The following is a 55,993-nucleotide window of genomic DNA, read 5'->3' on the forward strand; positions in this document are numbered from 1 at the left end:
CTGGGTCTTCCAGCCCATGTTCAGACAGCGCATGACCTTGTTCACGAAGGTCCGGTAAGAGGCCGCGCTCCCCGCGCGGATCTCACCGGGCCGGCAGTTGACGCGGGGCAGGGTACCGGTGCGGTAGAGGGGGCTCGCCGTGGCGGCGGTGCGCCCGCGCGGGGGCGCCTGCACGCCGGTGACCGAAACGCCGGACGCGGGCGTGGCGGTGACCGGAACGAGCGAGGGGGAGACGGGTGCCGCGGCGGCCGGGGCGGACGCGTTGGCCGAGTCCAGGCCTGTTACCAGGGCAAACAGCAACGAGGCGGCAACAAGTGACGACAGTTGCCTAAAGGGGAGAGTTTTCATGGTGGGGCAAAGGCTATTGCAAGTGTGGATAAAACGTGCAGACTCTCCGCTCTTGGGGGCGGCGTCTCACATCCGAACTAGACTCGTGCTGACGTTGACTGGACAGAGGAGATGATTCCGTGAGCGAGCGGACCGGGCAGCCTGGAAGTCTTCTGGAGTCGGTCAAGGGACCGCGGGATCTCAAGCTGCTGGCTCCGGACGAGCTGCCGGGACTCGCCGCGGAGATCAGGGATCTGCTGATCGCCTCCACGGCCCGCATCGGCGGGCACCTCGGCCCGAACCTGGGCGTCGTGGAGCTGACGATCGCGCTGCACCGGGTCTTCGACTCGCCGCACGACCGCGTCCTGTGGGACACCGGGCACCAGGCCTACGTCCACAAGATGCTCACCGGCCGGGCCGGGCGGTTCGACACGCTCCGCCAGGAGGGCGGCCTGTCGGGCTACCCGAGCCAGGCCGAGTCCGAGCACGACATCATCGAGAACTCGCACGCCTCCACCGCGCTCTCGTACGCCGACGGCCTGGCCAAGGCCTACCGGCTGCGCGGTGAGAGCGACCGCACGGTCGTCGCGGTGATCGGGGACGGCGCGCTCACCGGCGGCATGGCCTGGGAGGCGCTCAACAACATCGCCGGGCGCAAGGACCTGCCGCTCATCATCGTGGTCAACGACAACGGCCGCTCCTACTCGCCGACCATCGGCGGCCTCGCCTCCCACCTGGCCTCGCTGCGCACCGACCAGCGCTACGAGGACGTGCTCGACTTCGTCAAGGACGGCCTGCACCGGGTCCCGCTGGTCGGCGCCCCGGTCTACGACGCCCTGCACGGCGTCAAGAAGGGCATCAAGGACGTCCTGGCCCCGCAGGTCATGTTCGAGGACCTCGGCCTGAAGTACATCGGGCTGGTCGACGGCCACGACGAGCAGGCCGTGGAGGCCGCGCTGCGCAGGGCCCGCGGCTTCCGCCGCCCGGTCATCGTGCACGTGCTCACCAAGAAGGGCTTCGGCTACTCCCCGGCGGAGAACCACGACGAGGACTGCTTCCACTCGCCCGGCGTCTTCGACCCGCTGACCGGCGAGGAGAAGCCCAAGCCGCACGGCTGGACCAACGTCTTCGGCCAGGAGATGGTCCGGCTCGGCGCCGAGCGCCAGGACATCGTGGCCATCACCGCCGCGATGCTCGGGCCGACCGGGCTGATCCCGTTCTCCCGGGCCTACCCCGACCGCCTCTACGACGTCGGCATCGCCGAGCAGCACGCGCTGACCAGCGCCGCCGGTCTGGCGCTCGGCGGCCTGCACCCGGTGGTGGCCCTGTACTCCACCTTCCTCAACCGGGCCTTCGACCAGCTCCTGATGGACGTCGCCCTGCACCGGCTGCCCGTCACGGTCGTGCTGGACCGCGCGGGCGTCACCGGTGACGACGGCGCCAGCCACAACGGCATGTGGGACCTGTCGATCCTGCAGGTCGTGCCCGGCCTGTCGATCGCCGTCCCCCGGGACGAGCCCCGCCTGCGGGAGCTGCTGGCCGAGGCCGTGGAGGTCGACGACGGCCCGACCGTGCTGCGCTACCCCAAGGGGGCCGTGACGGCCGAGATCGAGGCGGTCGGCCGCCTCGGCGGGATGGACGTGCTGCGCTCGGGCGACCCCGACGTGCTGCTCGTGTCCGTGGGCCCGATGGCCGAGCTCTGCCTGGGCGCCGCCGACCTGCTCGACGCGCAGGGCATCTCCGCCACCGTGGTCGACCCGCGCTGGGTCAAGCCGCTGGACGAGGCCCTGGTGGCCGCGGCCCGCCTGCACAAGCTGGTCGTGGTGGTCGAGGACAGCGGACGGGTGGGCGGGGTGGGCGACGCGGTCGCCCGCCTGCTGCGCGACGCCGACGTGGACGTTCCGGTCCGCACCTACGGCATCCCGCAGCGCTTCCTCGACCACGCCAAGCGGCCGAAGATCCTCAGTGAGATCGGCCTGACCTCCCAGGACATCGCCCGCCAGATCACCGAGGCGGTCGCCAAGCGCTCCCCGGTCCTGGAGAACGACCCGGCCCGCTGACCCCGCCGCGTACGGCCCGCCGGCCCTCACGGCCCGCCGGGCCCTCACCGTGTACGGCCCGCGCCTCCGACCGGGGCGCGGGCCGTCGCCGTGCCGGGACGGTCGCCGGATTTTTCCCAAAGAACCCGGTGTCCGTCGTTCAGCGGGTGATCCGCTGGGCATGACCTGATGCGTCGGGGGATCATCACCGCCGATCGAGGAGGGTCCGTGAGCGTCTTGCGCGTCAAGTCGGTGGAACAGTCGATCTCCGACACCGAGGCACCGGAACATCGGCTGAGCAAGGATCTCAGCGCTCTCGACCTCACCGTCTTCGGTATCGGCGTCATCGTGGGCACCGGCATCTTCGTGCTCACCGGCCGGGTCGCCAGGGAGATGGCCGGGCCGTCGGTGGCCCTGTCCTTCGTGATCGCCGGGATCGTCTGCGCGCTCGCTGCCCTGTGCTACGCCGAGTTCGCCTCCACCGTCCCGGCGGCGGGGTCGGCCTACACGTTCGCCTTCGCCACCCTCGGCGAGTTCCCCGCCTGGATCATCGGCTGGGACCTGATGCTGGAGATGATGCTCGGCGCCGCGGTCGTCGCGGTCGGCTGGTCGGGATACCTCACCTCGCTGCTGGAGTCCGTCGGGATCGCCCTGCCGGGAGCCATCGCCGGGGAGGGGGCGACGTTCAACCTGCCCGCCGCGCTGATCGTGCTGATCCTCACCGCCATCCTGGTCATGGGCATCAAGCTGTCCTCCCGGTTCAACCTGGTCATCGTGGCCGTCAAGGTCACCGTGGTGCTGCTGGTCATCGTGGCGGGACTGTTCTTCGTCAGGGCCGCCAACTACGCGCCGTTCGTCCCGCCGTCCAAGGAGACCCCGGCGGTGGAGGGACTCTCCGCCCCGCTCATCCAGGTGCTCTTCGGCATCACCCCGGTCGCCTTCGGGGTGATGGGCATCTTCGGTGCCGCGGCGATCGTGTTCTTCGCCTACATCGGCTTCGACGTGGTCGCCACCGCGGCGGAGGAGACCCGCAACCCGCAGCGGGACCTGCCCATCGGCATCCTGTCCTCGCTCGGCGTCTGCACCGTGCTCTACGTCGCGGTCTCGCTGGTCGTGGTCGGCATGCAGCCCTACGGGCAGCTGAGCGAGGCGGCGCCGCTGGCGGATGCGTTCAAGTCGGTCGGCCAGACCTGGGCCGCCTCACTGATCAGCATCGGCGCGCTCGCGGGCCTGACGACGGTCGTGATGATCCTGATGCTGGGCATGTCGCGGGTGATGTTCGCCATGTGCCGCGACAACCTGCTCCCGAGCGGGCTGGGCAAGGTCCACCCGAAGTACCGCACGCCGTACATCATCACCATCCTGATGGGCCTCGTGGTGGCGGCGCTGGCGGGCCTGGTGCCGCTGTCCACGATCGCCGAGCTGGTCAACATCGGCACGCTCTTCGCGTTCGTGGTGGTCTCGATCGCGGTGATCATCCTGCGCCGCACCCGCCCGGACCTGCCGCGCTCCTTCCGTACCCCGCTGGTGCCGCTGGTGCCGATCCTGTCGGTGCTCGCCTGCCTGTACCTGATGCTCAACCTGCCGGTGGAGACCTGGCTGAGGTTCCTGGCGTGGATGCTCCTCGGGGTCGTCATCTACTTCGGGTACGGCTACCGGCACAGCAGGCTCTCGGAGCGTCACGCGGGGCGGTAGGCGGCGCGGCATCTCACGGGGGGTCGGGCGGTCGCAGGTCGTTCAGCGCGCTCTGGGCGTCGCGGTTGGTCTCGGCCTTCAGGACCGTCTCGACCCGCCGGGCGTGGTCCTCCTGGTCGATCCGGCCGAGGGCGAACGCCTCGTCGAGGAAGTTGAGCGCGAGCTGCCGCTCGGCGTCGGTGGGGCGGAGGTCGAACCACCGCTCCAGGACCACGCGGTTGCGGTCGGCCGCCGCCAGCGCCCGCCTGCGGCCCGCCGCGCGCACCCGTCCGACGATCACCACGAGGACCGCGACGGCGACGACCGCCAGCAGTCCCGACACGATGAGAACCTTGCCCATGCACACCCCCGAGCGTGTGGATGAGTGCACCGTACTGCGATCGCGCCGGCCGGTCCCGCCATACCGGCCAGGAGACCGGGGACCGCATATGGCCAGGTCGGAGCCTTGTTGGCTTTTCCGGTCTTTCCATCGGGTTCGTACCAGCGACCCGTGACGTGACCCGCGAGCCGCTCGCCACGCCGCGACCGGCCACCCGCGACCGGCCACCCGCGACCGGCGAGGACCGGCCGCGGGGGAGGGGACGGGGAAGAGGAGAAGGGGCGCGCTCCGTCTGCGAGCGCGCCCCCGGCCGAAGCCGTCCGGTCAGATCACCGGCCGGGGACCGACGCCACCCCCGCGGGCAGGAAACGGGGCTCGGCGATGCCCGCGCGGTCCAGGTACGGGGTGATGCCGCCCAGGTGGAACGGCCAGCCCGCACCCAGGATCATGCACAGGTCGATGTCCTGCGGGGCCGAGACCACGCCCTCTTCGAGCATCAGGCGGATCTCCTCGTCCAGCGCCCGCAGCGCGCGCAGCCGGACCTCCTCGGCGGTCGAGGGGGAGGTGCCGCCGGAGAAGAGCGCCACCGCCTCGGGGTCCAGGGAGAAGTCCGGCGCGTACACGCCGGGCTTCCCGGCCGCGACCAGCCGGGCGAGGCTCTCCGAGACGCCGTAGCGGTCCGGGAAGGCCTCGTGCATGGTCTCGGCGACGTGCAGCGCCACGGCCGGGCCGACGAGCTGCAGCAGCGCGAACGGGGTCATCGGCAGGCCGAGCCCGTCCAGCGCGTGGTCGGCGACCTCCAGCGGGGTGCCCTCGTCCACGGCGCCGATGACCTCGCCCATGAAGCGGGTCAGCAGGCGGTTGACCACGAACGCGGGCGCGTCCTTGACCAGCACGGACGACTTCTTCAGCGAGCGGCCGACGGCGAAGGCCGTGGCGAGTGCCGCGTCGTCGGTCCCGGCCCCCCGGACGATCTCCAGCAGCGGCATCACCGCGACCGGGTTGAAGAAGTGGAAGCCCACGACGCGCTCGGGACGCCGGAGCCCGGAGGCCATCTCGGTGAGCGAGAGCGAGGAGGTGTTGGTGGCCAGCACGCACCCGTCGGAGACGACCTGCTCCACCTCGGCGAAGACCTGCTTCTTGACCTTCATGTCCTCGAACACCGCCTCGATGACGAAGTCGGCGTCGGCGAACGCGTCCTTGGTCAGCGAGCCGGTCACCAGGGCCTTGAGCCGGTTGGCCTCGTCGGCGGAGACGCGGCCCCTGCCGAGCAGCTTGTCGACCTCGGCGTGGACGTGGCCGACACCGCGGTCCAGGCGCTCGCGGTCCAGGTCGGTGAGCACGACCGGCACCTGCAGGCGCCGGGCGAACAGCAGCGCCATCTGCGAGGCCATCAGGCCCGCGCCGACCACGCCGACCTTGGTCACCGGGCGGGCCAGGGCCGCGTCCGGGGCTCCGGCGGGCTTCTTGGCCCGCCGCTGCACCAGGTCGAAGGAGTACAGGCCGGCGCGCAGCTCGTCGCCCATGAGCAGGTCGGCCAGCGCGCGGTCCTCGGCGGCGAAGCCCTCGTCGCGGGAGGCGGTGCGGGCCGCCTCGACGAGCTCCAGCGCCCGGTACGGGGCCGGGGAGGCGCCGTGCAGCCGGGCGTCGAGCAGGAAGCGGGCGTCGGCGATCGCCGCCGACCAGTCGGCCCCGGTGTGGTCGGTCCGGGAGACCGTCACCTCGCCCCGGAGCACCCCGGCGGCCCAGCGCAGCGACTCCTCCAGGAAGTCGGCGGGCTCGAACATCGCGTCGGCCAGGCCGAGCGAGAACGCCTCCGCGCCCTTGATCGTGCGGTTCTGCGCGAGCGGGTTCTCCACGATGAGCTTGACGGCGGTGGCCGGGCCGGTCAGGCGGGGCAGCAGCCAGGTGCCGCCCCAGCCCGGGATCAGGCCGAGGAAGCACTCGGGCAGCGCCACGGCGGGCACCCCCGAGGAGATCGTCCGGTACGTGCAGTGCAGCGCGACCTCCAGGCCGCCGCCCATGGCCGCGCCGTTGACGAACGCGAACGACGGCACGTCCAGCTCGCCGAGGCGGCGGAACACCTCGTGCCCCAGCCGGCCGATCGCCAGCGCCTGGTCCCGCTCGGAGATCAGCGCGGCACCCTTGAGGTCGGCGCCGACGGCGAACACGAACGGCTTGCCGACGACGCCCACGGCGGCCAGGTCGCCACGCCCGGCGACCGCGTCGAGGGCCTCGCCCAGCGAGGTCAGCCCGGCGGGGCCGAACGTGGACGGCTTGGTGTGGTCGAAGCCGTTGTCCAGCGTGATCAGGGCCATGGTGCCGGCGCCGTGCGGCAGCTCCACGTCGCGGACGGTCGCGCGGGTGACGACCTCGTCGGCGAACAGGTCCTTGATGTCCGTCACTTCTCGCCCTCCCAGCCGAGGTTCTCCCAGATGACCGTTCCACCCATGCCGAGGCCGACGCACATCGTGGTCACGCCGTAGCGGACGTCGGGGCGCTCGCCGAACTCGCGGGCGAGCTGCGTCATCAGGCGCACCCCCGAGGAGGCCAGCGGGTGGCCGAAGGCGATGGCGCCGCCGTAGGGGTTGACCCGGGGGTCGTCGTCGGCGATGCCGAAGTGCTCCAGGAACGCCAGCACCTGCACGGCGAACGCCTCGTTGATCTCGAACAGCCCGATGTCGGAGACGGACAGGCCGGCCAGCCGCAGGGCCCGCTCGGTGGACGGGATCGGCCCGACGCCCATGACCTCGGGGTCCACCCCGGCGAAGGCGTACGAGACCAGGCGCATCCTCGCGGTCAGGCCGAGCTCGGCCGCGACGTCGGCGGCGGCCACGATGCAGCCGGTGGCGCCGTCGTTGATGCCCGAGGCGTTGCCCGCGGTGACCCGGCCGTGCGAGCGGAACGGGGTCTTCAGGCCGGCCAGGCCCTCCAGCGTGGTGCCGGGGCGGGGGGCCTCGTCGGCCGTGGCCAGGCCCCAGCCCTTCTCGGCCGACCTGATCGCCGTCGGGACCAGGTCCTGCTGGATCCTGCCGTCGGCGTAGGCCTTGGCGACCCTCTCCTGGGAGGCGAGCGCGAAGGCGTCCGCGCGCTCCTTGGTGATGGAGGGGTAGCGGTCGTGCAGGTTCTCGGCGGTCATGCCCATGACGAGCGCGGAGGTGTCCACCAGGCGCTCGGCCAGGAAGCGGGGGTTGGGGTCGACGCCCTCGCCCATGGGGTGGCGCCCCATGTGCTCGACGCCACCGGCGATGGCGACGTCGTAGGCGCCGAAGGCGATGCCCCCGGCGACCGACGTCACCGCGGTCATGGCGCCGGCGCACATGCGGTCGATCGAGTAGCCGGGCACGCTCTTGGGCAGCCCGGCCAGGATCGCGGCCGAACGGCCGAGGGTCAGGCCCTGGTCGCCGATCTGCGTGGTGGCCGCGATGGCGACCTCGTCGACGCGCTCGGGGGGCAGGTTCGGGTTACGCCGGATCAGCTCGCGGATGACGCGGATCACCAGGTCGTCGGCGCGTGTCTCGGCGTACAGGCCCTTGGGGCCCGATCTGCCGAAGGGCGTGCGCACACCGTCGACGAATACGACGTCACGAGACGAAGGCACGGGGTTCGCTCCTCGTTGCTGGAAGGCTTCGGAACCCATGCTACTCGTCAGTAACAACGTCTGGCGCGGCCGGGCCCTGGCCGGATGGGTAGGTTGTCCCCGAGGATGTGCCGCTCCTCGGCTCCGTCTCGCCGATCTGTCCGGGATGCGAGACGGATACAACTCTGGCAGACTTGGAAAACGCTTTCCTGGAGGTCGTCGGTGGTCACGCTTGAGGATGTCGCCCGGCACGCGGGCGTTTCGCTCGCCACGGCGTCGCGGGTGCTCAACGGCAGCACCCGTCAGGTGGGGGCGTCCCTGCGGGCCAAGGTGGAACTGTCCGCCTCCGAGCTCGGCTACCGCACCAACGTGGCCGCGCAGACCCTCGCCCGGGGGGCCAGCAACGTGATCGGCCTGGTCGTGCACGATCTCATCGACCCCTACTTCGCCGCCATCGCCGACGGGGCCATGCGGGTCGCCGAGAGCCAGGGGCTGATGGTCATGATGGGCACCACGCACCGCGACCCGAGCCGGGAGATCGCCTACGTCTCCACGCTGAACGCCCAGCGGGTCCGCGCGGTGCTGCTCGTCGGCTCCCGGGTCGCCGACCCCGAGCCGACCCGCAGGCTCCGCGAGGAGCTCGACCGCTACCGGGAGACCGGTGGCCGGGTGGCCTGCGTGGGACAGGACCTGCTCGGCACCGACACGGTCGTGCCGGACAACCGGGCGGGCGCCGCCGCGCTGGCCCGCGCCCTGGCCGGGCTGGGGCACCGCAAGTTCGCCGTGCTCGCCGGCCCGGACTGGCTGCTCGCGCCCCGGGACCGGGTGGCCGGGTTCGTCGGCGCGCTGGAGGAGCTGGGCCTGCCCGAGCCGTTGGTGCTGTACGGCTCCTTCGACCGGGAGGGCGGCTACGCGGCGGCCACCCAGGCGACCGGGGTCACCTGCGTCTTCGCGGTCACCGACGTGATGGCTGTGGGCGCCCTGGCCTCCTTCAGGGACCGCGGCGTGCGCGTGCCCGAGGACGTCTCGGTGGCCGGGTTCGACGACATCTTCACCCTGCGGGACCTGGTCCCGGCGCTGTCCACCGTACGGCTGCCGCTCCCGCAGATGGGCGCCCGCGCGCTGGAGCTGGCCCTGGACGCGACGGACGAGGCCAGGGCGGAGACCGTGGCCGGAGAGGTCATCCTCCGCGAGAGCACCCGCGCCCTGGACTGAGGGACACTGAGGGACCCGCCCGCCGTCGCTGCCCGCCGTCGGTGTCCGCCGTCGGTGTCCGCCGTCGGTGTCCGCCGTCGGTGTCCGCCGTCGGTGTCCGCCGTCGGTGTCCGCCGTCGGTGTCCGCCGTCCGTGTCCGTCGTCGGTGCCCGCGTCCCGTGCGTTCCCTCACCGTCGCCGGGGCGAGCCGGGCCGGTCCCGGACGGGCCCCCGTGTCACGCGAGCGGCCCGGTCCCCTGGCGGGGTGGTCCGGGCCGGTCGTTCCGTCGGGAGGTGGGGAGGCGGGGAAGGCGGGGAAGGCGGTCAGCGCATGCCGGCGATCGGGTTCCCCTGGTCGTTGACCGGCGGGACGGTGATCTGCCCGCGCAGCCAGCGGATCGTCCGGATGACCCCGTCGCCGTAGCCGGGGGAGTGCTGGCGTCCCCGGCCGAGCTGCCGGGACACGTCCTCGGCCGCGGTCTCCTCCATGCCGAGGTTGAGCCCGGTCGGCCCGTGGATCGGACGGGGCGTGTTGCGGACCGGGGACTTGCGGCGCGTGCCGAGCACCCACTCGCACACGGCGACGGTCCCCGAGCACCACTCCTTCTCCCACTCGCCCGCGGCGTTGGGCATTCCCGTGCGGGCCAGCTCGGCGATGCGGCTGATCTCGGCCTCGGTGCGGAGGATGACCCCGCGCCCGCCGACCAGGTGCCCGTGCCCCTCCGAGGAGCGGCGGCCGGGGATCGGCAGGCCGTCCTTGGCGCCGATCAGCCAGTTCAGGGTGCTGATCACTCCGTCGGCCGGGACGACCCGGCCTTCACGCGGCACCCGCTCGGCGGCGTCGATCTCCGCGCGGGCGTCGGCGAGGCTGGGGGGCCCGGAACTGGGGCGCCCGCTGATGGGCGCCTGCTCACGCTTGCCCAGGGCCCACAGGATCGCCTCTCCCTGCCCGGACGGCGCCGAGTCGGGGTTGGCCGCCTCCCACTCCATAATGGCCTCGAGTACGGCCAGGACATGCTCCGGCGGCCGCTGTACGGCGGGGCTGGCTTCGCTCTCTGCGGTCGTCATACCCCTACCGTACGAGTACCGGCGTCGTCACTCCAACGTGAAGCCCCGATCCGGGGCCGATGAACTCGTTTTCCGCCCCCTGGAACGGTCCCGGCCCGGTCATCCCCTGGCGGGACGCCACCGATCCTCTCCGCGACGGACCGCCACCGCGTCCCCGGAAGGACCCGTCGGCGGCCCGTCGGCGATCCGTCGGCGATCCGTCGGCGGCCCGGTGGTGATCCGGTGGCGGCCCGGCGGTGGCGGGGAGGCGTTCAGACCCCGATGAGCGCGCCGAAGGCGGTCCTGACCCTGGCCAGGACCTCGTCGGGGTCGGCGGCCCAGACGTCGGCGTTGAAGATCTCCACCTCGACGTCCCCGGTGTAGCCCGCCGCGGCCACCGCGTCCGTCAGCGGGGCGAAGTCGATCACCCCGTCGCCCATCACCCCCCGGCCGAGCAGCGCGTCGGCCGGGAGCGGGCACAGGAAGTCGCACACCTGGTAGCTCGCGATCCTTCCCGCGGCCCTGGCGATCTGGTCGAGGACCTGCGGGTCCCACCAGACGTGGAAGGTGTCGACGACCACGCCCACCTGCTCGGCGGGGTGCCGTTCGGCCAGGTCGAGGGCCTGGCCGAGGGTGGACAGCACGGCCCGGTCGGCGCAGTACATCGGGTGCAGCGGCTCCAGGGCCAGCCGCACCCCCCGCTCGCCCGCGTACGGCGCCAGCTCGGCCAGCGCCTCGGCGACCCGTTCCCGGGCGGCGGGCAGGTCGCGGGAGAAGGTCCCCAGCGGCTCGCCGGGCACCACGCCGGGCAGGCCGCCGACCACCATGACCAGGCAGGCCGCGCCCAGGGCCGCGGCCTCGTCGATGGCCCTGCGGTTGTCCTCCAGGGCCTCGGGGGAGCCGGTGGTCAGGAAACCGCCCCGGCAGAGCGACGACACCCGCAGGCCCGCGTCCGCGACGAGCTTGACGCTCTCCTCCAGGCCCTGCGCGGCCACGTCCTGCCGCCACAGGCCGACGGCCTCGACGCCGTGCCGCACGCACCCGTCGACCACCTCGGCCACCGACCACCGCTTCGTGGTCCACTGGTTGAGCGAGAAACGGCTCATCGCCACACTCCCGTCCCCGCGGCCGGGCCGGGGGCCCAGGGTGCGGCGGTCGCCGCGAAGGTCCTCACAGCCCGTTCACCGCCAGCAGGGAGCGCATCCGCGCGACCGCCAGCTCCGGGTCGGTCAGCAGCCCGGCCCGGTCGGCCAGGCGGAACACCTCGGCCAGGTGGGACAGCGAGCGCGCGGCCTGGGCGCCGTTGACCATGCAGAAGGCGTCCTGGTGGCCGTTCAGCCAGGCCAGGAAGACGATGCCGGTCTTGTAGTTGTACGTGGGGGCCTCGAAGATCTTCCGCGAGAGCGGGACCGTGGGCGCCAGGATCTCGTCGTAGCGGTCGAGGTCACCGGCGTCGAGCGCCCGCAGGGCCGCGGCGGCGGCCGGGGCGATCGCGTCGAAGATGCCCAGCAGCGCGTGGCTGCCGGACCTGATCAGCGAGGGGTAGTTGAAGTCGTCGCCGGTGTAGAGCCTGACGCCCTCGGGCAGCGCCGCGCGCAGCCCGATCTCGTGCTCGGCGTCCAGCAGCGAGACCTTGACCCCGTCCACCTTCGCGGCGTGCTCGCCGATCAGCGCGAGGAACGACGCGGTGGCCTCGGCCACGTCCTTCGAGCCCCAGTAGCCCGCCAGGTTCGGGTCGAACATCTCGCCCAGCCAGTGCAGGATCACCGGGCGGTCGGTCAGGGAGAGCAGCTCGCCGTAGACCCGGTGGTAGTCCTCCGGGCCCCGGGCGGCCGCGGCCAGCTGCCGGCTCGCCATCACGATGACCCCGGCGCCCGCCTCCTGGACGGTCTCGATCTGCTCGGTGTAGGCGGCGACGATCTCGTCCAGGGTCCGGGCGTGCGGGGCCTGGTCGGTGCCGGCGCCGCAGGCGACCAGCGTGGCCGGGTCGCCGAGATCACTGAACGCCTTCGCCTCGGTGGCGCTGCGCCGGATCAGCTCGCGGGTGGCGGGCCAGTCCAGGCCCATGTTGCGCTGCGCGGTGTCCATGGCGTCGGCGATCCGCAGCCCGTGCGACCACAGGTGGTGGCGGAACCGCAGGGTGGCGTCCCAGTCGACGGCGGCCGGGGAGCCGGGGGTGTTGTCGCCCAGCGGGTCGGCGACCACGTGGGCGGCGGCGTAGACGACGCGGGAGCCGGCCGGGCTCGCCGTCCGCTCCCAGGTCACCGGCTCGCGCAGGACGTGGGTCCCGCCGGGGAGCGCGATCCTCATCAGGGCTCCACCACGAGGCGGCGGCCCTCGGCCGAGGAGCGCAGGCCGAGCTCGGCGAGGCGGACGCCGCGCGCGCCCGAGGCGAAGTCGTAGGGGAAGGGCTCGTCCTCGACGACGTGGCGGACGAACCGCTCCCACTGGATCTTGAAACCGTTGTCGAACTCCGCGTTGTCGGGCACCTCCTGCCAGTCGTCCCTGAAGCGGGCGGTGACCGGCAGGTCGGGGTTCCAGACCGGCTTGGGGGTGGTGGCCCGGTGCTGGATCCGGCAGTCGCGCAGGCCAGCGACGGCGCTGCCGTGCGTGCCGTCCACCTGGAACTCCACCAGCTCGTCGCGGTTCACCCGGACGCTCCAGGAGGAGTTGATCTGCGCGACGATCCCGCCCTCCAGCTCGAAGATCCCGTAGGCGGCGTCGTCGGCGGTGGCGCGGTAGGTCTCGCCGGCCTCGTCCACCCGCTCGGGGATGTGGGTGACGGCCTGGGCGTAGACCGAGATGACCCGGCCGAACAGGTTCTCCAGCACGTACGCCCAGTGCGGGAACATGTCCAGGACGATCCCGCCGCCGTCGGCGCTGCGGTAGTTCCACGAGGGGCGCTGCGCGGCCTGCCAGTCGCCCTCGAACACCCAGTAGCCGAACTCGCCGCGCACCGACAGGATGCGGCCGAAGAAGCCCCCGTCGATCAGGCGCCTGAGCTTGAGCAGGCCGGGCAGGAAGAGCTTGTCCTGCACGACGCCGTTCTTCACGCCCTTGGCCGCGGCGGCCTCGGCCAGCGCCAGCGCGTCCTCGGAGGTCTCCGCGGTGGGCTTCTCGGCGTAGACGTGCTTGCCCGCGTCGATCGCCTTGAGCACGGCCTTGACCCGGGCCTGGGTGACCTGGGCGTCGAAGTAGATCAGGTTGGAGTCGTCGGCGAGGGCCGCGTCGAGGTCGGTGGTCCACTCGGCGATGTCGTGGTCGGCGGACAGCCGTTCGAGCTTCTCCGCGCTCCGGCCCACCAGCACCGGCCTGAGCAGAACCCGCCCGCCGCCCGACAGTGGCACGCCGCCCTGCTCGTTGATCGCCAGAACCGATCGCACCAGATGCTGACGGTAACCCATGCGACCGGTGACGCCGTTCATCACGACGCCGATGCTTTGCGGGGACATCTTCTCCGGACCTCCAATGGAAAGCGCTTTCCGTACCACCGTACGGTAGTCGCGGGGGTCGCGGCAAGCACCCCGGAGGGACAGGGTCGTGTGATATTCCTAACCAACGATCCACGTCATGACGTGGTGTTCCATGTGTCGGGACAGGCGCACCCGTGCTTTTCCCGTACGCCGGTACGGCCGCGGTGGGGATTTCCCCGGACGTTTCCTGTCGTTCACCGGACTTTCTCCGGCACTGCGGGCGGAAAAGGAAAAGGGCGGCGCGCGCGGGTGAGGAGTCCCCGCAGATCACGAACCCGCGCCGGGAAACGTGCGTCAGGATCCGACCAACGGCCCCCTGACTGATCGTCAAACCATGACATTTGCTCATTTGTCATGACTTGAGACGTTCCGTCTGTCCTCCCCTCGCCGTGCCCAGACCCCCCGACTGGCCGAGGCGGAGCGACAGAAGGGGCAACTCGTGAAGCGAGTCGTCACCGCGGTCTCCGCCGCCCTCACCACCGCCGTCCTCTGCCTCTCCCTGACCCCGGGGACGGCGGGCGCGACCCCTCCCAACATTCCCTCGGCGCCCACCGCCGCCAGCCGTCTTGCCACGCTCACCGTGGCGCCGGAGACCAACCAGTCCTCCTACGACCGGACCCTGTTCCCCCACTGGATCACCGTCAGCGGCGCCTGCAACACCCGCGAGACCGTGCTCAAGCGGGACGGCACCGGGGTGGTCGTGAACTCCAGCTGCGCGGCCACCTCGGGCAGGTGGTACTCCCCGTTCGACGGCGCCACCTGGACCGCCGCGAGCGACATCGACATCGACCACATGGTGCCGCTCTCCGAGGCCTGGCGCTCCGGCGCCCACTCCTGGACCACCGCGCAGCGGCAGGCCTTCGCCAACGACCTCGGCGGGCCGGAGCTGTGGGCGGTCACCGACAACGTCAACCAGGCCAAGGGGGACCAGGACCCCTCGACGTGGCAGCCGCCGCTGGGCACCTTCCGCTGCACCTACGCCAGGGCGTGGATCCAGGTGAAGTTCCACTGGAAGCTGACCCTGCAGAGCTCGGAGAAGACCGCCCTGCAGAACATGCTCGCGACCTGCTGACCCCGCACCGGCCGGCCCGTCCCCGTCGCGGGGGCGGGCCGGCGTCGTGCCGTCTCCTGGCGGCGGCCGGGAACGCCTCGTGCCCGATCCGGTGACGCGGGAGAGACGGGACCGTGATTCACGACGCGTTCCCGGCGGCGGATGACGCCCGCCGAATTCCCCTGAAACACCTGAATCACCAGAAAGCCTCGCATCGTGCCGATCCCGGTCGCGAATTCGCGGGCAATCCTCCACGCCACCCGCACCGAATCCCGTACCGGCGAAAGACCCGCACCGGGTCCGTGCCGAGTCCGTGCCGGATCCCCGCCGGGCCCGTGCCGGCCGACGGCCGCGGCCCTGCGGCGTCACCGTGCGGACGCGCGAAAGCGCCTCCGCTGAGTGTCGGAGCGAACGCGTAGGGTAGTCGTCCCTGTGGGGATTCCCGTCGGGGACGGCCACGAAGACGGCGATTCATGAAATCCAGGTGGGGGGCGTCGAGCATGGAACCGAGAAAGCTCGCAGAGATATTTCTGGACAACAATCATGAATCGGTACGGCAGGCACGCCGGGAGGCGCGCGAGGCCCTCGGCGCGGACCACGCCCTCCTGGCGGACGTCGTCCAGGTGGTCTCCGAGCTGCTGGCCAACGCCGTGGAGCACTCCGACCGCGGGCCGGTGGACGACCTGATCGGGCTGACGCTCACCGACAGCGCCGACTCCGTCCGGGTGGAGGTCTCCGACGCCGGTTCCACCTCCCGGGTGCCGCACATCCCGCGCGACCGGCCCGGAGCCGGTCGCGGTCGCGGCCTGCTCATCGTGGACCGGCTCTCGGGCGGCCGGTGGGGGACGTGCGAGCACGGCCGGGGCCTGGGCCGGACCGTGTGGTGCGCCATTCCCTACGCGCGCCCGGCGCCCTCCGGCACCGGGGGCGCCGGGACGGGGCTGCGCCTGCCGCAGGCACTGTCGGCGAGCTGAGCGGCCGGGCCCCATACCCTCACGCCTGCCCCCGATCTCCGGACGGAGCGGATGACCCGCCCGCTTCGGCGGGACCGCGGCCCCGTCCCCTCACGCCTGCCCCTTGATCTCCAGACGGAGCAGGGCCTTGGCGATCGGATGGGCGGTCAGCGCGATCTGCCACTCGCGGGCGCCCAGCTCGCGCAGCCGGGCGGCGACGGTCTCGTCGTCGACGACCTCGGGCGGCTCCCACGTCAGACGGCGTACCGCGTCGGGCTGGATCAGGTTCTCCGCGGGCATGTGGTGCTCGTCGGCGAGGGCGGCGACCACGGTCCTGGCGGCGGCCAGCCTGCGGGCTGCGACCGGGTCGCGGTCCATCCACCGGTTGGCCGGGGGCGGCCCGTCCCCCTGCACGCTGGGCTGGGGCAGTTCCGCGTCCGGCAGCGAGCGGGCGGTGCCGATGGCGGCCAGCCAGTCGCGCAGGTGCCGCCGGGCGCTGCGGCCGGTGAACGGGGGGATGTCGGTGAGCGCCTTGGTGGTGCGGGGCAGTTCCAGGGCGGCGGTGACGATCGCCGAGTCCGACAGGACCCTGCCGGGGGCGACGTCGGACTCGCGGGCCAGCCGGTCGCGCAGCGTCCACAGCTCCCGCACCACCGCCAGGCCGCGCAGCGAGCGGACCTTGTGGATGCCCGAGGTGCGTCGCCACGGGTCGGAGCGGGGGGCCGGGGTCCGGTGCGCCAGCACGGCGGCGAACTCCTCGCGCGCCCAGGCCAGCTTGCCGGTGGACTCCAGCTCCGCGTGCAGCACGTCGCGCAGCTCGATCAGGACCTCGACGTCGAGCGCGGCGTAGCGCAGCCAGTCCTCCGGCAGCGGGCGGGTGGACCAGTCGGCCGCGGAGTGGCCCTTCTCCAGCCGCAGGCCCAGGACGTTCTCCACCATCAGGCCGAGCCCGACCCGCTCGTAGCCGAGCAGCCGGCCGGCCAGCTCGGTGTCGAACAGCTCGCGCGGGTGGAAACCCACCTCGGCCAGGCACGGCAGGTCCTGGGAGGCGGCGTGCAGCACCACCTCGGCACCGGCCAGCGCCGCGTCCAGCTCCGACAGGTCGGGGCAGCGGATGGGGTCGATCAGCGCGCTGCCCGCGCCCGCCCGGCGCAGCTGGACCAGGTACGCCCGGCCGCTGTAGCGGTAACCGGAGGCGCGCTCGGCGTCCACGGCGACGGGACCGGTGCCCTCGGCGAAGGCGCGCACCACGCGGGCGAGGGCCGCCTGGTCCTCGATGACGGGCGGGATCCCCTCGCGGGGCTCCAGCAGCGGAACTACGGTCGTCTCGTCGGTCACGTTCTGAAGGGCTCCGGATCCTCGCGACGACGCGGCGGCAGCGCCGCCACGCCGGGTGGCAGGGGTGGTATGCCCGCGGCGAGGCACATCAGATCGCACCAGGCGGCGACGTGTCCGGACAGGTCCTCCTGCAGCGGTGACCAGGACGCGCGCAGCTCCAGCTCGGTGGTCACCGGATCCTCGGCCTTGTTGCCGAAGCCCTCGGAGACCGCCTTGGTGACGGTGCCTCCCGCGGCGGCGTAGCCCGCGTCGTGGGCGTCGAGCGACTCGGTGAGCCAGCTCCACGCGACGGGGCCGAGCAGCGGGTCTTCGGTGATCTCGGGTTCCATGTCGGCCCGGACGTAGGCGACGAGCCGGAACTGGCCGTCCCAGCCGTTCCGGCCCTCCGGGTCGAAGAGCATGATGAGGCGCCCGATCGCGAGCTCGTCGTCGTCGCGATAGACCGAGGCGCCGATGGCGGCCGAGTACGGGGCCAGGCGCTGCGGTGCCGGGATGTCCTCCAGCTCGATCTCGGGTCTGACCTCCGCGGGGTGCATGCTCGCCACCGCGCGCCTGAAGGCGGCGGGAGCGGGCGGCGCGTCACCGACGGTCATATCGGAAGCGTAGGTCGAAACTGATCGCATGGGGACCACTGGGGTGCGTATAGGAGCCATAGGAACCGATCAAGCCGCTGTCTGCGGCCTGTGCGGGGCGGGTGCGACCCCGCCGAGGAGAACTCCCGGAAAGGACGTACGGCCGCGCGTGGCGCGGCCCCGCCCACCGCCGTGTCCGCCGGCACGTCCACCTTCGTGCCCGTCCCCCGGTCGTCCGGGACGCCTACCCGGGGCGCCGCAGGGACGGGGCCGTTGACGGGACCGTTGTTCGAGGACCCGCCCGCGAGCCCAGGAGGCGCAGGAGGCGCAGGAGGCACGGTGCTCACCGCGACGTTCGGGTGAACTCCACATGGTGGACATCGCACGGGCCTTTCGTCGGGTCGTGGTCCGACGTTGGCACGTCGCGCCGACATTTCCGCGCAGCGTGCTCGGCGTGTCCCCAAAGTGGTGCAGGAATCGATGCCGCGCGGTGACTTGGCGAACATTTGGACCAGCCGGGGGCCGGGCCAGGATCACCGATGAGAGGAACTGTACCCGCAAACATGATCTCTCCGCGCCGCCCGCTCCGGCCGGGGCGCGCGGACATCGGATCCAAGAGGACGAACGCCCCAAAACCGGTAATACGCGATTATTATCATCATTTAAAAATATGTAGGCATTCTCAGGGACGAACATGGTGGACAAAGGCGATCCCCCGCCGATCGCACCGGGTTCCCGACCGCGCCGAACCGACCGGTCCACCGCCGTGGGACCCTGGGGGGGTGACTTCCGAGCCCGCCGACTCCGCCTTCATCCGCGCCTGCCGACGCCGGCCCGTTCCCCACACGCCGGTGTGGTTCATGCGCCAGGCCGGTCGCTCACTGCCCGAGTACCGGGCGCTCCGCGAGGGGGTGCCGATGCTCACCGCCTGCGCGACCCCCGACCTGGTCACCGAGATCACGCTGCAGCCGGTGCGCCGGTACGGGGTGGACGCGGCCATCCTCTTCAGCGACATCGTCGTCCCGCTCAAGGCGATCGGGGTGGACCTGGACATCAAGCCCGGCGTCGGACCGGTGGTCGCCGCGCCGATCAGGGACGCCGAGGCGGCCCGCGCGCTGCGCCCGATCGAGCCGGACGACGTCTCCTACGTCACCGAGGCCGTCCAGGCGCTGACCAAGGAGCTGGGCGCCGTCCCGCTCATCGGCTTCGCGGGCGCCCCGTTCACGCTGGCGTCCTACCTGATCGAGGGCGGCCCCTCCAAGAACCACGACCACACCAAGGCCATGATGTACGGCGAGCCGGGGCTCTGGCACGCGCTCATGGACCGGCTGACCGAGATCACCCTGGGCTTCCTGCGCGTGCAGCTCGCCGCGGGCGTCTCCGCCGTCCAGCTCTTCGACTCCTGGGTCGGCGCGGTCTCGCCCGACGACTACCGCGAGTTCGTCCTGCCCTACACCGGCCGGATCTTCGACGGCCTGGCCGGGCTGGACGCCCCGCGCATCCACTTCGGGGTCGGCACCGGCGAGCTGCTGGGCCTGCTCGGCGAGGCCGGGGCCGACGTGGTCGGCGTCGACTGGCGGGTCCCGCTGGACGAGGCCGCCCGGCGCGTGGGGCCGGGCAAGGCGCTCCAGGGCAACCTGGACCCGGCCATCCTGCTCGCCCCTTGGGAGGTCGTCGAGCGGCGGGCGGGCGAGATCCTCGCCCGCGCCGCCGGCCTGGAGGGCCACGTGTTCAACCTGGGCCACGGGGTGCTTCCCGGCACCGACCCCGACCAGCTGGCCCGCCTCACCGAGTTCGTGCAGACGGCCTCGGCCCGCTGACCCCTACCGCCCGGCCCGTCCCCCCGCGCCGGGCCCGTCCCTGCCGGGTCCGTCCGCACGGGGCTCGTCCGCACGGGGCTCGTCCGCACGGGGCTCGTCCGCACGGGGCTCGTCCGTGCCGGGGGCGTTCCCGCGGTCCTCGTCGTGACCGTCGTTCCCGCCCTCCCCGTACGTCCGGCGGTCCGGGTCCGTCTCCGGGTCCGTCTCCGGGTCCGGGTCCGTCTCCGGGTCCGAGTCCGTGTCCGGGGCCGGCTCACTGCCCGTACGGTCCCCGTCCGCGCCGAGGGCGGGGCCGCCGGGTGCCGAGGGCCGCCCGGCCGGAGCGGGCCGGCGGCCGTCGCGCCCCCTGCGGCGGAGCACGAACGCCACGACCGCCCAGACCAGACCGATCGCGACCAGCCAGGGGAGCAGCACGCCCAGCAGGGTCAGGCCGACCTTGACGGCGGTGACGAAGGCGCTCCAGCCCTGACGCAGACCCTCCAGGAAGCCGGAGGGCTCTTCCTCCTCCTGCTTCACCACCGCGGCCGGGCCCACCAGGTTCAGGGTCAGCGTCGCCACGCTCGTCTGCGAGGCCAGGGACTTCTGCCTGGCCTGCAGGGACTCCAGCTCGCTCTCGCGGTCGGAGAGCTCCCGCTCCACCTGGAGCACCTCGCCGATCGTGTTGGCCCGCTTCAGCAGGGTGCGCAGCGAGTCCAGGGCGGCCCTGGCCGACTTCAGGCGGCTCTCCACGTCGGCCACCTCCTCGGTGACGTCCTCGGTGTTCTGCGTCAGCGACTCGCGGGTGCCCAGCTCCTTGCCGAGGCGGTCGAGCGTGCCGGGGTAGTTCCCCGGCGGGATCTTGAAGACCAGCGTCGCGCTGCCCTCGCCCTCGGAGCGGGAGTCCGACCTCTCCATCGCCAGGTAGCCGCCCGCGGTGGTGACGACCCGGCGGGCCGCGTCCGCCGCGGCGGTCACGTCCTTGGCCCGCACCGTCATCTCGGCCGTGTAGACGATGGCCCTGTCCTGCGGGACCACCTCCACCCGACCGGGCTTCGCCGCCTCGTCCCGGGTTTCGACCTTGGCGGCCGTCTCGCCCGGTTCCCGCTGGCGAGCCGCCCTCGACTCCGATCCGCCGGCGGAGTCGGAGCCGGAGCCGGCCGCGGGGGCGGCGGGGGCCACGGCGTCGGAGGACGTCATCGCGCCTCCCCCGCAGGCGGTCGCCAGCAGTGCCAGACCTGCCAGGGCGACGGCCAGCCGGGGGCCGTACCGGAATCTGTTCATGACCCTGATGACGGAGTGCGCGGCGGCGGGGTTCGGAGCGGGACGGTCACGATGGCGTCACGTTCCGCGCCCTGCTCGGCACCGCAGCGGGCCCGCACGCGAGGAGGGCGCGCGGGCGCGGGGCGGGAGAAAGACCCGGCGGGACCGAGCGGTACGGTCAGGAGTCATGGAAGGCAACCGGAGACACGTGGTGGTCGTCGGCGGGGGGATCTCCGGCCTGGCCGCCGCGTGGTATCTGCGACAGGGCGACGAGCACCTCGAGATCACCGTGCTGGACGGCGCCCCGCGCGTCGGCGGCAAGCTGCACGCCGCCGAGGTGGCCGGAGTCACGGTGGACACCGGGGCCGAGGCGATGCTCGCCAGGCGGCCCGAGGGCAAGGAGCTGGCCCGGGCGGTCGGGCTGGGCGAGGAGCTGCGCCTTCCCGGTACCACCCGCGCGAGCATCCTGAGCCGAGGGACGCTGCGTCCCATGTCGAAGGGGCACGTCATGGGCGTGCCGTCCGACCTCCTGGCGCTGGCCCGGTCGAGGGTCCTGTCCCCGGGCGGCCTGGCCAGGGCGGGGCTGGAGCCGGCCCTGCCGGCCACGCGCATCGCCACCGACGTCTCGGTGGCCGCGTACATCCGGGCCCGGATGGGCGAGGAGGTGGTCGACCGGCTGGTCGAGCCGCTGCTCGGCGGCGTCTACGCGGGCAGGGCCGAACGGCTCTCGTTGGACGCCACCATGCCGAGGATCGCCGCCGCGGCCCGCTCCGAGCGGTCGCTGCTCGCCGCCGCCCGGCACATCGCCGCGGACGCGCCCAAGGACGCCGGGCCGGTCTTCACCACGCTGCGCCGGGGTATGGGCAGCCTCCCCGAGGCCGTCGCCACGGCCTCGGGCGCGACGATCAGGACCGGCGTCACCGTGCGCGAGCTGCGGCGGACGCCGTCGGGCTGGCTGCTGGTGACCGGCCCGGTCCCCAGGCCCGAGACGCTGGAGGCGGACGCGGTGATCGTCGCCGTCCCGGCCCCGGCGGCGAGCAGGCTGCTCGCGCAGGAGGCGCCCTCGGCCGCCGCCGAGCTGGCCCGGATCGAGTACGCGAGCATGGCCATCGTCACGCTGGCCTACCCGCTCGAGGCGTTCCCCCGGCCGCCGGACGGCAGCGGCTACCTGGTCCCGGCCGTGGACGGGCGGACGGTCAAGGCCGTCACGTTCAGCTCGGTCAAGTGGCCGCACCTGGCCGAGACCGACCCGGGCCTGGTCCTGCTGCGCTGCTCGATCGGCCGGATCGGCGAGGAGGAGACGCTCCAGCGCGACGACGCCGGGCTCGTCGCGGCGGCGACGGCCGAGATGGCCGACGTGATGGGCGTGCGCGGGCTGCCCCGGGACTCCCGGGTGACCCGCTGGGGCGGCTCCCTGCCGCAGTACGAGGTGGGCCACCTCGACCGGGTGGCCCGCGTCAGGTCGGCCGCCGCGGCCCTGCCCGGGCTCGCCCTGTGCGGCGCCGCCTACGACGGCCTCGGCATCCCCGCCTGCGTGTCGACCGCCCGCACCGCGGCGGCCCGGATCCTGGACCACCTGGATCCCACGGGAGAATGGCAGAGCAGGACCGATTCGCTGACGAAGGGGTGAGGACGACGGACGTGAACCCGCGGCCCAAGGCACGCGAGCTGAACGATGTGATCCGCTACACGATGTGGTCGGTGTTCAGGCTGAGCGAGCGCTGTCCCGGGCACCGTGAGGGCATCGCCGCCGAGGTCGACGACCTGATGGCCCAGATGGCGCAGAAGGACGTGGTCACCCGCGGCCTGTACGACGTGGCGGGCTTCCGCGCGGACGCCGACTTCATGTTCTGGTGGCACGCCCCGACGGCCGAGGACCTGCAGGAGACCTACTCCCGCTTCCGCCGCACCGGCCTGGGGCGGCTGTCGGAGCCGGTCTGGTCGGCCATGGCGCTGCACCGCCCGGCCGAGTTCAACAAGTCGCACATCCCGGCCTTCCTGGCCGAGGAGGAGCCCCGCGGGTACGTGAGCGTCTACCCGTTCGTGCGTTCCCTGGAGTGGTACCTCCTGGACGACGCCGACCGCCGCCGGATGCTCGCCGAGCACGGCAGGATGGCGCGTGACTACCCCGACGTGCGCGCCAACACCGTCGCCTGCTTCTCGCTGAACGACTACGAGTGGATGCTGGCCTTCGAGGCCGACGAGCTGCACCGGATCGTCGACCTGATGCGCACCCTGCGCGGTGCCGAGGCCCGGCGGCACACCCGCGAGGAGACGCCCTTCTACACGGGCGTGCGCAAGCCGGCCGCCGAGCTGATCGCCGCGCTGCCCTAGCCCGGATCCCCGTCCCCGTCCCCACGCCCCGCCTCCGCGGGGCGTGGTGTCGTCGCGGCCGTACGGGCCGCCCTTCCTCTGGCGCGAGGGCAGGTCCCGCGGGCGTGAGGGCGGGTCCCTCGGCGCGACGGCAGGGACGGAAGGGACGGAACGCGTCCCCCGGGGGGACCGGACGAAAATAATCTCGTGAGAGTCTCTTTACCGCCCCTTTGATTTGCCATACTCGGTGAAAATCACCTGTCGATGTGAGGCCAAGGGTGAAAAGGGGCGAAGCTCTGGCACGATCCAGGCGGCGTGCTCGAGGGCGCCGGAGAAAGCAGACACGTTCACGCGTCCTCGACGTCTCGGCGGGCATCGCCGCGCTGGCGGTGGGCGCCCTCGCGATCGGCGGGGTCTGGTTCCCCGACGAGGAGGCCCCCGGGAGCGGGGTGGCCCGGGCGGCGGCCCCGGGCGGTCCGGCCCCTGCCGCGGCCCGGCCCGCGGCACCCGCGGGCGGCACCGTGGTGGCGGCCGAGGTCGACCGTGAGAACGCCGGGAACACCGGGAACACCGGGAACGCCGACAAGGCCGACAAGGCCGAGAAGAAGGAGAGCGCCGCGGAGCGGGCCGAGGCGGAGAGGAAGCGGCAGAAGGCCAGGGAGATGAAGGCCTCGGGGCCGTCCAAGCACACCGACAAGGGCGCGGTGGCCTACTTCAAGGGTCACAAGGCGAGCAAGCGGGTCAAGGACGTCCGAATGGTCGGCGGATATCTCCGGATATACACCGACCTGCCGGAGACGGCGGACAACTCCAAGCAGGCCGTCACGCTCTGCGAGGCCGGGGTCGACTACCTCGTCGGAGAGCTCGGCACGCCCAGCCCGGTGGTCTTCGTCCAGGCCGAGTTCGGGGAGAACGGGAATCCGGTCCTGGCCAACATGCTCGGCCCGGACGATCCCGACTGCCGCCTGACGTACCCCAAGCAGGGGAAGTAGCCCGCACCGCGCCGCGTGGTGGTCACCCTGACCCTGGTCCTGCCGCAGATCGTGCAGCGCTGGGTGATCACCTGGCCGATGGTCTCGATGACCTCCCACCTGTGGCGGAGATGCACGGGGGCTCCTTAGGAGACACGCTGCGGAGGCCTTCGAATACTACGCGTGGTGCCGCCCGTCCCCTCCGGGACGGGCCCGGCCCGTCCGGAGGCCGGGGGGTCCGCGCCGGGGCCTTGAAGGGCCCCGGGACGTGGGAACCCCGGATCCGCCGGGCCGCCCGCCGCCGGTGGGTCCCGGCGGGCGAGCGGCGGTGGGTCACTCGGCGGGTTCCAGCCTCAGGGAGACCGAGTTGATGCAGTAGCGATCGTCGGTGGGCGTGCCGTAGCCCTCGCCGTGGAAGACATGGCCGAGGTGCGAGTCGCAGGTGGCGCAGCGGACCTCGACGCGGGTCATGCCCATCGAGCGGTCCTCGATCAGCGTCACCGCCTCCGACTCCGACGGCTCGTAGAAGCTCGGCCAGCCGCAGTGGCTGTCGAACTTGGTGTCGGACCGGAACAGCTCGCTGCCGCAGGCCCGGCAGCTGTAGACGCCCACGGTCCTGGTGTCGACGTACTCCCCGGTGTAGGGGCGCTCGGTCCCGGCCTGGCGGAGCACGCGGAACTCCTCGGGAGAGAGCTGGACGCGCCACTCGGCGTCGCTCTTTACCACCTTGTCCATGCCGCCAGCCTATGCGGTGAGCGGTATGCCCGGCAGCGCCGCGAAGCGGCCGGCGGGGCCCCGGACTCGGACGCGGAAAAATCTTGGTGGGCGAAGCATCCTTTGGTGCCCGTTTCGGCGTCTTCACCTGTGGGGGGGTGTCTCACCTTCCTGAAAGAGGGGTCAGACCATCTGCCCGGCCGGCCGCGCTCTGCGGCCCGACCGGATGCCGCCGTCCTGGTGGCGCGCCAGCGCCTGGGCCCGGCGAGCAACAGGTGGCCGTACGGTCCGTCCCGTCGAGTGCCCGGTCCCGCCGCCGCGGCGGCTCCGGGGCGGACCTACCCGTCATCCCGTACGCCCCGTCATCCCGTACGCGCGCGAGCCCGTCCGGCGCCCGCCCTCCACCCCTCCACCCCTCCGCGCTCCCGTCGCCGGTGCGCCCGCGTCTTCACGCCCGCCGGACCGTCTCTCCCGTGCCCGGCCCGCCCGTCCCCATGGCCGGGATCTTTTCGGCCGGGCCGATTAGCGGTGTCGGGGATGTCCTGACCCCGTGAGCGCCCCACCGGTCGGAGAGGTGTTAGATCTTTCAAGGAACTCTGATCGCGAGTCGTTTCCGGGAGGAACGCATGACCACGCCTGACGGCCGCTCCTGGCGGACGGGTAACCCCGAGGTGGACCGGCTGACCGAGGGGTTCGACGCCCTCTCGCTGCAGTACGAGGGGATGCTCAAGGAGCTGGGCGACCTGCGTGCCCGGGGTGAGGCGGCCGACGGGCTGGTCTCCGTGGAGGTCGCCCCCGGCGGGGCCCTGCTGGGCGTGGACATCAACCCCAGGGCCATGCGGCTGGGCTCGGAGGCGCTCTCCGAGGCCATCATGGAGGCCGTGACCGAGGCGTCGAAGGCGGCGACCGCGCGCCTGGACGCGGTGCTCGCCCCCCTGCTGGGCGGCATGGAGGGGTTCGGCGAGTCGCTGCAGGGACGGCTGCCGGGCCTGGACGGGGGAGCCGGGCTCTCGGCCGACCCCGAGCTCGCCGAGGCCCTGCGGAGCCTTCAGGAGCTGCGGGCCCGGTACGAGAGCTGATCCGGGCCGTCCTGCGGGGGCACCGGCACCTCGGTGCCGGTGCCCCGCAGGGACGGTCAGCCGTAGGACCAGCCCTCGGACGACCTGGACACGCTCCTGCGCGTGATGTCGTCGAAGTCCGTCCTGCCGTCCGTGCCGTCGCTGTCGAGGTTGGCCTGCGCCATCGGGAACTGGTTGTCCATGCTCATCAGCGAGGTCAGGTTGCCCATGCTGAAGAGCAGGGACGCGGTGATGCCGACGATCGTGTTGACCGCCGTGCCCATCAGGATGAGCCCGGACGAGGCCTGGGTGGCCTTGGCCGCGGCCTCGAGCGCCTTGCCCTGTGCCGCGATCACGGGAGCGGCCGGTCCCGCCGCGGCCGCCGCGGCCTGCATCTGCTTGCCGATCAGCTGGGCGATCTCCGAGGCGATGATGATGCCGAGGAGGCTGTTGACGACCACGCCGGCGGTATTGACGATCTTGTGGATGTCGGACTGTGCGCTCTGCACCGCGTTGGCCATCTGCAGGGCGGCCGTCTCCAGCTGCTGGACCTCCTGGTGGACCACTCCCATGAACCGGTCGAAGGCCGCCCGGTCGTCTCCCTCCGGCCAGGCGGCCTGGACCGCCTTGAGCTTGGTGTCCCACTCCCTGTTCCGCAGGTGGGAGAGCTTCAGGTTGATGGTGCGCCAGTCGTTGAAGACCTTGCTGATCGCCTCGTCGTCCCACGGCCGGGCGAGCAGCCAGACGGCGGCCGCGCCCGCCGCGGGTTTGGCCAGCTTCCCGGCCAGCTCGATCTTCGCCAGGCTGGCGGCCCACGAGGGACCGTACTTCCCCAGAGCCTTCATCCCGCCCAGGACGGCGGTCTCGATGCCGGCGCCGGTGAGAACCTCTTCGCCCGCCATGGGGCATCCCCTCCTCGGGTCAGTCGGTGGGACCCAGGTCCTTGTTCCTGGTCGCCCCGTCCAGGGCGGACCTGTCGGCCGAGACCGAGTACTTCAGGTCGATCATCTTCCCGGTGTCGTTCGCCGCGGTCGCGGTCTCCAGCTCGGCCTGCCGGTAGTGCAGCACCACGCTGAGCAGCCCCGCGTTGATCCCGTTGACGCACTTGACGAAGTCCTCGGCCTGCTTGGCCTGGTACTCGCGGGCCGGGGCGTACTCGCGCGCCACCGTGGCCGCGCCGACGGCGCCCCACTGGACGGGGCTGAGATGCGTCCCCTGGGCCAGCGTGCTGACCTGTTGGGCTATCGGGGCGAAGGTGTCGATCAGGTCGCGTGTCGCGGCCTTGAGCGCTTCGGTGTTGACCTCGACCACCGTGTACCGACCTCCCGTACGTCACGCGTGCCACGCCCCCGTGGCGCGATCTCGGATTTCCCGTACATGAACGAGGAGTAAACCAGGAGCGACGCGGCTCCAACCAGTCCTGTGCCGCCTTTGTTGGAAAGATCGGTAAAATTCCCGACAGGAAAAGAGGGAAATAAGGGCAGATGCCCGGCACTCGGGACGGCGCGCGACGCCCCGCCCGCAGCGCACGCCGTACCCGAGGATCCACGTCCCCACGCGGCGCCACGTGCCGCCTGCCTGACGAGGGAGCGGGAGGGGCGGCGGTCAGCCCCGGCGGCGCCCGAGGACGAACGACACGTTCACGCCGATGATCCCGACCCACAGGAGCGTCAGGACGAACGCGAGGAGCGACTGGCTCATCTCGGAGTAGCCGATCCCGATCGTCGCCGACACGCCTCCCACGAGGGAGACGATGGCCAGCGCCAGCCGCTGCCCCGCGTCCACCGAGGGGGAGACCGCCGGGGCCTGCCCGGGGGCACGCGCGGCGAGCCGTTCGTCCACCCGCCTGTCGATCTCCTGATCCATCTTCTCCAGGAAACCCTCCACCAGGGAGTCCTCGTAGTCGGGGCCGAGCTCCCGGCGGGCCGCGAGCGAGGCGCGCAGCTCGTCGCCGGAGGATGAGGATGAGGATGATCGTGCCATGATCGAGATATATCGCTTCTTGTGGGGGATGTCCAGTGGCGATGCCCTGACACCCGGAGCCCTGGACACCTAGAGCCTCGGACATCCGGAGCCTCGGGCGCTCGGAGCCCTGGAGACCCGGATCCTCGGGCACCCGGAACTCCGGACGCCGGGGCACCCGGAAGCCCGCCTCGCTACCCGGCCTCGCCGCCGCCGTCCGCCGACGGCTCCGTGTCCCCGTCCGCCGGAGGCCCCGTGTCCCCGTCCCCCGGCGCCTCCGTGCCGTCCCGGACGTAACGGATGAACAGGAACCCCTCGTCCTGCAGGACGTGCGCCAGGCGCAGCCGGGCGAGCGAGGACGGGCCGTCGAGGACCCGGGCGGAGTCGCCGCCGATCAGCATCGGGCTCACCGTCAGGCAGAGCTCGTCGACCAGGTCCGCGGCGACCAGCTGCGCGTTGATCCGGGGGCCGCCCTCGCAGAGCATCCGGCCCAGCCCGCGGCCGACCAGCTCGCGCACCGCCAGCGCGGGATCCACCCGGTCGCCCCCGGCCACGATCACCTCGGCGTGCCGGGCCGCCTCCCGCCGCCGCTCCGCGGGCGCGGCCTCGCAGGTGAGGACGATCGTCCGGGCGCCGGGCGCCGCCTCGGTGAACAGCGGGCCCGACAGGTCCAGGTCGAGGCCGCGGGTGATCACCGCGACCGGCGGGGCGGCCGGGCGGCCCTCGCGCAGTTCCCCCCAGGACGGCTTCGGCCTGGCCGGGCCGTACCCCTCGGCCCGTACGGTCGCCGCCCCGGCCACGATGACGTCGGCCAGGCCGCGCAGCACGTGGAAGACCCGGCGGTCGCCGCTGCCGGACAGCTCGCCCGAGCGTCCCTCGAACCAGGTCCCGCCGTCGGCGCTGGCGACCATGTTGAGCCGCAGACACGGGCCGGCCGGGTAGGCGTAGGCGCGGGCGAGGTCGGTCCCGGCCGACGTCCCGGGATGGATGAGGCGCATGCCCCTACCTTCGCACGGGGGCGGACGGCGGGTTCCTCCGGTGCGGGCGATACCGGATGTGATGGCCGGTGGTGACTTCGGGCCCCGGACGATACATGATTCCTCCACCGAGACGCGGGAGGAATGCGTGGGGCTGGTCGCGATCGTGACGTGGTTGATCGCCGCGATGGTCGGAATCTACCTGCTGTACGTGTGGCTCTCCGGGGGAGGGCTCCGACAACAGGCGACCAAGGTCACCCGTTTTCCCACCTTGCTGATCTTCACGCATCCGGTCCTGGCGGTCTCCGCGCTGATCTGCTGGGTGGTCTACGTGCTCACCCTGGAACGGATCTTCGCCTGGCTCTCGTTCGGCGTGCTCACGGCCTCCGCGCTGCTGGGGTTCACCATGTTCACCCGCTGGCTGGGCGGCGGACGGCACGCCCGCGGAGCCGAGCAGCGGTTCCCGGTCATCGCCGTCGTGCTGCACGGCGTGGCCGGGCTGGCCACCTTCGTGCTCGTCCTGCTCACCGCCGCGATCGCGTCCGGGGCCTGAACGGGGCCCGCAGGGAGGCTACGCCCGCGGGCAGCGCAGGATCTGCACCGAGCGGGAGGTCACCTTGACCGAGCCCTCGGCCGGCCAGGACTCCTCGGCGGCCGGGAGGACCTGCGGGGACCCGCCGACGTGAACGATGTGATCGTCACCGGTGGCGTGGTCGCCGGTGCCGCCGGTGACGCCGGTGCCGCCGGTGTCGTCGGCGGTGTCCAGCACGCGCAGCCACCGCCCGCCGTACCTCCGCTGGGGGAGGGCGAAGACCATGTCCTCGTGGTGGGCGTTGATCAGCAGCAGGAACGAGTCGTCCACGATCCGCTCGCCGCGCGTCCCCGGCTCGGTGATGGCGTCGCCGTTCAGGTAGACGGTCAGCGACTTGGCGTACCCGGTGTGCCAGTCGCCGGCCGACATCTCCTCCCCGGCCGGGGTGAACCAGACGATGTCGCGGGTGCCGTCGGCGGCCTTGTGCCCGTGGAAGAAGCGGCGCCGCTGGAACACCGGGTGCTCGCGCCGCAGCGCGGACAGGCGCCTGACGAAGCCGAGGAGGCCGCTCTCCCTCTCGGCCAGCGACCAGTCGACCCAGGAGATCTCGTTGTCCTGGCAGTAGGCGTTGTTGTTGCCGTGCTGGGTCCGGCCGAACTCGTCACCGGCCAGCAGCATCGGCACGCCCTGGGACAGGAACAGGGTGACCAGGAGGTTGCGGCGCTGGCGGCGGCGCAGGCTCATGATCTGCTCGTCCTGCGTCGGCCCCTCGGCCCCGCAGTTCCACGACCGGTTGTCGTCGGTGCCGTCCCGGTTGTCCTCGCCGTTGTCCTCGTTGTGCTTGTGGTCGTAGGAGACCAGGTCGGTCAGGGTGAACCCGTCGTGGCAGGTGACGAAGTTGATGGAGGCCACGGGACGGCGGCCGGAGATGGCGTAGAGGTCGGCGGACCCGGTGAGCCGGGAGGCGAACTCGGGCAGGGCCGACCCGCTCCCGCGCCAGAAGTCGCGCACGCTGTCGCGGTACTTGCCGTTCCACTCCATCCACAGCGGCGGGAAGTTGCCGACCTGGTAGCCGCCCGGCCCCACGTCCCAGGGCTCGGCGATCAGCTTGACCTGGGAGATCACCGGGTCCTGCTGGATCAGGTCGAAGAAGGCGCTCAGCCGGTCGACGTCGTGCAGCTCCCGGGCCAGGGCGGAGGCCAGGTCGAACCTGAAGCCGTCCACGTGCATCTCCAGCACCCAGTAGCGCAGCGAGTCCATGATCAGCTGCAGGGCGTGCGGCGAGCGGACGTTGAGGGAGTTGCCGCACCCGGTGTAGTCGAGGTAGTAGCGCCGGTCCCCGTCGTGCAGCCGGTAGTAGGCGTTGTTGTCGATGCCGCGGAAGCCCAGGGTGGGTCCCATGTGGTCGCCCTCGGCGGTGTGGTTGTAGACCACGTCCAGGATGACCTCGATGCCGGCCTCGTGCAGCGCCCGCACCATCGCCTTGAACTCCTGCACCTGCTCGCCGCGCCGGCCGGAGCTGGAGTAGCCGGCGTGCGGGGCCAGGTAGGCGATCGTGTTGTAGCCCCAGTAATTGGTCAGCCCCCGGGCGACCATCGCGTGCTCGGGCACCGAGTGGTGCACCGGCATCAGCTCCACCGCGGTGACGCCCAGGCTCAGCAGGTGCTCGATGACCGCCGGGTGGCCCAGCCCCGCGTACGTGCCGCGCCGGTTCTCCGGGACCGCGGGGTGGCGCATGGTCAGCCCGCGCACGTGCGCCTCGTAGATCACGGTCTGGTGGTACGGGGTGCGGGGCGAGCGGTCGTTGCCCCACTCGAAGAACGGGTTGATCACCACGTTCTTCGGCATGAAGGGGGCGGTGTCCTCGTCGTTGCGGCTGCCCGGATCGGTGAACCGGTAGGAGAACATCGCCTCGTTCCACACCACGTCGCCCTCGACGGCCTTGGCGTAGGGATCGAGCAGCAGCTTGGAGGGGTTGCACCGGTGCCCCTGGGAGGGGTTGTACGGGCCGTGGACGCGGTAGCCGTACCGCTGGCCGGGCAGGACGCCGGGGAGGTAGCCGTGCCAGACGAACGCGTCCACCTCGGTCAGCTCGACCCGCTCCTCGCGGCCGTCGTCCGAGAAGAGGCAGAGCTCGACCCGCTCGGCCACCTCGGAGAACAGGGAGAAGTTGACCCCCACGCCGTCCCAGGTGCTGCCGAGCGGATACGACTGTCCCGGCCAGACTTCGCGCATATGACCCTATTCTCCTCTGATACGCCACCCGTGGTGAAGGTGTTCTCGCCCCTGTCACTTTAAGGTGGGAATAAGGAGTTTTGTCCGGGTATTTAGGTGTGTTCTTCGTGACCCCGTCCGGCCGCCCGTATCCCGCCGGACACGGACGGCCGTACGAGCGCCGTGATCGGCCCGGCGCGGGCCGGGCCCCGGACGGGCCGTCTCAGCCCAGCAGCTCGGCGTTCAGGGTGATCGTCGTGCCGGTCAGGGCCTTGCTGACCGGGCAGTTCGTCTTGGCGGTCTCGGCCGCCTCCTGGAACTGCTCGGCGGTCAGGCCCTCGACCTGGGCGCGGACCGAGATGACGATCCCGGTGATGCCCTCGCCCGGCTGGAAGGTCACCTCCGCCTTGGTCTCCACGGTCTGGGGCGGCGTACCGGCCTGGGCCAGCCCGTGGGAGAGGGCCATCGAGAAGCACGAGGAGTGCGCCGCGGCGATGAGCTCCTCCGGGGAGGTCTTGCCGTTGGCCTGCTCCGCGCGCGAGGCCCAGGTCACGTCGAACGTGCCCACCCCGGACGTGTCGAGGGAGACGTTGCCCGACCCGTCGAGCAGCGCGCCCTTCCACTGAGTCGTCGCGGTACGTGTCGTCGCCATGGCGATTGTCCTTTCGATCATGAGGCGTTGGCCATGACCGACCCTACCGCCGGACCCGCCGGGAGCCGTCGGCCGGTCACGGCACGGGCCCCGCGCCGCTCACGCCCCGGCCACGGGGGTGGCGCGCTCGACGAGCGTCCCCAGGTCCAGTCCGGTCGGGAGCGTGCCGAAGGCGTGCCCTCCCTCGCCGGACAGCCGGGAGACGCAGAACGCGTCCGCCACGGCCGCCGGGGCCAGCCGCACGAGCAGCGAGCCCTGCAGTACCAGCGCCATGTCCTCGGCGACGCGCCGGGCGCGGATCTCCAGGTCGGTGGGGTCGTCCAGCGCCTTGCGCAGGCGGTCGGCGGCGGCGTCCAGGTGCCGGTCGGCCCCGGCCGCGAGCGAGACCTCGCCGAAGAACGCCTCCCGCGCCTCGGGCTCACGGCCCAGGGCGCGCAGCACGTCCAGCGCCGCGACGTTGCCCGACCCCTCCCAGATGCCGTTGAGCGGGGAGTCGCGGAACAGGCGGGGCATCTGCGACTCCTCGACGTAGCCGTTGCCGCCCAGGCACTCCAGCGCCTCGGCCGCGTGCACGGGGGCGCGCTTGCAGATCCAGTACTTGCTCACGGCCAGCGCGGTACGGCGCAGCGCCGCCTCGGCCCGGTCGCCCTCGATCGCCCGGTCGGTGGCCCCGGCCAGCCTCGTCATCAGCACGGTCGCCGCCTCCGACTCCAGCGCCAGGTCGGCCAGGACGTTGCGCATCAGCGGCTGGTCGGCCAGGCTCCTGCCGAACGCCCGGCGGTGGCGGGCGTGGTGGACCGCCTGCGTCACGCCGTACCGCATGCCGGCCGCGGAGCCGATCACGCAGTCCAGCCGGGTCATGTTGACCATCTCCAGGATGGTCCGCACGCCCCGGCCCTCCTCGCCGACCAGCCAGGCCCTCGCCCCGTGGTACTCCACCTCGGCGCTCGCGTTGGACCGGTTGCCCAGCTTGTCCTTCAGCCGCATCAGGTGCACGGCGTTGCGGGTGCCGTCCGGCAGCACCCGGGGGAGCAGGAAGCACGACAGCCCGCCGGGCGCCTGGGCCAGGACCAGGAACACGTCGCACATCGGGGCGGAGTTGAACCACTTGTGGCCGGTCAGCACGTAGCCGCCGTCCCCGGCGGGCTCGGCGCGGGTGGTGCCGGCCCGCACGTCCGAGCCGCCCTGCTTCTCGGTCATCGCCATCCCGGCCAGCACGCCGCGCTTGCCGAGCGGCGGGCGCAGCCCGAAGTCGTAGCTGCGCGAGGCCAGCAGCGGCTCCCACTCGGCGGCCAGGGCCGGGCTGTGGCGCAGGGCGGCGATCGAGGCGTAGGTCATCGAGATCGGGCAGCCGTGCCCGGCCTCGACCTGGCCCCAGACGTAGAACTTGGCGGCGCGGGCCACGTGCGCGCCCGGCCGGGGACTCGCCCACGGGGTGGCGTGCATGCCGGCCTCGACGGCCACGGTCATCAGCTCGTGCCAGGCCGGGTGGAACTCCACCTCGTCGATCCGCCGGCCGTAGCGGTCATGGGTGCGCAGCACGGGCGGATGCTCGTTGGCCAGCCGTCCCCACTCCTGGGCCTGCTCGGAACCGGCCTGCAGGCCGAGCCGGCGCAGCTCCCCGGAGGCCCAGCCCGCGCCCTCCCGGGTCATCCCGTCCATGAGCGCGGCGTCGGCGGACACGTCGTGCCCGATGAGCGGGTGGGCCTGGTTGAAGACGTCATGGGTCACGTTCGACCTCCGCTGAACTCGTCCGGCGCGTCACCGGCTCCTTCCTATCTCAACATCCTTTCGCAGGGACAACGTACGCGCTTGGGGCGATCTGTCCTGTTCTGCGATCTCCGCGACAGGGCGGCCGTCCCCGGGCCCCGGCCCCGCCGGCCCCGCCACCCGCGCCCGGCGCGCGGGCCGGACGGGGGCGGCGCGACACGGTCAGAGGCTCTTCACCAGGTCACGGGCGTAGTCGTCGTCCTCGTCGCTCTCGGCGAGCACGCGCTCGACGCCCCGGCGGGCACGCTCGTCACCCCGGGCGGCCAGGCCGCGGGTGGCCTCGGCGACAGTGTTCAGATCCTCGTCCTCCAGCCGGGCGGCCAGCGCCTCGCGGATCTCCTCGCCGTCCTCGGCCAGCCCCGCCAGGCCCATGGTCGCCCAGTCGCGGACCTCGGGGTCGGGATCGCGCGTCATCGACACCAGCAGCGCCAGCCCCTCGGCGTGACCCGGCGGCAGCACCGCGGCCAGCGCGGCCGGATCGGCCTGGGTACGGGTCCAGCCGTCCGCGGTGATGATCTCCAGAACCTCGGGCAGGGCACGCGGGTCGGCGTGGTGGCCCAGGGCGCCGAGCACCGAGCGCAGCACCCGCTCGTCGCCCTCGGTGGCCGCCATCCGCCGCAGCACGGGCAGGGCCTCCTCCAGGTAGGGCTTCTCGTCCTCGGTGAAGCCGAACTCGGCGAGCACGTCGACGGCGAACTCCCGCTTGCGGGGGTCCTCGCTCGCGCACAGCCGCGCCGCCGCGTCGAAGGTCTCCCGGTCGCCGCGCCGGCTCAGCGAGCTCGCCACCGCCCACCAGGTCTCGGCCTCCTCGTCGACGTCCCGGTACGGCATCGCCCGCTCCACCAGGTCGTCGAAGGGGAGCCGCTCGCCGGTGGCGTCCTCCAGCAGGGTCGCGACGGCCGCGTGCCCGCGCTGGCAGGTCAGCTCGGCCACCCGGGTCCCGTCCGGCCCCACCGCCGCGACCGTGACCAGGTCGGTGCCGTCCTTGGCGCGGCTGCGCCCCACCACGAACTGCGAGTCCTCAGGGGCCTGCTCGGTGAGCTGCTCCAGCAGCGCGCTCTCCAGCTGGGTGCCGAGCCAGTCGTAGGCGATGGAGAGCGGGGTGTCGCCGTCGCCGTCGGGCCGGTCGGCCTCGGCGCCGTGCTCCAGCAGCACCCGCACCACGCCCAGCGCGCCGCGCCGGGTGGCCAGGGTGAGCGCGGTCTCGCCGCTGTCGTTGGCCTCCTCCGGGCTCGCCCCGGCCGCGAGCAGTACCCGCGCCGCGTCGGCCCTGCCGTTGGCGGCCGCCCACAGCAGCGCGGTCCAGCCCCCCGCCTCCCGCCCGGCCACGTCGGCGCCGGCGGCCAGCAGGACCGTGACGACCTCGTCGTGGTCCCAGGCGGAGGCCACGCAGAGCGGCAGGCCCTCGTCCTCGCCGCCGCTGATCCGGTTGGGGTCGGCCCCGTGGACCAGCAGCGCGCGCACGACGGCGACGTGGCCCCGGTTCGACGCCAGGTACAGCGCGGTGGGCTCTTCGGCGCCGTCGGGGTCGGCGCCCGTCCCGCTCTGCAGCAGCAGCTCGGCCCGCTCGGCGTCGTCGGCCGCCACCGCGTCCAGGAGTTCTCGGTACATGCCTCCGGATCATAGGGCGTGCCCCCGCGTCCCGGCCGTACGTCGGCGGCGGTGGCGCCCCGGTGGGCGGCGCGTGGGCGGCCGAGCGGGAGGCGGGCCGCGGGCGCGGGTCCCGTGGAGAGCGGGGGAGCGGGGAGCGGGGGAGCGGGGAGGAGACGGAGATCGATCGATCTGTTCACCCGGACTCATCCGAGAGGGGGATCCTCTATCGCGACAACTCGCGATATGTTGTGAGTTATGACTGATGCCGGGGAGATACGGGTCTCGGACGCCGAACGGGAGGCGGCCGTCGAATGGCTGCGCGTCGCCTCCGTCGAGGGGCGGCTGACCCTCGGTGAGCTGACCGAGCGCACCGAAGCCGCCTACACCGCACGTACCCAGGCCGAGCTGGCCGTGGTCACCTCGGACCTGCCCGGTGTCCGCCCCGCCTCGGCGCCCGCCTACCCGCCGGCCCCGGCGGACCAGGGCGGCCGGGTGCGCCGCTGGTTCGTGGCGGTGATGGGCAGCTCCAAGCAGCGCGGCAGCTGGCGGATCGACAAGCCCCTCGGCGCGGTCGCGGTGATGGGCGACGTCGTGCTGGACCTGCGCCAGGCCGAGGTCCGCACCGGCGGGGTGGACATCATGGCCACCGCGGTCATGGGCAACGTGAAGATCATCGTCCCGGACGGCGTGGACGTCGAGCTCGACGGCATCGCCATCATGGGGGACAGGAAGGTCCAGGTCATCGAGGCCCCGCCCGGCACGCACGCGCCTGTCGTGCGGGTCACGGCCTACGCGATCATGGGCGACGTGAAGGTGGTCGGCGACTCGCGGACCAAGCCCATCCAGAAGGCGTGGGCCGCCTGGCGCGAGCAGTGGGAGGAGATGCGCGGGGAGCTCATCGGCGACCCCTACCACCGCCAGATCCCACCCCTCCGCCCCATGGGGGCCGAGCAGCCACGACACCACTCCCCGCACTCCTCCTGGCACACCGCCGGGCCGCAGCGCCCCTCGCAGCAGCCTCCGCAGCCCCCCTCCTCCCCGTACCCGCCGCAGCCCCCGTACCCGCCCGGGCACTGAGACCGGGAACCGGGGGCGGACCACTGCTGGGAGCGGTCCCGGCGCGAAGGGCGGCGGGCGCGTGCAACGCCCCGGCGGCGCCGGGGCGTAGTGCTCGGTGACATACACCGAGCAGTGAGGATCCCCGATGCGAGATCGGGCCGACAGGTCAGGCCGTGGCGAGCATCCGGGGCCGGTGCGCCGCCACGTCGTAGCGTTCCAGCAGCACGGCCGCGACCTCGGGGGCCGCACCCAGCACCTCGGCGACGGTGGCGGCGCCCGCGGCCAGGGTCTCGCGGCGGATCCTGTCGGCGAAGTACCCCGGGGCCAGCAGGTAGGGGGCGACCACGATCCGCGAGGCCCCCGACCGGCGCAGGCCCAGCACCGCCTCCCCGGGGGTCGGTCCCGCCGCCGAGGCGTAGGCGGCGGTCACCGACCGCCAGCCGCGCAGCCTCGCCCAGTCCGCGGCCATCCCGGCGACCGTCGCGTTGGCCCTCGGGTCGCTGGAACCGGCCGAGACCAGCACCACGTCGGTACCGGGCTCGCCGGGCTCCACGCCCGCCTCGGCCAGGCGCCGCTCCAGCGCGGTGACCAGCAGCCGGTGCGGGCCCAGCGTGGCGCCCGTGCGCACCCGCAGCAGCGGGCGCCTGGCCGTCACCGCGGCCAGCGCGCCCGGGATGTCGACCCGGCTGTGGTAGGCCTCGGTGAGCAGCAACGGCAGCACCACTGCCTCGGCCAGGCCCGAGAGCGCGGCCGGGAGCGTCGGGGAGGCGTGGTCGAGGTAGGCGGTGCGCACGGGGAGCCCGGGCCGCGCGTCCCGTACCAGGTCGAGCAGGCCCTCCACGGTCGCGGCGGCACGCGGGTCACGGGACCCGTGCGCCACCGCGACCAGCGGGACGCGGGGAGCGGCGGCGCGGGAGCGCCAGGTCATACGTGCAGCCCGCACTCGGTCTTGCCCATGCCGGCCCACCGGCCGCTGCGCGGGTCCTCGCCCGGGGCGACCTGGCGGGTGCAGGGGGCGCAGCCGATCGAGGGGTAGTCGTCGTAGTGCAGCGGGTTGATCAGCACCCCGTTGTCGGCCATGTAGTTGTCGACGTCCTCCTGCGTCCACCGGGCGATCGGGTTGATCTTGACCATCTGGCGCTTGGCGTCCCACTCGACGACCTTGACGCCGGCGCGGGTGACGGCCTCGTCGCGGCGGATGCCGGAGACCCAGGCCAGGTAGGGCTCCAGGGCACGGTTGAGCGGCTCGACCTTGCGCAGGTAGCAGCACAGGTCGGGGTTGCGCCCGAACAGCCGCGGCCCCAGGTCGCGCTCCTGCTCGGCCACCGTGCGGGACGGCTTCACGTCGATCACGTTGACGTCGTAGACCTGCCGGACGGCGTCCCGCGTGCCGATCGTCTCGGCGAAGTGGTAACCGGTGTCGATGAACAGCACGTCCACGCCCGGCTTGACCCGGCTGACCAGGTCGATCAGCAGGGCGTCGCTCATGGAGGCGGTCAGGCAGAGCCGGTCGCCGAACGTCGCCGCCGCCCAGCGGATGATCTCCAGGGCCGAGGCGTCCTCCAGGAACCGCGCGGCCGACTCGACGATGTCCTGCATGTCGAGCGCACCGCGCTGCCGGCGTAACCCGACCTCGACGTCCACCACTGTCATCGCTCGCTCACCCAATCCTCGTTCGCCGTACGGGCCCGTGCGGCCCGGCCGGTCGTCGTGTCGATCGCCCCGGGACGGCCGCGCCTCATGAGCGCACCCCGATCCCGAGGAACTTCAGCTTGAAGGCGCGGATGCAGGACCGGCAGTACCAGCCGCCGTCGCCCTCGTAGGGCTCCAGGTCCTCCTCGCCGCAGTAGGGGCAGTGGAAGGGGACCGCTCGCTCGCTCATCGCCGCCCCCCCGCCCCGTCGCGTGCCCGGCTCGCCGCGGACGCGTCCCGGGGCGCGTCCGCCGCCCCGGCGGGGCCGCGCGGGGCCGCGTGCCGGTTCGCGTGCCGATCTGGGCCGCTCACGTCAGGTCCGCGTCGTCGGCACGCTGCACCCACTCGGAGAAGCTCTCCCCGTCGTCCTTCTGCTTCTCGAAGTTGCGCAGCACCCGCTCCACGTAGTCGGGCAGGTCCTCGGAGGTGGTCTTCAGGCCGCGCACCTTGCGGCCGAAGCCCGGGTTCACCCCGAGCGACCCGCCCAGGTGCACCTGGAAGCCCTCGACCTGCTCGCCCCTGTCGTTGACCACGAGCTGGCCCTTGAGGCCGATGTCGGCGACCTGGATCCGCGCGCAGGAGTTGGGGCAGCCGTTGACGTTGATGGTCAGCGGGCTGGAGAAGTCGGGAAGCCGCTGCTCCAGCTCGTCGATCAGGTTCGACGCCAGCGCCTTGGTCTCCACGATGGCCAGCTTGCAGAATTCGATGCCGGTGCAGGCCATGGTCTGGCGGCGGAAGGTGGAGGGGTTGACCTGGAGGTCGGCGGCCTCCAGCTCGGCGACCAGGCTCTCGACCCGGTCGGGCGCCACGTCCAGGATGACCATCTTCTGCTCGACCGTGGTGTGCACCCGGTCCGAGCCGTGCCGCTCGGCGATGTCGGCGATCAGGTGCAGCCTGTCGCCGTCGAGCCGGCCCACCTTGGGGGCGAAGCCGACGTAGAAGTTGCCGTCCTTCTGCGGGAAGACGCCCACGTGGTCCCTGCGGCCGCCGCGCGGCGGCTCGGGGGCGGGGCCGTCGGGCAGCGCGTACCCGAGGTACTCCTTCTCCAGCACGTCGCGGAACTTCTCGGCGCCCCAGTCGTTGATCAGGAACTTGATCCGGGCCCGGTGCCGCAGGCGGCGGTAGCCGTAGTCACGGAAGATGCCGATCACGCCGCCGTAGGCCGGGGAGACCTGCTCGGGGGTCAGGAAGACGCCCAGTCGCTTGCCGAGCATCGGGTTGGTGGACAGGCCGCCGCCCACCCACAGGTCGAAGCCCCGCTCGCCGGAGGAGTTCACGACGCCCACGAACGCCACGTCGTTGATCTCGTGCACGGTGCAGTGCGCCGGGCACCCGCTGACCGCGGCCTTGAACTTGCGCGGCAGGTTGGAGAAGGCAGGGTCGCCGATGTAGGTGTCGTGGATCTCCTGCACCAGCGCCGAGCCGTCGATGACCTCGTCGGTGTCGATCCCGGCCAGCGGGCAGCCCATGATGACGCGCGGGGTGTCGCCGCAGGCCTCGGTGGTCGACAGGCCCACCGACTCCAGGCGCTCCCAGATGTCGGGGACGGCCTCGATCTCGATCCAGTGGAGCTGGATGTTCTGCCGGTCGGTGACGTCGGCGGTGCCCCGGCCGTAGAGGTTGGAGATGTCGGCGATGACCCGCAGCTGCGCCAGGTCGAGCCGGCCGCCGTCGATCCTGACCCGGAGCATGAAGTAGCGGTCGTCGAGCTCCTCCGGCTCCAGGACGGCCGTCTTGCCGCCGTCGATCCCGGGCTTGCGCTGCGTGTAGAGCCCGTACCAGCGCATCCGGCCGCGCAGGTCGGCGGGGTCGATGGAGTCGAACCCCTGCTTGGAGTAGACGTCGATGATCCGCTGACGGACGTTGAGCCCGTCGTCGTTCTTCTTGTTCTCCTCGTTCTTGTTCAGGGGTTCGCGGTAGCCGAGGGCCCACTGACCTTCGCCGCGCGGGCGCTTGTGGTGCCGGTTTGCCGGCTTGGCCGGGGTCGTCATTGCGCGTCCTCGTTGTGGCTCGGTGAAAGGGTTCCGGACGCGCACCGGCGGCACCTCCCGCCTCATCGTCGAGTACGGGGGTCGGTCACTCAGAGGAGGACGCCGGTTACGCGGCCGAGCTGGAAAAGATCAGCAGGGGGCGACGATCAACGGACGTCACAACAGATGGCACTGCGGACACGCAGGAGGTCGACGTGGCGTCGCACGACGAGCAACGGGTCCGCTGGCATGTCTCCGACGATACCCCGGCGTTCGCGGATGTCCAATGTCGGGTCCACGATCTGGACACCGGGGTGAGATCCGGGCCGGGGACCAGGGGCCCGGGACGGCCCAGGACGGCCCGGGACGGCGCGGTCCGGGGCCGTCTCAGCCCTGGCGCGGCCAGTCCAGCGGCGACTCGCGCGGCTCCACGGCTGGCTGGTGCTGGCAGTCGCACCAGGAACCCCCGCGGCACTCCTCGTGCCGCCGTTCCCTGCAGTTCTCACAGATCATGCGTCCATTCTGCGGCCGTTCCCTCCCAGAACATGGCTCCGTTACCCTTACCTGGGCCGAACAGGAGGGAGGCGCCGTGAGCCTGATGGACGAACTGCTGGCGGACCTGCGCGCCGAGACGGCCGATCTCGACGCCATGATCACCGGTCTCGACGCGGCCGGGTGGGAGCTGCCCACCCCGGCACAGGGCTGGACGGTACGCGACCAGATCGGACACCTCGCCTGGTTCGACGACGCCGCCACGGCCTCGGCCACCGACCCCGAGGCCTTCCGCGCCGCGCGGACCGCCTTCCTGGCCCGCGGCGGCTCCGCGGTGGACGAGCTGGCGGCCGCGTCCCGGGGCCTGGCCGCCCCCCGGGTGCACGCCTGGTTCCGCGCGGCCAGGGCCCGGAGCCTGGAGGCCTTCGCCGCCCTGGAGGCGGGCACGCGGCTGCCCTGGTACGGGCCGGACATGTCGGCGGCCTCGTTCGTGACGGCGCGCCTGATGGAGACCTGGGCTCACGGGCAGGACGTGGCGGACGCGCTCGGCGTCGAGCGGGCGCCCACCGCCCGGCTCAGGCACGTGGCCACCCTGGGGGTGCGCGCCCTGCCGTACGGCTTCGCGGTGCGCGGCCTGGAGCCGCCCGCGCGGCCGGTCCGGGTGGAGCTGACCATGCCCGACGGGTCGCCGTGGACGGCCGGGCCCCCGGACGCCGCCGACCTGGTCCGCGGCCCCATGCTCGACTTCTGCCTGCTGGTCGTGCAGCGCCGCCACCTCGACGACACCTCCCTGCTGGTACGCGGCGAGACCGCGGAGGCCTGGACGGCGATCGCCCAGGCGTTCGCCGGCCCGCCGGGCACCGGACGGGTCCCGCTCGGGCAGGGATCCGGCCGGGCGTGACGCCGGCCCGGCCCGCCCAACTCGTGATCAAGCGCGCCGGGGAATACCGTTGTGCGGTATGACGTCCACCGATGCCCCGGCTCCGGCCCCGCGACCGGGACCGCAGCCGGGGCCGCGGCGGCGCTCGCCGCGCGGCCTGCGGGCACGGTGGCGTGCCGGGCTCGCGCGGGTGCGCGGCCTGGGCGTCTGGGCGCGGCTGCGGGCCGTGCTCTCCTGGATCCGCGGGACCGACTTCTGGGTGCTCGTCGCGGCCACCACGAACGCGGGCGTCACCTACCGGGTCACCGGCCTGGCCGGGGAGGCCGCCTTCTTCGCGCTGCTGTCGCTGCCGCCGTTCATGCTCGGCCTGATCGGCGTGCTCGGCCAGCTGACCCGGGTCTTCGGCCCGGAGACGGTCCAGGACGTCAGCGACTGGATCGACCGGCAGGCCCACCTGCTGTTCACCGACAGCGCCGTGGACACCGTCGTCACCCCGCTCATCGAGGACGTGCTGAACCCCGCCAACCAGGCCTCGCTGATCTCCCTGGGCTTCCTGCTCGCGCTCTGGTCGGGCTCGCGGGCACTGTTCGTCTACGTCGACCTGATCTCGGTCGCCTACGGCCTCGGCGAGGAGCGCGGCATCATCCGTACCCGGCTGATGTCCTTCGGGTTCTACCTGGCGGGCCTGCTGATCGGGCTGGTGGTGATGCCCGTGCTCGTCCTGGGCCCGGCCGCGCTGCGCGGCGCCCTGCCGGCCGACTACGCGGTGCTGGCCGACGTCCTGTACTGGCCGGTCGTCGTCATCGGCTCGGTGATCTTCCTGACCCTGCTCTACCACGTGAGCGTCCCGGTCCGCACGCGCTGGTGGCGCGAGCTGCCCGGAGCGCTGCTCGCGCTGCTGATCTGGATCGCCTGCGCCGCCGTGCTGCGCGCGGTGCTGGCCGCCTGGTTCTCGCCGGTCTCCATCTACGGCTCGCTCGCCGCCCCCATCGCGGTGCTGATGTGGCTCTACATCACCGCGCTGGCCGTGCTGATCGGCGCCACCCTCAACGCCGAGGTCGACCGGTTGTGGCCGGGGGACGGGACGGGCCGCCTCGGCCGGGCCGGTCCGTCCGCTATCGTCTAAGCCGTGACTGGCGCATAGGGTGGGAGCGACCACCGGGGAGCTGAAGTGCGAGGAGGCCGAGCGCCTGGGTCTTCGCGCGATGTCGACGATGACAGGGGAGTGAAGGCGCATGAGCGCTCTTTCCAGCGTGGATCCGCAGATCGCCGAACTCGTCAGGGCCGAGGAGCGGCGGCAGGCCGACACCGTCAAGCTGATCGCCTCGGAGAACTACGTCTCCAGGGCCGTCCTCGAGGCCACCGGCACCGTCCTCACCAACAAGTACTCCGAGGGGTACGCCGGCAAGCGGTACTACGAGGGCCAGCAGGTGATCGACCAGATCGAGACCCTGGCCGTCGACAGGGCCAAGGCCCTGTTCGGGGTCAACCACGCCAACGTCCAGCCCTACTCGGGCTCGCCCGCCAACCTGGCGATCTACCTGGCCTTCCTGAAGCCCGGTGAGACCGTGATGGGCATGGGCCTGCCGTTCGGCGGCCACCTGACCCACGGCTGGTCGGTCTCGGCCACCGGCAAGTGGTTCAACCCGGTCCGCTACGGGGTGCGGCGCGACACCGGCCGCGTCGACATGGACGAGGTGCGGGAGATCGCCCTGCGCGAGCGGCCCAAGCTGATCTTCTGCGGCGGCACCGCGGTCCCGCGCACCATCGACTTCCCGGCCTTCGCCGAGATCGCCCGCGAGGTCGGGGCCGTGCTCGCGGCCGACATCGCGCACATCGCGGGCCTGGTCGCGGGCGGGGCCCACCCGTCGCCGGTCGGCCACGCGGACGTCATCTCCACCACCACCCACAAGACCCTGCGCGGCCCCCGGGGCGCCATGCTGATGGCCACCTCCGACGAGCACGCCACGGCCCTGAACAAGGCGGTCTTCCCGGGCCTGCAGGGCGGCCCGCACAATCACACCACCGCGGCCATCGCGGTGGCGCTCAAGGAGGCGTCGACCGACGACTTCAAGGACTACGCCCGCCAGGTCGTGCTGAACGCCCAGGCGCTGGCCGAGGAGCTGCTCGGCCGGGGCTTCGACCTGGTCTCCGGTGGCACCGACAACCACCTCATCCTGTTCGACCTGACCCCCAAGGGCATCGGCGGCAAGCCCGCCGCGCAGGCCCTGGACAAGGCCGGGCTGGAGACCAACTACAACAGCGTGCCGTTCGACCCGCGCAAGCCGTTCGACCCGTCCGGCATCAGGATCGGCACCGCGGGCGTGACCAGCCGCGGCATGGGTGTGGCCGAGATGCGGCAGATCGGCGCCTGGATCGACCAGGTCGTGACCGCGCTGGCCAAGGACGAGGACGAGGCCGCGCACGTCATCACCCGCGTGCACGGCGAGGTCAGGGAGCTCACCTCCCACTTCCCGGCCCCCGGGCTGTAGCAGGCGTGACGGAGCCCCGGGACGCGACGGCGTCCCGGGGCTCCGTCGTGTCCCGGGGTGGCGTGTCCGGGGACTTCACGTCCGGAGCCCGGAGTGTCCGGGCCTCCGGCGCGTCCAGGGGCTCCGGGCTCCGGCGTGCCAGGGGCCGCCCGCGGGGGTGTGGCGGCCCGTGGCGCGCGGGCAAATGTGGTTGCCTCCCCGGGGAGAGGTTGCGCTAGGCTTCTCCCGAAGACGCCGTCCCACGGGGGACGGCCGCGAGGCCACGGGAGGTGAGGACCATGCGGGTCTTTCTGACGAGCCTGCCGTCCATCGACCTCCGGGTGCCCGCCTGATCGATCTCACGACGGGGCGCCCGCCTTTCCCGAAGGTAGTGACCACGTTGTCCTCGTCTTCATCGTCTTCATCGTCACCCGGCTCCTCGCCGTCCTCGTCGTTCACCCTCGCCGCGCTCGGCTGGGACGACTCCCTGGCCGCCGGGCTCCCCGACGGGCTGATCCCGGCGCGGGTCTCCCGCGTCGACCGCGGCGCCGCCGAAGTGATGTCCACCTCCGGCCATCTCCGGGCCGACTACGGTGCCCGGGTGCGCCGGGCCGCCGCCGCCGACCCGGTGGCGCTGCCCTGCGTCGGCGACTGGGTGGGACTCCGCCGGCTGGCCGAGGGCCGGTTCGAGCTGGAGGAGCTCCTGCCCCGGCGTACCGCCTTCGTCCGCGGAGGGGTCTCCCGGCTCTCCCGGGGCGGGCTCTCCGGCGACTCCCAGGGCCAGGTGCTCGCCGCCAACGTCGACGTCGTCTTCGTCGCCGAACCCGCCCTGCACGCCACCGACACCGCCGACCTGGGCAGGATCGAGCGGCTGCTCGCGCTCGCCTGGGAGAGCGGGGCCCGTCCCGTGGTGCTCGTCACCAAGTCCGACCTGATCGGCGAGGGGCTGGAGTTCCTGCTGGACGAGGTCGCCACCGCCGCACCGGGGGTGGACGTGCACCCGGTCTGCTCGGTCAGCGGCGAGGGCGTCGACATCGTCGGCGCCTACCTGGAGGGCACCCGTACCGCGGTGGTGCTCGGCGCCTCGGGCGCGGGGAAGTCGACGCTGGTCAACGCCCTCGCCGGGGAGGACGTCATGGAGACCCAGCAGGTCAGGGCCGGGGACGGCCGGGGTCGCCACACCACCGTGCACCGCGAGCTCATCCCGCTCGCCAGGGGCGGGCTCATCATCGACACCCCCGGCATCCGCCGCATCGGCCTGTACGACATGGGCGAGGGGGTGGACATGGTCTTCTCGGACCTGGAGGAGCTCGCCACGCGGTGCCGCTTCGGTGACTGCCGTCACGACACCGAGCCGGGCTGCGCCGTGCTCGCCGCGATCGAGGACGGCACGCTGCCGGAGCGGCGGCTGGAGAGCTGGAACAAGCTTCAGCGGGAGGCGGCCTGGATGGCGTCCCGGAGCGACGCCCGGCTCCGCAAGGAGATGCAGGGCAGGTGGAAGAGCATCACCAAGGAGATGCGCAAGGCGGGCCGCAACAGGCCCTGAGAGCGTGGGACGCCCCCGCCGTGCGGCCACCCGTCCCGGGTGTGCCGCACGCGCGGGGCCCGACATGACAACGTGTGATCTCGCAGGGGATGAGCGAGATCACACGTATGGGGGAAGCCGGGTGGAGGGGCTGCTCAGGCGACGGCACTGATGCCGGCGCTGGCCGCGCGGCGCATGCGACGACGACGCTCGGAGGCGCGCTCGTCCTCGTTCAGGCCGCCCCAGGTGCCGTACTTCTCCGGACGGGAGAGCGCGTAGTCCAGGCACTCGGCGCGAACGGGGCACTGGGCGCAGATGGCCTTGGCCTTACGCTCACGGATGTCACGCTCGGGCTGACGCTCACCGTCGGGACCGAAGAAGAGCACGAGGTCCTCGCCCCGGCACGCGGCGTCATCCTGCCAGCCCCAGCTGGGCCGAGGCCGGGCGGTCTGCCGACGTACCTGAGACATGAGAAAACCACCTTATAGTGAGAGGTATTTCGGGTTTATGCCGCATAGGACGCTTGTGACGTCCCTGGATCCAACGCCTGGATCGGCCGTGATGTTCCCTCAGGTCAAGTGAGAGCGGACGTGGCATACAGCACAGGGGCTACCCTGTCCAGTGTGACCAGCCGATAGGTAGTGATCGTGTCGGCACAAGCCGTACCACATGGCGTTGTCAGCGTCATGGGTTCAACCACTACCCGAAAACGAACGCCACTACCGCGCACAACTGCCTCGGTGACGGCGCCGTCCGACCTTGAGGATTCCACGGCCACTCCGCCGACCGACAGTTCGCCCGTATGGACGCGAACGAAATGCTCGGCGGCCTGCAGTGGCTCAGGGATGCCCGCGCGCCCCCGGAAACGGTCGAGGATGACCTCGCCGGACCGGTACGCGTCGGCTGCCGCGATCGCAGCAGCCTGAGACATGCTGCCGTAGTAGAGGCCATGTGGCAAGCACACAAGGTTGGCGGCGTAGAGATCGCCGCCAACATGTGATGTTTCCCATACTGTGTCCGGCAAATTTTTTGCCAAGGACCGAGCGAGGGGAAGTCCAATGCGGGCGCAGCACGCGTTGCGCTTGGCATGCGTGCAGACCAGAAATACCGGCTCACTCACAAGTATGCAGGACGGCGGGACCACTCCGGCCACCAGCTTGTCAAGGTCAAGATCGTCCGGACCTGCGACGATGCCCTCGGCGAGCCAGGGCTCGGCGGCGGTGGAGTCCGCGACCATGACGTGAATGCCGGTTTCCACGGGGTTTCTGCGCCCGGGACGGCGGATGAGCTGGGTCCGTACGCCCAGGCGGCCGGCCCGTTTGAGGAGGGTGTGAACATCCTCGGGAAGGATGGTGTTCTCCAGGCGGTCGGCCCAGGGGCCGGGGTGCTCGATGAGCAGCCAGAAGCGGGCCCCGACCGTGGCGCTGGCGAGGACGGGCACCTGGCCGGTGTGACAGCCGGGAGGGTGCGGGCACGCCTTGTACGCCCTGTCCACGCTGCCCGCGCTGTCCGTGCCGTTCGTCACGCCCACACCCTCTCCTCCCTGACTTAGGTAAGACTAACCTAACGCCTTCATCAGGGTCACGGAGAGGGAAACGATGATAGGCCGGTAAAGGCGGGCGCCCGCGTCCGGGGCGCCCGGTCACCGACATCACCGACACCGCCGACGCCACGGACGGCCGGGGTGGCGCCGTCCCGGACCCGCCCTTCCGGACCCGCCGCCCCTTATGCCCGTGATCATCCCTGTCATGCCCCCCGGCGGGGATTCGTCACGGGTCGCACCGGGCCCGGCGGGCTCGACGGGTCGGAAGGGTCCCGGGCGGCGGCGCGTCCCGAACCGGCCTCAGGCCTCGTCGGGACCCGGCGGGACCGGGTGGGCCAGCGCCGCCCGCGCCATGGGGAGCGCGGCCTCGCGGTCGGCGGGGATCAGGCCGATCCGGGTCCTGCGGTCGAGCAGGTCGTCCACGTCCAGGGCGCCCTCGTGCCTGACCGCCCAGACCAGCTCGGCCCCGGTCACCCCGGTCGGCCCGGCCTCGGCCAGCCGGGGCTCCCGCTCCATCAGGGCCCGTACCGCGCCCGCCTCGCCGCCGTAGCGCTCCACCAGCCGGTCGGCGACCCCGCCGTGCCCTCCCGCCACGGAGGTCCCGGTCCGGCCGGGACGACCGGGTCCGCGCCGGCCGCCACGCCCACCGCCCTCGCCGCCACGCTCACCGCCGTGCCCGCCGCCCCGGCCGCCGGGCGGGATCGCGCCGACGAGGGGCAGCGCCGCGGTGCGGCTCGGGCCTGCGGTGATCCGACCCGAGGAGACGGCCAGGTCGACCGCGTCCTCGGCCATCCGCCGGTACGTGGTCAGCTTGCCGCCCACCACCGTCACCATCCCGTCGCGGGTGGTCGGCAGCGCGTGCCGCCTGGACAGGTCGGCGGTACGGCCCTCACCGTCCAGCAGCGGGCGCAGCCCCGCGTGGGCGCCGGCCACCTCCTCGCGCCGTACCGGCTCCTCCAGCACGGAGTTGAGCACCGACAGCAGGAAGGCGACGTCCTCCTCGGGAGCCTGCGGGACGTCCGGGACGGGGCCGTCCACCGGCTCGTCGGTGAGGCCGACCAGGACCCGCCCGTCGGCCTGGGGCAGGACCAGCGCGAACCGGTCGCTCTCCCCCGGGATCGGCACGTGCAGTCCCGCGACCAGGCCGGGCAGCGTCCCGGGACGCAGCACCAGGTGGGTCCCGCGCGAGGGGCGCATCCGCAGGCCGGGGTGCAGCCCGGCGGCCCAGACCCCGGTCGCGTTGATCACGGCCCTGGCCCGGACGGTGAGGGTCTCCCCGGTGAGCTCGTCGCGGACCAGCGCTCCGTCGCCGGAGACCTCCAGCGCCCGGCAGCGGGTCAGCACCCTGGCCCCGTGGGCGGCGGCCGTCCTGGCCACGGCGAGCACCAGCCGGGCGTCGTCCAGCAGCCGGCCGTCCCAGGACAGCAGGGCGCCGCGCAGCCCGGCCGGGCCCAGCGGCGGGGCGAGGGAGCGCGCCCGCCCGGAGGAGATCCGGCAGGGGCCGGGAAGCAGGCGGCGGGGAGTGCGGGCCGCGGCCCGCAGGCCGTCGCCGAGCCGGTAGCCGGTCATGACCAGCGCCGCCTGCCGCCGGGAGACCTCCGGGACCAGCGGCAGCAGGTAGGGCTGCGCCCGCACCAGGTGCGGGGCGATCCGCCCGAGCAGCAGGCCGCGCTCCACCGCGCTCTCGTACGCCACCCCGACCTGCCCCCTGGCCAGGTAGCGCAGCCCGCCGTGGATCATCTTGGAGCTCCACCGGGAGGTGCCGAACGCCAGGTCGTGCGCGTCGATCGCGGCGACCGACAGGCCGCGGGAGGCCGCGTCCAGCGCCACGCCCGCGCCGGTGGCCCCCAGCCCCACCACCAGCACGTCCACCACCAGGCCGGGTACCTCGGCGAGCTCGCGGGCACGGCGGGCGGCGTTCAGGGAGGAGTTCACGGTCGCAGGTACCTTTCCAGGAGGGTGGCCAGCTCGGTGTCGAGGTCGTCCTCGGTGAGCGGGCCGAGCATGGTGGCGCCGGAGAGCAGGAACGACTGCGCGGTCAGCAGCACCGCGGCCGACAGCCCGGCCGGCTCGCCCGCGCGCACGGTGCCGAGCCCCTGCCCCCGGACGATCGCCGACTCGACCAGGGCGAGCATGGCCTCGTGGCTGGCGCCCCGGCGGCGCAGCAGGTAGGGCAGGAGCAGCTCCGGGTCCACCTCGACGATCTTCCGCCAGAGCGGGTGGACGCGCAGCGCCCGTACCGTCGCCACCGCCGCGGTGACCGGGTCCTCGGTGGCGAACCCGTCCGCGACGCGCACCCACTCGCGGGTCATCAGGTCGGCGACGAGGCCGCGCACGTCGGGCCAGCGGCGGTAGATCGTCATCCGGGAGAGCGCGGCCCGCCGGGCCACGTCGGTGAGCGTGGTGCGCCGCACCCCGACCGCGAGGATCACCTCGCGGGCCGCGTCGAGGACCTGGTCGCTCCCGGGGGCGCCTGTGTTGTGACGAATGGACGTCATATGTCACAGTGTAGACGTGGAACATCGAACAGGGAACGCGGATCCCATGCTCTGGTCCGGCTGGGGCGACCCCGCCAAGGCCGTCGACCTGCCCGAGGCGGTCCGGGGGCTGCTCGGCGACCTGCTCGGGGTGCGCCCGCCCCGGGCCGGGGTCGCGGGCATGGACGAGGTGCGGCTGCCGCCCGTCGCGCTGCCCGAGCCGGTCCTGGCCGGGCTGCGCGACCTGGTCGGGGCCGACCACGTGCGCCTCGACCACGACGCCCGCGTCCGGCACACCCGTGGCAAGTCCACCCCCGACCTGCTGCGGATGCGGGCCGGGGACGGCTCCGACGCCCCCGACGCGGTGGTGCTGCCCTCCTGTCACGACGAGGTGCTGGCCGTGCTGGCCGCGTGCGCCGCGCACCGGGTCGCGGTGGTCCCCTTCGGCGGCGGCACCTCCGTGGTCGGCGGCCTGGTCGCCTCCCGGCGGGGCTTCGCCGGGGTCGTCGCGCTGGACCTGGCCCGGCTCGACCGCTTGGTCGCGGTGGACGCCGAGTCGATGGTCGCCGAGCTGGAGCCGGGGCTGCGCGCCCCCGAGGCCGAACGCCTGCTGGCCGGGCACGGCCTCACCCTGGGCCACTTCCCCCAGTCGTTCGAGTACGCCACGCTCGGCGGTTTCGCCGCCGCCCGCTCCAGCGGCCAGGCCTCGGCCGGGTACGGGCGCTTCGACGACATGGTGGTCGGCATGACCGTGGCCACCCCGCGCGGCACCCTCGACCTCGGCCGGGCGCCCCGGTCGGCCGCGGGCCCCGACCTGCGCCAGGTGATGCTCGGCTCCGAGGGGGCCTTCGGCGTGATCACCTCGCTGCGGCTGCGGGTCCGGCCCGTCCCCGCCGAGCGCGTCTACGAGGGGTGGCGGTTCGCGTCGTTCGCCGAGGGCTCGGCCGCGCTGCGGGCCCTGGTCCAGCGGGACGCCGCGCCCACCGTGCTGCGCCTGTCCGACGAGACCGAGACGATGATCGGCCTGGCCCGGCCCGCGGAGATCGGCGCGCCGTCGGCCGGGACGGGCTGCCTGGCCGTCACCGGCCACGAGGGCACCGCGGCCGAGGTGGCCGCCCGGCGCGAGCGGACCGCGGCCGTGCTCTCCGGGCTCGGCGGCGTCCCGCTGGGCACGGACCCCGGCCGGGCGTGGGAGCACGGGCGCTACTCCGCGCCCTACCTGCGCGACGCGCTGCTCGCCGCCGGGGCGACCGTCGAGACGCTGGAGACGGCGGGCTTCTGGTCGAACCTGCCCCGCCTGTACGACGCCGTACGGCTCTCGCTGGCCGGCTCGCTCGGCTCACCGCTGGTCATGTGCCACATCTCGCACGTCTACGCCACCGGCGCCAGCCTGTACTTCACGGTCGTCACCGCGCAGACCGGCGACCCGCTCGGGCAGTGGGAGTCGGCCAAGCGGGCGGTCGGCGAGGCGATCGTCGGCGCCGGCGGCACGATCTCGCACCACCACGGCGTCGGCCGCGACCACCGGGAGGCCCACGCGGCCGAGGTCGGCGAGCTGGGCGTGGAGATCCTGCGCGGGATCAAGGACCGGCTCGACCCGGAGGGCGTCCTCAACCCCGGGGTCCTGCTGGCGGCCGAGGGGCCCGGGGACTGAGACCCGTCCCGGCCCGCCCCGTTCCCCCGGGCCCGCGCGGAGATCCGGCGCCAGGGACCCGGGGAGGTCACCCGGTGACCGCGAGCTCCTCCATGGCCTTCCGGAGCGGCCCGGGGATCTCCGCGGGGCGCCGGCTCTCCCGGTCGACGAACACGTGGACGAAGTGGCCCTCCGCCACGACCGTCCCGCCGTCCTCACGGAAGAGCCCCAGCTCGTACCGGACGCTGGAGCGGCCCAGGTGCCCGACGCGCAGCCCGACCCTGACGGGCTCGGGGAAGGACACCGAGGAGCGGTAGACGCAGTGCGACTCGACGCACAGGCCGATGACGTCACCGTCGTGGACGTCCAGCCCGGCGACCCTGATCAGCCACGAGTTGATCACGGTGTCCATCATCGAGTAGTGGACGGCGTTGTTGACGTGGCCGTAGACGTCGTTGTCCTTCCACCTGGTCGGAACGGTCTCCCAGTAGGCGTACACGGTAGAACCATATTCCAGAGCGGGTGTCCGGGCACCCCCGGATCGGCCGCCTTCGCCCGGATCGGATGCGACTTCCTATGATCATTGCCAAGATATGGTCATGGTCGATGTCGGGCGGGCGGCGGAACGCGGGCGTGAGGTCTCCTCCCGGGTGTCGGAGGAGGGTGCGGGTTGGTCCTGTACCCGGATCGGCACCTTCAGGGACCTGCTGCCCGGCAGGGAGCCCTTCTCCTGGCTCGACCTGCGCACGATCTGGCGGTCGAGGAACGAGGTGCTGGCGGCCCTGTTCGGCGACCCGTCCGGGCAGGTCCGCGCCCAGTGGACGGCCGCGCAGCGCGAGCGGGGCGTCGACCCCTCCTTCCGCATCCCGGTGGACGTCGGCCCGGAGTTCTCCTTCCTGCTCCTCGGCGACACCGGGGAGGGCGACTCCTCGCAGTACGCGGTGGTGCCGGGCATGCTGAGGATCGGCGAGGGGACCGCCTTCGCGGTCGTCGCCAGCGACGTGGTCTATCCCACCGGATCCGGCAACGAGTACGAGGACAAGTTCTTCCGCCCGTATCAGGACTACCCCGCCCCGATCTACGCCGTCCCCGGCAACCACGACTGGTACGACGGGCTCGGCGGCTTCATGCGGGTCTTCTGCGACACCCCCGCGCCGAAGGGGTTCAACCCCGCGCCCTCGGGGCTGCGCGGCCTGCTGTGGAGCAGGCCGGAGCCGATCGACGAGGCCCGGCTGGCCAGGGCGCGCGAGCGGCGCTCCGGGCCCGGCCAGCGGGCCGTCCAGCCCGCGCCGTACTGGGCGATCGAGACCCCGAGCCTGGTGCTCGTCGGCGTGGACACCGGCATCCGCGGCGACATCGACGCCGAGCAGACCGCCTGGCTGCGCGAGGTCTCCCGCGACCCCAGGCCCAAGGTGCTCATCACCGGCAAGCCCATCTACACCCGCAACGAGTACAAGCCGTCGAGGCTGGCCGGCGGCGGCACCGTCGACGACATCGTCACCGACCCCGCGCACAACTACGTCGCGGCGATCGGCGGCGACGTGCACAACTACCAGCGCTTCCCGATCAGGGTGGGGGAGCGGACCGTCCAGTACATCGTGGCGGGCGGGTCGGGGGCGTTCATGCACGCCACCCACACCATCCCCCGCGTCACCGTCGCGGGCCTGCACGAGGACGACTACCGCTGCTACCCGCTGCGCGGCGACTCCCTGTCGTTCTACAGCAGGCTCTACAGCGACCGGCTGCGCATGCGCTGGCTCTACCTCACCCCCGCCGAGAGCGCGGCGCTTATGTCCAAGCGGATCGGCAACACCCCGGTGCGCGACATCCCGCCGGTGCCGATCACCCGCCGGATGCGGTGGGCCGCCCGGATCCTCGGCGGCTGGCCGATGCCGTTGCGGCTGCCGGTGGGCAGGACCTTCCACCGCTACCTGTCGGAGCTGTCGGACTGGGACACCCCGCCGTTCTTCAAGAGCTTCCTGCACGTCTCGGTGACGCCGGAGACCCTGAGGATCCGCTGCTTCGCCGCGACCGGCTGCCTGCCGCAGGAGGTCGAACCCCCGCTCGAGGACGAGATCGCCATACCGCTCGTCTGAACGAGAATGTCGGGGCGGCGTGGCACTGTTGGGGCATGAACGTGTCGGTCGCACCCGCCGCAGGGGGCGGGGGCGTGCTCCGCGCCGACGGCGAGCCCGCCAGGGCCGTGACCGACCTGGCCGCGGAGGTGCGCCGGCTGGAGGGGCGGCGCCCGCGCTGGGTCTGGGCCGACACCCGGGAGGTCTACCCGGCGCTGCTCGCCGCGGGCGTGCGGCCGGCGCGCTGCCACGACCTGGCGCTGACCGAGGGCCTGCTCCTGGCCCACGAGGAGCGTTTCGGCGAGCCCCGGTCGGCCAGGGCCGCGTACGCGCGGCTGCACGGCCTGCCGGTGCCGGACGACCCGCACGGCCCCCGGGCGCGGCAGGCGACCCTGTTCGAGGAGGAGGCGCCGGAGCCGGACGCGGACCTGGTCGCCGAGGTCCACGCCGACCAGCTGCGCCGCGTCGAGCGGACCGCCGACCCGCACCGGTTCCGGCTGCTGGTCGCCGCCGAGTCGGCCGGGGCGCTCATCGCCGCGGAGATGGCCCGCGACGGCATCCCCTGGCGCCGGGACGCGCACGACGAGCTGCTGACCGGGCTGCTCGGCCCGCGGCCGGTGCACGGCATGCGACCGGCCAGGCTGCAGGCCCTGGCCGACGAGGTGGCGGCCGCGTTCGGCACGGCGTTCAACCCCGACTCCCCGCAGCAGATCCTGCGGGCGTTCAAGGCGGCGGGCGTGCCCGTCGCCTCCACCCGGGCCCGGGACATCAGGCAGGCCGACCACCCCGGGGTCGGGCCCCTGCTGGCCTACAAGGAGATGGCCAGGTTCTACAGCTTCCACGGCTGGGCCTGGGCCGACCAGTGGGTCCGCGACGGGCGCTTCCGCCCCGAGTACGTGGTCGGCGGCGTGGTGACGGGCCGGTGGGCCACCAACGGCGGCGGCGCCCTGCAGATCCACAGGCTGATGCGCAAGGTGATCGTGGCCGACGACGGCTGGACGCTGGTGGTCGCCGACGCGGCACAGCTGGAGCCCCGGGTGCTGGCCGCGATGGCCGGGGACGGCGGCCTGGCCAGGGCGGCCGGGCAGACCGACCTCTATCAGGCGCTGGCGCAGGTGTTCGGCGGCGAGCGGGACAACGCCAAGATCGCCATGCTCTCGGCGATGTACGGCGGCACCAGCGGGGACGCGTCCAAGCTGCTGGCCGTGATGCGCAGGCGCTTCCCGCTGGCCTACCGGTTCGTGGAGGACGCGGCCCGCGCGGGGGAGGAGGGCAAGGTGGTCCGCTCCTGGCTGGGCCGCACCTCGCCGCCGCCCTCGGCGGGCTGGCGGGAGCTGGTCTCCGGTCCCGAGGGGGGCCGGGCGGCCCGCGACCGGGGCCGCTTCACCCGCAACTTCGTCGTCCAGGCGACCGCGGCCGAGTGGGCACTGGTGCTGATGGCGGTGCTGCGCGGTCTGCTGCCCGATCCGGCCCGGCTGGTGTTCTTCCAGCACGACGAGGTCATGGTGCACTGCCCGGCCGAGCAGGCCGACGAGGTGATCGCGGCGGTGGGCCGGGCCGCCGAGGAGGCGGCCCGGCTGCTGTTCGGCGCGACCCCGGTGCGCTTCCCCATGCAGGCGGTCGCGGTGCGCTGCTACGCCGACGCCAAGTGAGCCGTGCCCGCGAGCCGTGCCCGCGAGCCGTGCCTGTGAGGCGTGCCTGTGAGCCGTGCCGTGAGGCGTGCTCGTGAGGCGTGCCCGTCACGTTCCGGCGGATCCTCTCCCGTGTGGCCCGCCGGACGTCCGGGAACCGTCGCGTGCCCGGTGCCCTCCCCGCGGACCTTCCTACGGGACGCGACCGGCCGGGCGGGACGCCGTCCGCAGCAGGGGCAGGACCAGCCACAGGCCGGTGACCGTCACCATGACCCCGACGGCCGCGCCGAGCACCCCGAAGGACAGGCCGCCGACGATCAGCCCGGCCAGGACGGTCCCGGTCGCGCCGCAGACGTTCATCAGCAGGTCGGACAGGCCCTGCACGGCCGTGCGGTGCTCCAGCGTCACCGACTCGCTGAGCATCGCCGAGCCGGCGATCAGCGTGCAGGACCAGCCCAGGCCGAGCAGGAACAGCCCCGCGGTCACCGGGCCGACGTCGTGCGCCCCGGCCCCTCCGGCCAGGACGACGGAGGCCAGCAGCAGGCCCATGCCGACCACCAGTACCACCACCCGCCCGGCCCGGTCGGTCAGCCAGCCGACCACCGGGGAGAACATGTACATCCCGGCGATGTGCAGGCTGATCACGACACCGATGACCGTGTACGTCGCGCCGCCGTGGTCGAGGTGGACCGGGGTCATGGACATGACCGAGACCATGGCGGTGTGGCCGACCGCGATCGCGGCCAGCGCGCGCACGGCCGCGGGCGTCCGGCGCAGCACCCGCCATCCGGTACGGAACGTGCCCCCGGTGCGGGCGGGGGGCTCCGCCGGGGAGGTGCCGGTGCCGGCGGGGCCGGACGACGCCGGCGCGGTGGCGGCCTCACCGGTGGCCCCGGTGACCGCGGTGACCCCGGTGACCGCGGTGATCTCGGCGGGGCCGGTGACCCCGGTGGCCGCGGTCGTCCCGGTGGAGTCGTCCCCCCGAGGGGGCGCCGGCCGGGCCAGCGAGCGCGCCAGGAGCAGCGGGTCGGGGCGCATCCCGGCGAGGACGACCCCGAGGGCGATCGCGAAGCTCACCAGCGCCAGGGCGAACGGGCCGCTGCCCGGGGCCAGGCCGAGTTCGACGCCGAACCGCTCGACCG

General features: G+C 72.9%; 50 protein-coding genes (2 of these 50 only partly in view). 19 read left to right on the forward strand and 31 right to left on the reverse strand.

Features of this window, described 5'->3' with window-relative positions; all coding sequences use genetic code 11:
- On the reverse strand, positions 1 to 348 hold the start of the coding sequence (locus tag ACIBCT_RS32855; protein WP_399195301.1) for a neutral zinc metallopeptidase. The gene continues 540 nt to the left of window position 1, outside the view; the window shows 348 of its 888 coding nt (coding positions 1–348); it begins with the start codon at positions 346 to 348; its stop codon lies off the left edge, out of view.
- Positions 349 to 467: 119 nt separating this feature from the next.
- Between ACIBCT_RS32855 and dxs the strand changes: the two genes are divergently transcribed.
- Positions 468 to 2,387: a 1-deoxy-D-xylulose-5-phosphate synthase gene (dxs, locus tag ACIBCT_RS32860; RefSeq protein WP_399195303.1), complete on the forward strand. Its 1,920-nt coding sequence runs from the start codon at positions 468 to 470 to the stop codon at positions 2,385 to 2,387.
- A gap of 168 nt (positions 2,388 to 2,555) precedes the next feature.
- Positions 2,556 to 4,061 (forward strand): amino acid permease, encoded by a 1,506-nt coding sequence (locus ACIBCT_RS32865; RefSeq protein ID WP_399195305.1) that lies wholly within the window; start codon positions 2,556 to 2,558, stop codon positions 4,059 to 4,061.
- Positions 4,062 to 4,074: 13 nt separating this feature from the next.
- On the opposite strand, the gene ACIBCT_RS32870 is transcribed toward ACIBCT_RS32865, so the two are convergent.
- The 3 genes from ACIBCT_RS32870 to ACIBCT_RS32880 all read right to left on the reverse strand — a co-directional run bounded on the left by ACIBCT_RS32870 (position 4,075) and on the right by ACIBCT_RS32880 (position 7,981).
- Entirely contained in the window at positions 4,075 to 4,401 is a 327-nt protein-coding gene (locus tag ACIBCT_RS32870) for a DUF1707 domain-containing protein (protein WP_399195307.1), read from the reverse strand.
- Between the two features lie 308 nt (positions 4,402 to 4,709).
- Positions 4,710 to 6,785: a 3-hydroxyacyl-CoA dehydrogenase NAD-binding domain-containing protein gene (locus ACIBCT_RS32875; RefSeq protein WP_399195309.1), complete on the reverse strand. Its 2,076-nt coding sequence runs from the start codon at positions 6,783 to 6,785 to the stop codon at positions 4,710 to 4,712.
- Positions 6,782 to 7,981 (reverse strand): thiolase family protein, encoded by a 1,200-nt coding sequence (locus tag ACIBCT_RS32880; protein ID WP_399195311.1) that lies wholly within the window; start codon positions 7,979 to 7,981, stop codon positions 6,782 to 6,784. The genes ACIBCT_RS32875 and ACIBCT_RS32880 overlap by 4 nt, the downstream gene beginning before the upstream one ends.
- A gap of 201 nt (positions 7,982 to 8,182) precedes the next feature.
- On the opposite strand from ACIBCT_RS32880, the gene ACIBCT_RS32885 reads away from it, so the two are divergent.
- A complete protein-coding gene (locus ACIBCT_RS32885) occupies positions 8,183 to 9,175 on the forward strand; it encodes a LacI family DNA-binding transcriptional regulator (protein ID WP_399195313.1) in 993 nt (330 codons plus the stop codon).
- Positions 9,176 to 9,478: 303 nt separating this feature from the next.
- On the opposite strand, the gene ACIBCT_RS32890 is transcribed toward ACIBCT_RS32885, so the two are convergent.
- The 4 genes from ACIBCT_RS32890 to ACIBCT_RS32905 form a co-directional block, all read right to left on the reverse strand.
- A complete protein-coding gene (locus ACIBCT_RS32890; protein ID WP_344900995.1) occupies positions 9,479 to 10,222 on the reverse strand; it encodes a hypothetical protein in 744 nt (247 codons plus the stop codon).
- A 251-nt stretch (positions 10,223 to 10,473) separates the two neighbouring features.
- Positions 10,474 to 11,307 (reverse strand): sugar phosphate isomerase/epimerase family protein, encoded by an 834-nt coding sequence (locus ACIBCT_RS32895; protein ID WP_399195315.1) that lies wholly within the window; start codon positions 11,305 to 11,307, stop codon positions 10,474 to 10,476.
- A 64-nt stretch (positions 11,308 to 11,371) separates the two neighbouring features.
- Positions 11,372 to 12,511 (reverse strand): dihydrodipicolinate synthase family protein, encoded by a 1,140-nt coding sequence (locus tag ACIBCT_RS32900; RefSeq protein WP_399195318.1) that lies wholly within the window; start codon positions 12,509 to 12,511, stop codon positions 11,372 to 11,374.
- Complete coding sequence (locus tag ACIBCT_RS32905; protein WP_399195320.1) at positions 12,511 to 13,653, reverse strand: Gfo/Idh/MocA family protein; 1,143 nt, start codon at positions 13,651 to 13,653, stop codon at positions 12,511 to 12,513. Before ACIBCT_RS32905 ends, ACIBCT_RS32900 begins: the two co-directional genes overlap by 1 nt.
- A 460-nt stretch (positions 13,654 to 14,113) precedes the next feature.
- Here ACIBCT_RS32905 and ACIBCT_RS32910 point away from each other — a divergent pair, with 460 nt between their 5' ends.
- Together ACIBCT_RS32910 and ACIBCT_RS32915 are read left to right on the forward strand one after the other, a co-directional pair.
- Positions 14,114 to 14,746 (forward strand): HNH endonuclease family protein, encoded by a 633-nt coding sequence (locus tag ACIBCT_RS32910; RefSeq protein WP_399195322.1) that lies wholly within the window; start codon positions 14,114 to 14,116, stop codon positions 14,744 to 14,746.
- Positions 14,747 to 15,225: 479 nt separating this feature from the next.
- Positions 15,226 to 15,699: an ATP-binding protein gene (locus ACIBCT_RS32915; RefSeq protein ID WP_399195324.1), complete on the forward strand. Its 474-nt coding sequence runs from the start codon at positions 15,226 to 15,228 to the stop codon at positions 15,697 to 15,699.
- A 90-nt stretch (positions 15,700 to 15,789) separates the two neighbouring features.
- On the opposite strand, the gene ACIBCT_RS32920 is transcribed toward ACIBCT_RS32915, so the two are convergent.
- Together ACIBCT_RS32920 and ACIBCT_RS32925 are read right to left on the reverse strand one after the other, a co-directional pair.
- Positions 15,790 to 17,016, reverse strand: coding sequence for an HRDC domain-containing protein (locus tag ACIBCT_RS32920; RefSeq protein ID WP_399195326.1), 1,227 nt, complete (start codon positions 17,014 to 17,016; stop codon positions 15,790 to 15,792).
- Positions 17,013 to 17,609: a DUF3000 domain-containing protein gene (locus tag ACIBCT_RS32925; RefSeq protein ID WP_344900980.1), complete on the reverse strand. Its 597-nt coding sequence runs from the start codon at positions 17,607 to 17,609 to the stop codon at positions 17,013 to 17,015. Before ACIBCT_RS32925 ends, ACIBCT_RS32920 begins: the two co-directional genes overlap by 4 nt.
- Positions 17,610 to 18,370: 761 nt before the next feature.
- Here ACIBCT_RS32925 and hemE point away from each other — a divergent pair.
- On the forward strand, positions 18,371 to 19,408 hold the full coding sequence (gene hemE, locus ACIBCT_RS32930; protein WP_399195328.1) for a uroporphyrinogen decarboxylase: 1,038 nt from the start codon (positions 18,371 to 18,373) through the stop codon (positions 19,406 to 19,408).
- Between the two features lie 3 nt (positions 19,409 to 19,411).
- Here the strand turns inward: hemE and ACIBCT_RS32935 are convergent, their stop codons facing one another.
- Positions 19,412 to 20,668: a DUF4349 domain-containing protein gene (locus tag ACIBCT_RS32935; RefSeq protein WP_399195330.1), complete on the reverse strand. Its 1,257-nt coding sequence runs from the start codon at positions 20,666 to 20,668 to the stop codon at positions 19,412 to 19,414.
- Positions 20,669 to 20,834: 166 nt separating this feature from the next.
- Here ACIBCT_RS32935 and hemG point away from each other — a divergent pair, with 166 nt between their 5' ends.
- The 3 genes from hemG to ACIBCT_RS32950 all read left to right on the forward strand — a co-directional run bounded on the left by hemG (position 20,835) and on the right by ACIBCT_RS32950 (position 23,952).
- A complete protein-coding gene (gene hemG, locus ACIBCT_RS32940; RefSeq protein WP_399195332.1) occupies positions 20,835 to 22,277 on the forward strand; it encodes a protoporphyrinogen oxidase in 1,443 nt (480 codons plus the stop codon).
- Positions 22,274 to 22,981, forward strand: a complete 708-nt coding sequence (hemQ, locus tag ACIBCT_RS32945; protein WP_399195334.1) for a hydrogen peroxide-dependent heme synthase — start codon at positions 22,274 to 22,276, stop codon at positions 22,979 to 22,981. The genes hemG and hemQ overlap by 4 nt, the downstream gene beginning before the upstream one ends.
- 368 nt (positions 22,982 to 23,349) lie before the next feature.
- A complete protein-coding gene (locus tag ACIBCT_RS32950) occupies positions 23,350 to 23,952 on the forward strand; it encodes a hypothetical protein (protein ID WP_399195336.1) in 603 nt (200 codons plus the stop codon).
- 312 nt (positions 23,953 to 24,264) lie between these two features.
- Here ACIBCT_RS32950 and msrB read toward each other — a convergent pair whose 3' ends face one another.
- A complete protein-coding gene (gene msrB / locus ACIBCT_RS32955) occupies positions 24,265 to 24,666 on the reverse strand; it encodes a peptide-methionine (R)-S-oxide reductase MsrB (protein WP_399195338.1) in 402 nt (133 codons plus the stop codon).
- Positions 24,667 to 25,271: 605 nt separating this feature from the next.
- Between msrB and ACIBCT_RS32960 the strand changes: the two genes are divergently transcribed.
- Positions 25,272 to 25,724, forward strand: a complete 453-nt coding sequence (locus tag ACIBCT_RS32960; RefSeq protein ID WP_399195340.1) for a YbaB/EbfC family nucleoid-associated protein — start codon at positions 25,272 to 25,274, stop codon at positions 25,722 to 25,724.
- A gap of 56 nt (positions 25,725 to 25,780) precedes the next feature.
- Here the strand turns inward: ACIBCT_RS32960 and ACIBCT_RS32965 are convergent, their stop codons facing one another.
- The 4 genes from ACIBCT_RS32965 to ACIBCT_RS32980 form a co-directional block, all read right to left on the reverse strand.
- Positions 25,781 to 26,605: a hypothetical protein gene (locus tag ACIBCT_RS32965; protein ID WP_399195342.1), complete on the reverse strand. Its 825-nt coding sequence runs from the start codon at positions 26,603 to 26,605 to the stop codon at positions 25,781 to 25,783.
- A gap of 19 nt (positions 26,606 to 26,624) precedes the next feature.
- Entirely contained in the window at positions 26,625 to 27,014 is a 390-nt protein-coding gene (locus ACIBCT_RS32970; RefSeq protein ID WP_399195344.1) for a hypothetical protein, read from the reverse strand.
- A gap of 294 nt (positions 27,015 to 27,308) precedes the next feature.
- Positions 27,309 to 27,686, reverse strand: coding sequence for a hypothetical protein (locus ACIBCT_RS32975; protein ID WP_399195346.1), 378 nt, complete (start codon positions 27,684 to 27,686; stop codon positions 27,309 to 27,311).
- 173 nt (positions 27,687 to 27,859) lie between these two features.
- On the reverse strand, positions 27,860 to 28,663 hold the full coding sequence (locus ACIBCT_RS32980; protein ID WP_399195348.1) for a pyrimidine reductase family protein: 804 nt from the start codon (positions 28,661 to 28,663) through the stop codon (positions 27,860 to 27,862).
- A 127-nt stretch (positions 28,664 to 28,790) separates the two neighbouring features.
- Here ACIBCT_RS32980 and ACIBCT_RS32985 point away from each other — a divergent pair, with 127 nt between their 5' ends.
- The gene (locus tag ACIBCT_RS32985; protein WP_399195350.1) at positions 28,791 to 29,195 is read left to right on the forward strand and encodes a hypothetical protein; all 405 of its coding nucleotides are present in this window, start codon (positions 28,791 to 28,793) and stop codon (positions 29,193 to 29,195) included.
- Positions 29,196 to 29,213: 18 nt separating this feature from the next.
- Here the strand turns inward: ACIBCT_RS32985 and glgX are convergent, their stop codons facing one another.
- The 4 genes from glgX to ACIBCT_RS33005 form a co-directional block, all read right to left on the reverse strand.
- A complete protein-coding gene (glgX, locus tag ACIBCT_RS32990; RefSeq protein ID WP_399195352.1) occupies positions 29,214 to 31,409 on the reverse strand; it encodes a glycogen debranching protein GlgX in 2,196 nt (731 codons plus the stop codon).
- A 202-nt stretch (positions 31,410 to 31,611) separates the two neighbouring features.
- A complete protein-coding gene (locus tag ACIBCT_RS32995) occupies positions 31,612 to 32,040 on the reverse strand; it encodes an OsmC family peroxiredoxin (protein WP_399195354.1) in 429 nt (142 codons plus the stop codon).
- A gap of 99 nt (positions 32,041 to 32,139) precedes the next feature.
- Positions 32,140 to 33,771 carry an isovaleryl-CoA dehydrogenase gene (locus ACIBCT_RS33000; protein WP_399195356.1) on the reverse strand — a complete coding sequence of 544 codons (1,632 nt, stop codon included), beginning with the start codon at positions 33,769 to 33,771 and terminating at the stop codon, positions 32,140 to 32,142.
- A gap of 201 nt (positions 33,772 to 33,972) precedes the next feature.
- The gene (locus ACIBCT_RS33005) at positions 33,973 to 35,421 is read right to left on the reverse strand and encodes an ankyrin repeat domain-containing protein (protein ID WP_399195358.1); all 1,449 of its coding nucleotides are present in this window, start codon (positions 35,419 to 35,421) and stop codon (positions 33,973 to 33,975) included.
- Between the two features lie 237 nt (positions 35,422 to 35,658).
- On the opposite strand from ACIBCT_RS33005, the gene ACIBCT_RS33010 reads away from it, so the two are divergent.
- Positions 35,659 to 36,480 (forward strand): DUF1707 domain-containing protein, encoded by an 822-nt coding sequence (locus ACIBCT_RS33010; RefSeq protein ID WP_399195360.1) that lies wholly within the window; start codon positions 35,659 to 35,661, stop codon positions 36,478 to 36,480.
- A gap of 148 nt (positions 36,481 to 36,628) precedes the next feature.
- On the opposite strand, the gene ACIBCT_RS33015 is transcribed toward ACIBCT_RS33010, so the two are convergent.
- The 5 genes from ACIBCT_RS33015 to ACIBCT_RS33035 all read right to left on the reverse strand — a co-directional run bounded on the left by ACIBCT_RS33015 (position 36,629) and on the right by ACIBCT_RS33035 (position 40,637).
- Positions 36,629 to 37,390, reverse strand: coding sequence for a sirohydrochlorin chelatase (locus ACIBCT_RS33015; RefSeq protein WP_399195362.1), 762 nt, complete (start codon positions 37,388 to 37,390; stop codon positions 36,629 to 36,631).
- On the reverse strand, positions 37,387 to 38,115 hold the full coding sequence (locus ACIBCT_RS33020; RefSeq protein WP_399195364.1) for a phosphoadenylyl-sulfate reductase: 729 nt from the start codon (positions 38,113 to 38,115) through the stop codon (positions 37,387 to 37,389). The genes ACIBCT_RS33015 and ACIBCT_RS33020 overlap by 4 nt, the downstream gene beginning before the upstream one ends.
- Positions 38,116 to 38,200: 85 nt before the next feature.
- Positions 38,201 to 38,344, reverse strand: coding sequence for an Insertion element protein (locus ACIBCT_RS33025; protein ID WP_344900914.1), 144 nt, complete (start codon positions 38,342 to 38,344; stop codon positions 38,201 to 38,203).
- Between the two features lie 118 nt (positions 38,345 to 38,462).
- Positions 38,463 to 40,145, reverse strand: coding sequence for a nitrite/sulfite reductase (locus tag ACIBCT_RS33030; RefSeq protein WP_399195367.1), 1,683 nt, complete (start codon positions 40,143 to 40,145; stop codon positions 38,463 to 38,465).
- 366 nt (positions 40,146 to 40,511) lie between these two features.
- Positions 40,512 to 40,637, reverse strand: a complete 126-nt coding sequence (locus tag ACIBCT_RS33035; protein WP_344900908.1) for a hypothetical protein — start codon at positions 40,635 to 40,637, stop codon at positions 40,512 to 40,514.
- Between the two features lie 85 nt (positions 40,638 to 40,722).
- Here ACIBCT_RS33035 and ACIBCT_RS33040 point away from each other — a divergent pair, with 85 nt between their 5' ends.
- The 4 genes from ACIBCT_RS33040 (at position 40,723) to rsgA (ending at position 45,513) form a co-directional block, all read left to right on the forward strand.
- Positions 40,723 to 41,517 (forward strand): TIGR03084 family metal-binding protein, encoded by a 795-nt coding sequence (locus ACIBCT_RS33040; protein ID WP_399195470.1) that lies wholly within the window; start codon positions 40,723 to 40,725, stop codon positions 41,515 to 41,517.
- A gap of 58 nt (positions 41,518 to 41,575) precedes the next feature.
- On the forward strand, positions 41,576 to 42,622 hold the full coding sequence (locus ACIBCT_RS33045; RefSeq protein ID WP_399195369.1) for a YihY/virulence factor BrkB family protein: 1,047 nt from the start codon (positions 41,576 to 41,578) through the stop codon (positions 42,620 to 42,622).
- Positions 42,623 to 42,731: 109 nt separating this feature from the next.
- Positions 42,732 to 43,988 carry a serine hydroxymethyltransferase gene (glyA, locus tag ACIBCT_RS33050; RefSeq protein ID WP_399195371.1) on the forward strand — a complete coding sequence of 419 codons (1,257 nt, stop codon included), beginning with the start codon at positions 42,732 to 42,734 and terminating at the stop codon, positions 43,986 to 43,988.
- A 379-nt stretch (positions 43,989 to 44,367) separates the two neighbouring features.
- Positions 44,368 to 45,513 (forward strand): ribosome small subunit-dependent GTPase A, encoded by a 1,146-nt coding sequence (gene rsgA, locus ACIBCT_RS33055; protein ID WP_399195472.1) that lies wholly within the window; start codon positions 44,368 to 44,370, stop codon positions 45,511 to 45,513.
- A gap of 134 nt (positions 45,514 to 45,647) precedes the next feature.
- On the opposite strand, the gene ACIBCT_RS33060 is transcribed toward rsgA, so the two are convergent.
- The 4 genes from ACIBCT_RS33060 to ACIBCT_RS33075 all read right to left on the reverse strand — a co-directional run bounded on the left by ACIBCT_RS33060 (position 45,648) and on the right by ACIBCT_RS33075 (position 49,533).
- Positions 45,648 to 45,962, reverse strand: a complete 315-nt coding sequence (locus ACIBCT_RS33060; protein WP_012893126.1) for a WhiB family transcriptional regulator — start codon at positions 45,960 to 45,962, stop codon at positions 45,648 to 45,650.
- Between the two features lie 104 nt (positions 45,963 to 46,066).
- Entirely contained in the window at positions 46,067 to 47,023 is a 957-nt protein-coding gene (locus ACIBCT_RS33065; protein ID WP_399195373.1) for a sucrase ferredoxin, read from the reverse strand.
- Positions 47,024 to 47,335: 312 nt separating this feature from the next.
- Positions 47,336 to 48,970 (reverse strand): glycerol-3-phosphate dehydrogenase/oxidase, encoded by a 1,635-nt coding sequence (locus ACIBCT_RS33070; protein WP_399195375.1) that lies wholly within the window; start codon positions 48,968 to 48,970, stop codon positions 47,336 to 47,338.
- Entirely contained in the window at positions 48,967 to 49,533 is a 567-nt protein-coding gene (locus tag ACIBCT_RS33075; protein ID WP_399195377.1) for a TetR/AcrR family transcriptional regulator, read from the reverse strand. Before ACIBCT_RS33075 ends, ACIBCT_RS33070 begins: the two co-directional genes overlap by 4 nt.
- Before the next feature lie 46 nt (positions 49,534 to 49,579).
- Between ACIBCT_RS33075 and ACIBCT_RS33080 the strand changes: the two genes are divergently transcribed.
- A complete protein-coding gene (locus ACIBCT_RS33080) occupies positions 49,580 to 51,166 on the forward strand; it encodes an FAD-binding oxidoreductase (protein ID WP_399195474.1) in 1,587 nt (528 codons plus the stop codon).
- Between the two features lie 67 nt (positions 51,167 to 51,233).
- Here ACIBCT_RS33080 and ACIBCT_RS33085 read toward each other — a convergent pair whose 3' ends face one another.
- Positions 51,234 to 51,644, reverse strand: a complete 411-nt coding sequence (locus ACIBCT_RS33085; RefSeq protein WP_399195379.1) for an acyl-CoA thioesterase — start codon at positions 51,642 to 51,644, stop codon at positions 51,234 to 51,236.
- A 100-nt stretch (positions 51,645 to 51,744) separates the two neighbouring features.
- Between ACIBCT_RS33085 and ACIBCT_RS33090 the strand changes: the two genes are divergently transcribed.
- The gene (locus ACIBCT_RS33090; RefSeq protein WP_399195381.1) at positions 51,745 to 53,241 is read left to right on the forward strand and encodes a metallophosphoesterase family protein; all 1,497 of its coding nucleotides are present in this window, start codon (positions 51,745 to 51,747) and stop codon (positions 53,239 to 53,241) included.
- Between the two features lie 35 nt (positions 53,242 to 53,276).
- A complete protein-coding gene (locus ACIBCT_RS33095; RefSeq protein ID WP_399195383.1) occupies positions 53,277 to 54,872 on the forward strand; it encodes a bifunctional 3'-5' exonuclease/DNA polymerase in 1,596 nt (531 codons plus the stop codon).
- Between the two features lie 171 nt (positions 54,873 to 55,043).
- Here the strand turns inward: ACIBCT_RS33095 and ACIBCT_RS33100 are convergent, their stop codons facing one another.
- Positions 55,044 to 55,993, reverse strand: partial view of an MFS transporter gene (locus ACIBCT_RS33100; protein ID WP_399195385.1) — the 3' portion only. Its footprint extends 514 nt past the window's final position; only the last 950 of its 1,464 coding nucleotides appear in the window; its start codon lies off the right edge, out of view; the stop codon is at positions 55,044 to 55,046.

Source organism: Streptosporangium sp. NPDC050855 (genome assembly GCF_044456585.1).
In the GTDB taxonomy this organism is placed as follows: Bacteria; Actinomycetota; Actinomycetes; order Streptosporangiales; family Streptosporangiaceae; genus Streptosporangium; species Streptosporangium longisporum.

Bases quoted from the DNA above. Each gene is read 5' to 3' on its own strand.
- ACIBCT_RS32960 (WP_399195340.1), top strand. From the start codon at position 25,272: ATGACCACGCCTGACGGCCGCTCCTGGCGGACGGGTAACCCCGAGGTG.
- ACIBCT_RS32895 (WP_399195315.1), bottom strand. From the start codon at position 11,307: ATGAGCCGTTTCTCGCTCAACCAGTGGACCACGAAGCGGTGGTCGGTG.
- ACIBCT_RS33095 (WP_399195383.1), top strand. From the start codon at position 53,277: ATGAACGTGTCGGTCGCACCCGCCGCAGGGGGCGGGGGCGTGCTCCGC.
- ACIBCT_RS32935 (WP_399195330.1), bottom strand. From the start codon at position 20,668: ATGAACAGATTCCGGTACGGCCCCCGGCTGGCCGTCGCCCTGGCAGGT.
- ACIBCT_RS33075 (WP_399195377.1), bottom strand. From the start codon at position 49,533: ATGACGTCCATTCGTCACAACACAGGCGCCCCCGGGAGCGACCAGGTC.
- ACIBCT_RS33020 (WP_399195364.1), bottom strand. From the start codon at position 38,115: ATGACAGTGGTGGACGTCGAGGTCGGGTTACGCCGGCAGCGCGGTGCG.
- ACIBCT_RS33080 (WP_399195474.1), top strand. From the start codon at position 49,580: ATGCTCTGGTCCGGCTGGGGCGACCCCGCCAAGGCCGTCGACCTGCCC.
- ACIBCT_RS32925 (WP_344900980.1), bottom strand. From the start codon at position 17,609: ATGACCGTCGGTGACGCGCCGCCCGCTCCCGCCGCCTTCAGGCGCGCG.
- ACIBCT_RS32965 (WP_399195342.1), bottom strand. From the start codon at position 26,605: ATGGCGGGCGAAGAGGTTCTCACCGGCGCCGGCATCGAGACCGCCGTC.
- msrB (WP_399195338.1), bottom strand. From the start codon at position 24,666: ATGGACAAGGTGGTAAAGAGCGACGCCGAGTGGCGCGTCCAGCTCTCT.
- ACIBCT_RS33040 (WP_399195470.1), top strand. From the start codon at position 40,723: ATGGACGAACTGCTGGCGGACCTGCGCGCCGAGACGGCCGATCTCGAC.
- ACIBCT_RS33035 (WP_344900908.1), bottom strand. From the start codon at position 40,637: ATGATCTGTGAGAACTGCAGGGAACGGCGGCACGAGGAGTGCCGCGGG.
- ACIBCT_RS33005 (WP_399195358.1), bottom strand. From the start codon at position 35,421: ATGTACCGAGAACTCCTGGACGCGGTGGCGGCCGACGACGCCGAGCGG.
- ACIBCT_RS32980 (WP_399195348.1), bottom strand. From the start codon at position 28,663: ATGCGCCTCATCCATCCCGGGACGTCGGCCGGGACCGACCTCGCCCGC.
- ACIBCT_RS33010 (WP_399195360.1), top strand. From the start codon at position 35,659: ATGACTGATGCCGGGGAGATACGGGTCTCGGACGCCGAACGGGAGGCG.
- glyA (WP_399195371.1), top strand. From the start codon at position 42,732: ATGAGCGCTCTTTCCAGCGTGGATCCGCAGATCGCCGAACTCGTCAGG.
- ACIBCT_RS33015 (WP_399195362.1), bottom strand. From the start codon at position 37,390: ATGACCTGGCGCTCCCGCGCCGCCGCTCCCCGCGTCCCGCTGGTCGCG.
- ACIBCT_RS32975 (WP_399195346.1), bottom strand. From the start codon at position 27,686: ATGGCACGATCATCCTCATCCTCATCCTCCGGCGACGAGCTGCGCGCC.
- ACIBCT_RS32995 (WP_399195354.1), bottom strand. From the start codon at position 32,040: ATGGCGACGACACGTACCGCGACGACTCAGTGGAAGGGCGCGCTGCTC.
- ACIBCT_RS32900 (WP_399195318.1), bottom strand. From the start codon at position 12,511: ATGAGGATCGCGCTCCCCGGCGGGACCCACGTCCTGCGCGAGCCGGTG.
- ACIBCT_RS33060 (WP_012893126.1), bottom strand. From the start codon at position 45,962: ATGTCTCAGGTACGTCGGCAGACCGCCCGGCCTCGGCCCAGCTGGGGC.
- ACIBCT_RS33045 (WP_399195369.1), top strand. From the start codon at position 41,576: ATGACGTCCACCGATGCCCCGGCTCCGGCCCCGCGACCGGGACCGCAG.
- hemG (WP_399195332.1), top strand. From the start codon at position 20,835: ATGGAAGGCAACCGGAGACACGTGGTGGTCGTCGGCGGGGGGATCTCC.
- ACIBCT_RS32865 (WP_399195305.1), top strand. From the start codon at position 2,556: ATGCGTCGGGGGATCATCACCGCCGATCGAGGAGGGTCCGTGAGCGTC.
- ACIBCT_RS33090 (WP_399195381.1), top strand. From the start codon at position 51,745: ATGGTCGATGTCGGGCGGGCGGCGGAACGCGGGCGTGAGGTCTCCTCC.
- ACIBCT_RS33025 (WP_344900914.1), bottom strand. From the start codon at position 38,344: ATGAGCGAGCGAGCGGTCCCCTTCCACTGCCCCTACTGCGGCGAGGAG.
- ACIBCT_RS32870 (WP_399195307.1), bottom strand. From the start codon at position 4,401: ATGGGCAAGGTTCTCATCGTGTCGGGACTGCTGGCGGTCGTCGCCGTC.
- glgX (WP_399195352.1), bottom strand. From the start codon at position 31,409: ATGCGCGAAGTCTGGCCGGGACAGTCGTATCCGCTCGGCAGCACCTGG.
- ACIBCT_RS32915 (WP_399195324.1), top strand. From the start codon at position 15,226: ATGGAACCGAGAAAGCTCGCAGAGATATTTCTGGACAACAATCATGAA.
- ACIBCT_RS32905 (WP_399195320.1), bottom strand. From the start codon at position 13,653: ATGTCCCCGCAAAGCATCGGCGTCGTGATGAACGGCGTCACCGGTCGC.
- ACIBCT_RS32890 (WP_344900995.1), bottom strand. From the start codon at position 10,222: ATGACGACCGCAGAGAGCGAAGCCAGCCCCGCCGTACAGCGGCCGCCG.
- ACIBCT_RS33030 (WP_399195367.1), bottom strand. From the start codon at position 40,145: ATGACGACCCCGGCCAAGCCGGCAAACCGGCACCACAAGCGCCCGCGC.